The organism is Ohessyouella blattaphilus, from assembly GCF_024721265.1.
In the GTDB taxonomy this organism is placed as follows: domain Bacteria; phylum Bacillota; class Clostridia; order Lachnospirales; family Lachnospiraceae; genus Aequitasia; species Aequitasia blattaphilus_A.
Map to the genome: position 1 here is coordinate 1 of NZ_JAMXOC010000012.1, position 57,671 is coordinate 57,671.

Below are 57,671 nucleotides of genomic sequence, written 5' to 3' on the forward strand. Positions count from 1 at the left end.
GGCGGATTGCGGACTTACACCGGTTAGAAACGTGCGCCGCCAGGCGCACTACAAAGTAAAGAGAGTGCCCCCCGGCACTCTCTTTACTTACCTATTCACTTCTCCGCCTTCCAAAGAAAGCTTCACTTTTCCTGTTACTGTTAAAGCTATATCCTTACCCTTTTCCTTTTCAAAGAAGGTAAAGCTCATCGTCTTTCCGCCATTTAGAAAAACTTCTAAGGACGACGTATCTCTTACCATTTGGAGCTTGAGCTTATGGTTCTGAGGTGGTACTTTAATGCTCCTCGCCCCAAGGCCACCTTCTTCGGCACCAGTGATAACATGACCCGCCTTCTCCCGGGAAACGGTAACCATCTGACTCGCCACATCATAGCTTAAGAGCATGCCTGTATTGCTGCCCTTCGCGTATTCTAGCTGGATATTCTCTGCCTCACTCACATCTAACTCTAGAGACAGATACTGTTGGTCACACACTTGGTTCTTTAATTCGAAGGTCTGATTTTCTATTTCTTTGTCTAGAAGCTTTTCTTCTAGCTTAACGTTTTCATAAAGGCCCGCTACCGGTTCTTGAATTAGGTGCTTATCCACTACTGCTAGCTTCCTAGGAAGACTCATCGAGCCTGCCCAGCCATGTCCCAATTCATTGGTTGGCATCAGCCGTTCCCATAGCTGCATCCACGCAACCATGATTCGTTCACCCCGGTCATTCTCGCACGTCTGTGGCGCATAGAAGTCTAGCCCGCCATCAACTTCGTGATAGTTATCTGGATGAAACTTTCCTTTTTCCCAGTCCATCTGACCGATAAAGGCTACTGCTGAACTGATATTTCTATAAGATAGCCCTTCTGCTTTCATCTGAATCGGCGAGATAATTAAGACGTCTTCGCCGTCTAGCTGGAATAGATCGGGGCACTCCCACATAATCCCTTGGTGGGCTTCGCCTTCTAAGAGAACCGAGTAAAACTTCCACTCTAGCAGATCCTCTGAGCGAAATAGCAGAATCTGGCCGCGATTATCTGCCGTTTTGGCCGCCACCACCGTGTAATAGTAATCCTCTCTGCGAAAAACCTTAGGGTCCCGGAAGTCATCGCTAGTTGCTACACCTGAGAGCTGGCGTTCGTCAATAACCGGGTTTCCTGCGTACTTCTCAAAGTTCACCCCGTCTTCGGAGACAGCCAGACACTGTACTTGGCGGGTGCTCTCCTCCTCTACGTTATGTCCCGTATAAAGAAGATACAGCTTCCCGTCCTTTTCAATCGCGCTTCCGGAAAAGCAACCGTTCTTATCGTAGTCCTCTCCTGGTGCTAGTGCTACTGGGAGGTGCTCCCAGTGGATTAGGTCTTTACTTTTGGCGTGTCCCCAGTGCATCGGGCCCCAGACGCTGTCGTAGGGGTTGTACTGGTAGAACAGGTGGTACTCGCCGCGAAAGAAGACAAACCCATTGGGATCATTAATCCAGCCAAGCGGGGCCATCAAGTGGAATTGATTGCGATATTCTTGGTTGATACTTGAGGCGTTCTTCTCAATATATTGATTTGCCTGTAAAAGCTTCTGTGTCATATACTTACTCCTACTTCAGTCCTGTTCCGGAGCCACCAAGACCCTGGAGGATATATTTTTGCGCCACGATGTAGACGATAATCAGCGGAATGGTAGAAATCGTTAGTACCGCCATCACCTGATTGATATACACGGGCTGAGTGGTGTTAATCGTGGTGATTGCCACCTGCATGGAAAACTTGCTCCGATCCGTTAGGACCATCAGCGGCCAGATATAGTCATTCCAGCTGCTAATAAAAGACAATACGCCGACGGTAGCCACCGCTGGCTTCGACATGGGTAACATAATCCGGAAAAAGATCTTAATAATCCCGGCGCCGTCTAGCTTCGCCGACTCGATAATCTCCTCTGGTATGGCTATAAAGAAGTTGCGGAAGAGGTAGATATTAAAGGCACTGGCCATCGCTGGTAGAACCACTGCCACCCGGCTATTCACCAGGCCTAGTGAATTAACAATGGTAAACTGGGGAATCAATACTGCCTCTACCGGTACGATTAGCAAAGCCAATAAAACGCCGAAGATAAACTTCTTACCGGCAAAATTTATCTTAGCAAAAGCAAAACCGGCTAAGGAATTGATAATAATCGAGCCGAAAGCGAAGGTAAGTCCATAGGTAATACTGTTTAGTAAATACGTGCCAATGCTAAAGCGCTTGATAACCTCTTTATAGGTGGTAAACCACTCCGAAGGGTTTAGACTTGGCAAAAACGCTTTCAGCGAAGACAGATTAAGGTAGACATCTGCCTCAGGCTTCATGGAAGATACCACCATCCAGAGCATAGGGAAGATAAAGACGGCTGCGAGAATAAGAAGAAGCACATATTCAAGAGTCTTTAACGGACTTAGTTTCTTTCTCATACGTCTTCATCCTCCTTTACAAGTTTTCTCTGAACGATTGTGATGAGACCGATCATCGTGGTAAAAATTAGGGCTATCGAGCTAGAGTAGCCAGCCATCCGATCGGTAAATCCGGTTTGGTAGATATAGTAAACCATGGTCATGGTGGAATTCATCGGTCCGCCCTGAGTCATAACCATCGGCTGGACAATCAGCTTAAAGGCCGAAATCAAGGTTGTCAGTAGGACAAAAATCGCGGTGGGCTTTAAAAGCGGCATGGTAATATACCAAAACTGCTCAAATTTCGTAAAGCCGTCAATCTCCGCCGCCTCGTAGACATCCCCCGGGATATTTTGCATACCGCCAAGAAATAGTAGCATCTGGTAACCCGCCCCCTGCCAAGCAGAGACGAAGACAATGGTGTACATCGCCTGCTTGGGGCTGGTAAGGAAGGGCTGGGAAGCAATGCCGATTTTGTTTAATAAGGTATTAATCAGCCCTTCGTTAGGATTCAGTAAGTACAGCCACAAAATAGAGATTACAACTAGGGACATAACTACCGGGGCAAAAAATGCCACTTTAAAAAACATATTCCCTTTTCTTTGCTTGTTCACAATCAGCGCCATGCCAAGAGCCGCGCCTAATTGGGTCGGAATAATCCAAATAACAAACTTGGTGGTATTCCAAATACTTTTAATGAAAATCGGATCAGAAAATAGCCGTTTAAAGTTCTCTAATCCCACAAACTGTCTAGCGTCCGGTGTTAGCAAGTAATAATCGGTAAACCCGTAATAGGCAACCATGCAAACTGGGATAATCAAAAAGATAATCAGTAAAATAAGTGCCGGTGCCAAAAAACCGTATCCCATTATATTTTCTTTCACCTTTTTACTTTTTAACATAAGGTAAGCCCCCTTTACTCTGGGATGGATCTACTTAAGCGAATTGTCAATCGCTTGTTGCATCTCTGTCGCTCTCGTATCCGCTACTTTTTGCACATCCGGATTCTCTTCATAGTAACTAACATCTTGCACTGCTTGTTGGAACGCTCTGGAAACCTGAGGATAAGCTACCACTACCGGTCTAGCGTGTCCAGAGATTTGATTCTGCTCCATCAAGACGCGCATACCATCAGAGACTTCGTCTTTAATAAGTTCAATCGTCGAATTACGAATCGGTAGGACACTGTTGCCTAAGCTGATAATCTTGCTAGATTCTGTATTGGTCGCGTGTTTGATAAAGGCGGCCGAAGCCTCGGTTTTCTCGGTCTTCGTGGTCATTGCTAACTGCCAGCTACCGGTTGGGGATACCAATTCTTTTGTGGTATCTGATACTGGATAAGGTAAAATGCCGTACTCAATGTCTTGGTAGTTTTCTTCTAAATCAGCCATCGCCCAAGAACCGCTTAAAAGCATAGCGTACTTACCAGTTTCAAAGCCTTTTTCAATCGGGCTAATGGTGGTGTAACCATTTTTCACTAAGTCCTGAATAAACTGGAGAGCTTCTACCGTCTTCTTATCATTAAAGTACCCTTCAGCTTCTGTACCCTCAGCGTTTACTACATCGCCGCCGTTTGACCAGACAAAAGGCGTGTAACCGTAGGTCAGCATTTCATCCCCTGAGGCTAATTGCATATCAATGGCTGGTGTTTCGTACTTCGTTGTAATCTTCTTACAGATTGCTTGGAACTCACTCCAGGTCCAAGGATTCTCTAGCGTAGGTAATTGCTCTTCGGTAATACCTGCATCAGCAAACATGGTCTTGTTATAGTAAACACCTACATTGGATTCAGAGAAACCAAAGGCGTACATCTTGCCATCATAAGTCCCTTGCTGAATAATACTGTCAAGGACGTCATCCATATCGGCATCGTCTAGGTACTCATCTAAAGGTGCAATAACACCTGAGTTAGCGTAAGCTGCGGTATTAGGGCCATCTAAGGTAATCACATCTGGTAAGCTATTTGTGGTAATTGCGGCATTCACCTTATCTTCGTAGCCACCGCCGCTACCGCTACGAGGAATGTATTCGGTCACCGCTTTATAGGTTCCCTCATTCTCTTTATTAAAGTTATCTACCACTTCCTGCCAAGCTTTCCCCTCTGGGGTCTCGTCGGAAAATTGTACCCAAACCTTAATCTCTCCTGGATCTTTACTGGCTTCTTCCTTCTTCTCGCCGCCGCAACCGGTCATCATTCCCATCAGTACTGCCGTCACTAAAGCGACAAATCTCATTCTTTTTTTCATCTCGTTCCTCCTTGTTATTTTTTGAAACGTTTCCAGTTTTGATTAAATAAAAATGGAAACGTTTCATTTCCTAATTCGAAGATATCATTTCCTCAAACGAATGTCAATCTTTTTTTAACACTTTCGTTGTTTTTCCTTCGAAAAAGGAAACCGGCACCACCACCCGGCGGGGCTCTTCTTGGTTAAGAATCATAGCCATCATCGTCTTTACAGAGGCTTTTGCCATCTCTTCGATTGGCTGCACAATGGTAGAAAGTAAGTACTCTCTGTCGCTAGAAAGCTTAACTCCATCAAAGCCGATAATCTGATAATCGTAGGGCGCATTTCTGCCGATTCTTTTCATTACCTTCATTACATCTAGGGCCATAAAGTCATTTACCGCTAGAATTCCGTCAATCTCAGGATGGCTTCTAAGGAAGGGCTCTAACTGGCCTTCAAGGTCCTGAATGGGTTCTTTCATATCAAAGATCTGGACCTCTACTCCGCTTTCCTCGCCCCCCTTAGCAAACCCGGCCTTACGGTTGTTGGTTTCATTGGGGTAGGGTGAGATTCCACCAATATAGCATAAATGCCGACACTCTCGATCGATGAGCGCTTTCGCCGCCATCTGCCCACCAAGATAATTGTCGGCAGTTACGTAAGAAACCTGCTCCGAAAAGTGGCGGTCGATGCTGACAAAAGGCAGATTCGACGAGACGTACTGATCGATATCTGAATATGTAATACCGATAATACCGTCCACCTTGCTTTGCTTTACCATCTGAATATACTCTTTTTCCTTCTCCGGATTGCCATCGGCGTTGCACAGAAAAAGCTTATACCCTTTTTTGCTTAAGTTCTCCTCCACGTAGTAGGCGAATTCCGAAAAGAAAGGATGCCAGATCGTGGGTAAGATTAACGCTATGGTATTGCTTCTATTGGTTTTGAGTCCTCTGGCGTATTCATCTGGCTCATAGTTAAGCTCCGCAATCGCTTGCATTACCTTTTCTCTCGTCTTATCTTTTACTTTTACGCCATTGATCACCCTAGAGACAGTGCCTACCCCTACCTCTGCCAGGGCGGCTACGTCTTTCATCGTCGCTTTCATTTGTCTACCGTTCCTTTCTTGACCTCTCTCTGATTTTGTCATTATAACAGAAATTGGAAACATTTCCAATACTACAAAGCCAAGCCATTTAACCGGACTAAGCTGCTCTACCCTTGCACCCTCTTCTGAGAAAAGGTAAAATAGGGATTGAATGTAATACAAACTAACTATGAGGGGGAACCACTATGAAAAAGAAATTGCTACTTACGGCAGGCGTGCTCGTCATGGCGACTAGCCTATTTGCGTGTAAGAAAGAAGCTACCAAAGAAGAGGTCTCTGACATCGTCTATTTTGAAAACGGCGTTGTCTACACCTCTACCGAAGAGGATACCATTGCCGAATCCCTAGCTGTGGAGGATGGAAAGATTGTCTTTGTAGGCTCGGCTAAGGACGGGGAAAGCTACAAAGAAAAAGCGAAAGAGGTGGTAGACCTTGACGGCGGAATGCTAATGCCAGGATTTATCGACGGACACATCCATACTGTAACGCCAAACTTCTTTGACTTTAACCTACTTTCAGATACCGAAGTAGATGCTGCCTTAAAGACGATTGAAACGTATGTAAGCGAGAACCCAGATAAAGAGCTATACTCGGCCTACGGTTACTTAACGAGTATGTTTGAAGGCGAAGAACTAGAAAAAGGTCCTAGCAAAGAACGTTTAGATAAGATTTGTCCTGATAAACCGCTAGCAATCTTCTCTTTTGATGGCCATGCCGCGTGGCTTAATTCGAAAGCTTTTGAATTAAGCCAGATTACCCCCGAGACAAAGGTAACACCAGGCGGAGAAATTCCTTTAACCGCTTCCGGTGAACTTTGGGGCTCCCTAAAGGACAGCGCCTTATCCATGATTGCACCAGAGCTTCTGGAGCTTTCTGATGACAAAGCAGAAGATGTACTCACCGAGTACCAGACCTTGATGAATTCCTACGGTTATACTTCGATTATGGCTTTTCCTGGTAACGGTTTTATGCCTATTCCTTGGAAGGGATTTGCTTCACTAATGGATGAAGACCAGTTAACGCTTCGGGTTCACGGTGCCGGTATCGTCAAGAGCTGGAGCATCGATGAAGACCTAGAAACCGTGAAAAAACTCCACGAAGAATACGATAGCGATCTCCTTGCTTGTACCAGTGCCAAGATTTTTGCTGATGGGGTTATGGATAGCAAGTCTGCTTATATGCTTGCACCCTACGAGGGCGAGCCAGATAACTACGGGGAAACCGCTTGGTCCCAAGACGACCTAAATAAGGTCTTTGTCTCACTAAACGAAGCCAATATCCAAGCGCACGTTCACGCCATTGGCGACGGGGCGACACGCCTAGCGCTAAACGCGGCCGAGTATGCTAAAGAAAACGTGGCTGAGGGGGATTATCGCAATGCTATCACCCACTTACAAATCGTAGCTGATGAAGATAAGCCACGGTTCGGCGAACTAGATGTCTTAGCCGTAACTCAGCCTTACTGGGCCCTTAAGCAACCAGATTATTGGAAAGAAATTGAGCATGCTTCTTTAGGAGACCGTGCCGACACTGAATATCCTTTAAAATCTTTACAAGATGCCGGGGCTACCATCGTGGCCGCCTCTGACTATCCCGTAACGATTGATCCCAATCCATTTATCGCGGTAGAGACTGGAGTTACCAGAAACTTAGCCGATGCTACGCCTTATGGTGTTGAGGAGATTACCGATATGGACGACCCTCAGTGGCTCCTCGCTCCTGAAGAACGCCTTTCTGTAGAGGATATGATTCGCGCCTATACCGTAAACGCCGCCTTTTCCATCTTCTCTGACGATGTAACTGGCACCCTTGAGGTTGGTAAATCTGCAGATTTAATCGTGGTGGATCAAAACATCTTAGAAGTAAATCCGGTAGATATAAGCAATACAAAAGTACTCCAAACCTACCTTCAAGGTAAAAAGGTCTTTGACCGTAATACAAAAGTTGACTAGAGAAAGGACCGCTTATGAAGAACAAACGCCTAGTTATTTTTTCCATTATCATCTTTATCGTGTTTAGTATCACTTTTAGCGTCGGCGTTTTTGCCAATCCCAACTTCAATATTCACGATTTCTGCATGAACCTTGCTTCAGAAATCTTGGGAATGGTAATCGCTTTGGTACTAGTGGAAGCGTATATAAAAGAAAAGACAAAAAAGAAAAATCCCGGGGAATAATCCCCGGGGTTTTATACATTCTGAGTATAACGACAATCTGGAAAGCCTGTACATCCCCAGAACTCTCCGAATCGACCTTTCCTCCGCTGCATAAGCTGACCACACTGGGGACAGGTAAAGGCAGTACCGGCTTCTGGTGCTGGATTCTTTATCTCTCGTCCTAGATGTTCAAAGACTTGCTGGTTCATCCGGCAATCACCAAGGGCCCGGTGAGCATCACTAACACGAATCCCGTAGTGGCTCGCTAGATTCGTTAAAGAATAGCTTTTAAGCTTTGGTAAACACGCTCTTGCCAGAGGCAAGGTATCCACGTAATCATTAGCAATTCCCATGTTCCAGAAATTCATCGCATCTCTACGAATAAATTTCAGATCAAAGGTATGGATATTATGTCCGACTAGCACCTGATTTCCAGTAAAGTCTAGGAACGCTCCTAGGGCCGCCTTAAAGTCCGGGCTATTCTTAACCATACTATCGGTAATCCCGTTTACCCGACTCGCCTGATACGGAATTGGGCGCAGAGGATTCACAAGAGTCGAAAACTCATCGGCCACTCGCCCGCTACTGACCTTTATGGCAGAAATCTCAATCACTTCATCGCTTTTGGTGGACACTCCTGTCGTCTCTAAGTCAAAGACCACGTAGTCCTCCACGTATTTATTTAATTTCTTTCCAACATTTTCACCTATCATAATAACTCCAATAGCTCTTCCTTCGTAAAGCTAGCCGCCGAGATGCCTTCTCCTCCTAAGATTTCATCCGCCAACTGGCTTTTCTGCTCTTGAATCTTCACAATCTTTTCTTCAATCGTATCCTTTGCAATCAGCTTATAGACCGTAACCACGTTATTTTGACCGATTCGGTGAGCCCGGTCGGTCGCTTGGTTTTGCACTGCCTGATTCCACCAAGGATCGTAGTGAATGACGATGTCTGCTGCTGTCAGATTAAGCCCGGTCCCGCCTGCCTTTAGCGAAATGCAGAACACCTCGGCCTTTCCCTGACCAAACTCTTCTACTAGCTGAGCCCTTTTTTCCTTACTGGTGGCACCGGTAAGAACAAAGTGACTAATCTCTTCTGCCGCTAACCGCTGGGTAATAATCGCCAGCATAGAGGTAAACTGGGAAAACAGCAAAATCTTATGGCCGCCTGCCACCGCTTTTTTAATTAGGTCCAGACACAAGTCCAGCTTCACCGATTCCCCTTTGTAGTCTTCAAAAAGGAGCGCCGGGTCACAGCATAATTGGCGAAGCTTCGTAAGTTCAGCTAAAATCTGAATCTTGGAAGTCTTAAACTCAGCATCGCTTTTCTCGTCTAGCAGCATCCGCATCCGCTGCACATGAGCATCGTAAAGCTTTTGCTGAGCACCCGTTAATTTGGCAAAGTAATTCTCTTCTGTCTTCTCCGGTAGCTCGGTTAACACGTCTCGCTTTAGGCGCCTAAGCACAAAGGGCCTAAGCATCTTCTGCAATCGTACCTTGGCCTTTTCATCGTCGTCTTGCACAATGGGTATTTCTATCTCTTCTCGGAACTTCCCGTAAGTATAGAAAAAGCCGGGCATAATGTAATCAAAGATACTCCATAATTCACTTAAGCTATTCTCCACCGGTGTCCCAGTAAGGGCTAGCTTAAAGTCTGCTGAAACTTTTTTTACCGCTTTCGCCACCTGAGTGTTGTGGTTCTTAATATACTGGGCTTCATCGATAACCATCGTTTGAAACTCCATTTCTGAATAGCTATCCAAATCTCGGCGCAGAAGATCGTAAGAGGTTAACAGGATTTCACCAGGTTTCGCTTCCTTTAAAAGCTGGCGGCGCCCAGCGGCCGTTCCTACTACCATCACGCCCTTAAGGCTGGGCGCATACCTTTCTAATTCACTTAGCCAGTTAAAGACTAAAGAAGCCGGTGAGACCACCAAAGACGGCTGTAATTCTCGCCCTTCCTGAAGGGACTGCTCTTGCTCGGATAAGAGGAAGGCAATCACCTGGAGGGTTTTCCCTAGTCCCATGTCGTCGGCCAAGATCCCGCCAAACCCGTTACTCTTAAGAGTCTTAAGCCAGTAAAATCCTTGCTTTTGATACCCTCTGAGAATGTCCTCTAGGGAAGCCGGCACTGTGTATTCGCTATCTTCTACCGTCTTCATGTTACGGATCAGGGCCTTAAATAAATGATCCTTCGTAACCGGCAGCGCCTTTTGCTCCCGGAGCTCGTTATCAAGATAGAGCGCCCGGAACTTCGGCACCTGAAGTACTTCGCCTTTTAACTGTCCGGATCGCAGACCCAAGCCATCATTTAACTCTAATAGAGCCTGCATACTCTCGCTTTCCATATTGACGAAGCTGCCGTTTTTCAGGCGATAAAATTTTTTCTTCCGTTCGTATTTCGATAAGACCTCAAAGAGCTCGGCGTTAGACATTTCCGGCGAAGTCATGGTTATCTCTAGCTTTTCCCCGGCCAGAGAAAGCCCTACGGTTACCTTCGGGGTATACTCTTTCTTCTTAAGGGCGTCCGATACGTACACTTCCCCGATTAGCTGAAGTTTTTCTACCCCTTCGCTTAAGAGCTCATACATCCGGTCCTCATCATCGGCTAAGGCCATTTGCTTCTTTTCGTCGTCAAAGGCATTGCTATAGTGATTAATGACTTTCGCGACCTGAGCTTCGACAAAATAATCTCGAAAGGACTGTTGCTCCTCTTTCTCGTAGATATTATACTTATCCTCCCCGTATACGGCTAACACTTTAATCGTGAGAAAATCCACCTGGGGCAAATCTAGATAGAATTCAAAGGTTACCGGCATGGCATCATAACTAGCAGGATCAAAATTGATATATTCTAACTGATAATGTTCTTCCAGTCGCGGCAAAAGTCCCCGAATAAAGGCAGGAATATCTTCTTCACCTAGATAAAGCTCACCGCTTTCTTGTCGGTATAGGAGCTCACGAAAGTCGCTCACTGCTAGTTGGTCATTCTTGTCCTTTTTGTATATTTTACCTCTATCAAAGTAATAAATCAGATTGTTCGTGTCTATATGGGGCACATAGTAAGTGTCAAGTTTGACACCTGTCCCCTCACCAATAATCCGAAGCTTTTCTTGATAGTCCTCTTCGACTATCTGCCATTTCTTCTCGGCCACTCCGATGACTAACGCATTTAATCTTTGCTCACCTACCGCTTCAAAAAAATGGTCAATATCACTACTTGACGGATCGATATAACGAACTTTCGCATACACTGAGTCGTAACCGTATTGATAAGTGAAGCGAGTTTCTTGGTGCTCTTCTTTATTACGCCGAACCCAGTCTAAGGCAAACTCCACCAAAGGCTTTGATTCTTTCGTAAACATCGCTAGTAAGTGGCGAAATTCCAGCTCTTTTCCATAGGAATAAATCAATCCTTGTTCCATTCGCTCGGCAAACTCGATCAAATCCTTGACCACGTACATGCGGGTAATACCGACCTTAAAATCAATCGTTACATCATAATAAGAAAAGGTAAAGTGTGGTTCAAAGCGTACCTTACCGTAATTCTCCTCTTCTAGCATCACCACCTCTTCGCTTAAGAAGCGATCGCTTTGCAGAATCTCTTTCAGACCTTTCGTTGTCTGTCGCTTCTTCTTTGCCAGCGCTCCTCGAAGACGCTCTAGCGATGGCGGCATAAGTAAGTGATCCTCTTCATAATTATCCTGAAAGTCATTGAGATAGTCTTCGTATTTTAGCAGCGTTGCCACGCAGTGCTTGCAGAGACTGCCGTAGCTTTCAAAGGCTGGGCATTCACAGTAACCGTTTTGAACCGAATTATCCGCCCGATCAAAGGTTAAGTACACTTCGTATTCTTTGGCATAATTCCCAGCCACCTGGGCTTTAATATAATCTACATCTGGCAAGGAATCCACATGTATATCTAACACCTTGTTGCTGCGATAGACACCAGCACCTCTGGTGTATGCCGCTGCTCCTGCAAGATGCTGAATTTGTTCTCTATTAATTCTAATTCTATTTTTCATAATTTTTTCTCTTTATCACTCAATCCACAGTAGTAACCCTAGTATTATAGCACTATGAATTATAAGCTAGCTAGTCAATAAGATCGTTTTGAAACCGTGACAAATGCTCGAATGGCAAAATTAAGCGCCCGCGATAGAGCCCGCATCCATCATTCACTACGCTATTACTACTAGCACCAAACATATTTACATCTACTTTTGCTAGCTCCAGCTCGTGAAGGCGGACGCTTCGCTCATAAGCCTCGTCAAAATAGAGGCATTCGCCTATAGGAATCTCGTCCCTGCGGGTCCGCTCCATTTCTTGCTGCTTCTCATAGCCGATATGATTTGCTGGGCCAATCTCCGCATAGTCATCCATCTCTTTGGTGCGTAGCTGCACTTCGATATAGCATCTGGCCAGATTGTCATAAAGAGTCAAATGAAGAGACTGGTAGCCACTGGCATCGGGATTCTCAATATAGTCTCGGTAATAGGGCCGCAAGCTTTCTTTTAATCTAGCCGAATACCTTCCCCCTTCTAGCTCAGAGACCTGCACCGTAAACCCCCGCTCTTCCAAAAATTCAGGGATAATATTAGCCACCTGATACAGCAAATCCCTCTCGATTTCTTCCCGGTTACCGCCTGGCTTTACATGACACTTTGGCAAAGATACCACAATCCGATAGGCGATCAAATCTCTAAAGCAACTAAGATGCTGCTTTATAGCGGCAATCGACGGATACTTCTTGTATTTTTTGTAGTAATTGTAGATGTACGTAACAATATAGCCGTTAAACTTTCCTTCGGTGCGAATAACCGATTTAATCCGCCCTTTAAAGGTAAAGGCTAGATACGGGTACTCTGCTGCCATCAGCTTATAAAGCTCTCTAATTCTTTGGGACTGAGAAGTTAGAAAGTCATTATGCTCAAGCATATCGATCTGCTGCAAGAGGAAATTGCAATGAACCATGTCAATGCTATTATGATTCGCTAAGGACGCCTTCTTTAGATCCGCCGCGTATTTGCGCAAAATGCTTAACACTGTGTCACCAGAATATAAGTAATCATTTAGAGTTATCATAATCGTCCTCCTACAAAGTATCCACCAATAAGTTGCACCACGAAAATCAAAGGAATGCCAAGAACAAACTTCTTTTTACGGATTTTGTGTCTACAGATATACATTCCCAAGAGACCACCAAGGGAGCCACCAATAATTGTCAGACCCAGTAGCGTCGCTTCGGAGATTCTCGCTCTATGGCGAACCGCTTGGTACTTATCTAGGGTAAAGATAAGAAACGAGATGGTATTAATTGCTAGTAGGTAATATAAGGCTATTTTTGTACCCATACAACTCTACCTTTCCAGAAAAAATTGAACCATATCGGTGAAATCCTCACTAAATCCTTCTAAATCATCGACAGATATCGCCTTATCTCTAATAAGCGCAACCACATCAAAAACCATATTATGCTTATTTAGCTCTATGAGCACTCCTGGGTGCTTCTTATCCTTTTTAACTCGCTTTTCTAGCTCCCAAAACTTGTCAGAGGACTTTCCTTCTCCTTGGAGAATCCGAATATATTCCTCATTCAGCTTCTCCATATATCCCTCTTGCCAGCCTGCAATTCTTTGTCTGAATAATTTCCAATCTCTTTTTGAAACTTCCATAGTCGTCTCCTATATTATACACTTCACCAATATTTTATCCCTTTCAAAAGATAATCAAAAGATATATTCCCTTTAGAATCGCTATAAACACATGCTTTTCCGTAGGTTTTTGTTTTCTACTTTCAAAATTCGAAAGATAATCAAAAGATAGGGTTCCAAAACTACTCCTATATAAAAGGGCTCTTAAGCATCCTATCTTCCTTTACCAAATACGTGCCTCTCGGGGTAATCCTAATCTCCGGAATCACAGGAAGGGCCATAAAGGAAAGGGTAATAAATGGCTCCATTCCCTCTGGTATCCCCATTGCATGAGCCTTCGGAATCATTCTCTCAAGATGCTTATCCACCATCTTGTAGCCTTCATCGCTCATTAAACCCATAATCGGTAGCGGTAGCGTCTCGTATACTTTACCGTCGCAGACGATGGTATACCCGCCACCTGTGCGCATCAGCTCCTCCACCGCTAACATCATGTCGCTATCGTTATCGCCGGCGACGATAATATTATGCGAATCATGAGATACGCTAGAAGCAATAGCACCACCACGAATACCAAATCCTTTGACAATTCCTACACCAACCATTCCCGTATGCTTATGCCGCTCCACCACCGCAATCTTTTGGTAGACATCATCTGGAGAAAAGACTTTCTTTCCGTCCTGCATAGCATAAGGGACCTCTTCTAGGGAGTCTTCAGTAATAATCTGTCCCTCGAACATCTGGATAACATGGGCCCTTGTTTCTTCGTGGTCAAGTACTAATTTATCTGCAGTAAAGTCACAAATTCTAATTGTATTTTTTAGTTCCGGATCATAGCTTTTTATCGCTTTATCTTCTTGGTCACTCACTACCTTCCCCTTAAAGTAAACGGAGTGAACCTGCATCTCTTCTAAGTCATCAAGAACGACAAAGTCCGCCTGATACCCAGGAGCAATTGCTCCTAGGTGCTTAAGTCCGTAACACCTGGCAGCCTGAATGGTGGCCATTTGCAGGGCTTTTTGAATCGGCAGTCCTAGCTCCACTGCCCGTTTTACATTGTAATTAATATGGCCTTCTTTATGGATTTCTTCAATATGCTTATCATCTGTACAGAAGCAAAAGCCAGAAGTATCCGTCTGGTTTTCCACAATTCCGGTGACGATCGCCTCAAGATTCCTCGCGGCACTGCCTTCCCGAATCAAGACATACATGCCGCTGCGACACTCTTTCATCGCGTATTCGTAGACAACGCACTCGTGATCTGTGGTAATTCCCGCGAAAGTATACGCTGCCAGATCCTTATCCGAAAGGAAGGGTGCGTGGCCATCCTTCACTTTGTCTCTAAAAAGCTCTAACTTCTTCGTCATCTCCGAATCCCCGGTAATAACGGCAGTCGCATCCATCACTTCTCCCAGTCCTAATATCCGGGGGTTATCAAGATAGTGCGCCATTTTATCGGCAGAGAGATGAGCCCCATTATCATCTACATGAGTCGACGGAACACACGACGGCATCATCACATAGACATTGGCCTGGGCGTCTTCCGTTTCTTCTAGAATATAATCGATACCCTTAGTCCCAGAGACATTGGCCGATTCATGAGGATCCACAATAAAGGTGGTCGTCCCCTTCTTCGTCGCCTGGGCTACCAGTTCACTAGGCGTTACCAGCGTCGACTCTACATGCAAGTGACTATCAATTAGCCCTGGCACTAGCCATTTCCCTGCGAGATCGATTTCCTCTTCGCCAACATATTCGCCCACACCTAGGAAAACACCACCAGCAATCGCCACATCCCCTTCGACAAACTCACCGGTATGGGACATAAAAACCTTGGCATTTTTCAGTACCAAATCCGCTTTTATCAGTCCCCTAGCCTTCTTTAAACCTTCCTGATAATTATCTACTGTCACCTTCTTCACCTCTGCTTTATACATCCTATACTTTTCACATACTCATATTCTATCACAAAAACAAGTAAAACCGATATAGCAAAAGGGTCACCGAAATCGGTGACCCTTTTGCTATGCTTTTTTTCTTTATTATTTTTAATGAACAAGCCCTACCATTGTTAGACCTGCTAGACAGATAAATGCTACAATTCCGCCTAAAGCGTTGGTAGTCGTAAAGTACTTAAGACCTTGCTTGGTATTGAAGCCATATAAAGATGTGAAAATCCAGAATCCACTGTTATTTACATGCCAGCCCACCATGGAACCGGCGCCAATAGCAAGAGTAGCAACCACTGGACTCAGCCCTAAGACAGGTACCAACTCTACCATTAAAGCAGCAGCTGTCATAGACGCAGTTGTCATCGAACCACAGACGGTCATTAAAATAGCCGCCAATAAAAATGGTACTATGATAGATGGGAAATTCATACCCGCAACAGTATTACCGATTTCAATAATCGCTTCATTCTCGCGTAAGATACCGCCCATTGCACCACCCATTGCGGTGATGAGCAAAGCGCCAATAGCAATTTTAAGTGCACGGCTAACCCAGTTTCCAAAGACAATCTCGCTCCAGCTACTACTTTTGTTCAACTCATTCGTACCTGTTGCTTCATTCGCCTTCATAATGACCTTGTCTTTACGTTTAAATACTAGGAATCCTAGGACGAGAATCCCACAGAACAACGCAAGAACGGTGTCGCCAATCGTGGTAAAGAAGTTAAATGCCATACTACCCTCGGCAACCATTAATTTACCAATGGAACCGATGGCAATCATAACTGCTGGAAGTAAAAGTGGTAAAAATGACATAAACGCCTTCGGCGCATTGTCTTCTTTAATCAGTAATTTTTCAACAGAAGCACTGTCATCAACCGTCTCGATTCCTTCCGTATAATCAGCTAATGGCTCGATGTATTCACCCTTTGCATACAACGGTGCTAAGCCAAAATAACAAACCGCAAATGCCACAATACTACATACAAGGCCCCATACTAGTACCGTTCCGATATCCGCTTGTAACATAACTGCTACCGCTAGCACCCCTGGTGTTGGTGGTACCAATCCGTGAGTAAGGGTAAGACCAAGATTAACAAAAGGAGCTATCTGGGTCATACTCATGTTTTTACGTTTCGCTAAGATAGCTGAAATCGGCGCATTCAAGATAATCGCAATATCGCCAAAAACAGGAATACTCATAATAAATCCCGTTAATGACGGCGCCAATTCCAAACGCTTTCCTTTGAAAAGACGAATAAAAAAGTTAACAATACTTGTCGCGGCTCCAGTATCTGCAATTCCCGAAGCAATAACCGCCCCAAAAATAATCATCACCCCGATGCTACCAAGGGTAGAACCGAAATATTCTTTAATGGAACCAAATGTTGCGACTAACGACTTGCCGGATACAATTCCGATAAAAACAGCCGTTATAAATAACGTCATTACTGGATGCATTTTAAATTTCAACGTTAAGACCGTCAAAATAACAATCGCTGCAACCAGCATAATTATAAATGATGTAGGTGACATACCATTCCTCCTATATACAACCATTTCTTTGTAATACTTCTCTGGTTGTTTCATATGCTTTATGAATTACCCATTCCCGGTTCTGACACCAGTAATCTGGGTTAAAGGTTTCCACTGAAACCATACCGTCGTAGCCAATCGCTTTTAGTGTTTGTAGAAAATCATCAACATCAACAACACCGCCATCAGCAAAACAACGTTTATCCTGTCCTCGTTCTGCGGCAGGCACATTAAGACCGCTCATCAAATGAACGGCAAATATCTTCTCCGCCTGAACCTGTCTTAATGCAGAAAATTCATTCGTTCCCTGATACAAATATAAATTGTACGAATCAAATACAAACCCGACATTTTCCATCGCCACTGCACGAATAATCGCATCTGCTTCTGCTACCGTCCGAACGCTACTTCGTTCAAACCCCACCAGTTCAAAACAAAGTTTAATATTATATTTTTTTGCTATAGTACCCAAGCGGCTTAAAATCCGGACGCAATTTTCTTTTGTCTCTTCAACATTTCCGATAAAGGGGCCGCCCTTAGGCTCTCTTTGTAGTGGGGGCACAATGATATACTCCTTACTACCTATTGCTTCCCCAATTTGACATCCAAAAGTAAATTCTGCCAAAAGTTCCTTACAGCGTTCTGGCTCGTCCTGATCGCTTAAAAATTCCGGGTATAGATAAAGAGCATTGATTGCGTGTGGTTTTAGTCGACTATTCGCAAAAAAGTCTGCTAACTCGCTGACTGTGTGATGCTGCAGATACTCTTTTAGCATATCCATGCGGATTTCGATGTAATCAAATCCCTCTTTTTCACACAGTTCTAAATCGCTTTTAAGATTCGAGCACCCCATCGCTGTGGCTTCGTTATAAGAAATCTTCACTTAGTTCATCCTTTCCTTACTTAATGGGAAATTTGATGACACTATTCGTCTTTGTCGCTCGGTAAATACCTGTAAATATTTCCACCGTCTTCCGCCCCTCCTCAGCATCTACTAAGGGTCGTTTTCCGTTCAAGATAGCATCAAGAAAATCCTTAACTTGTTCCTGATGGTAATAGTACATTGAATCAACGCTGTTGAAAAATTCGGTGTCTGCGGTTTTCCATTTCTCTAGCTCCTGTTCTTCTCCCGCAACTGTCCAGAGATCGTTATAAGGAGCCTCGGTAATGGTAGACATTCCAGCTACAAACATCGCTCCACCATCTGTCTGAACGCCGATGCCAGCGCCATTTTCCCCAAAAACGTGAACCTTCCCATACAGTGCTGGGTTCTGACTATTAGATACGACAATGTTACCGATACCACCATTTTTAAACTTAATAACTGCTGCTGCCGTATCTTCCACTTCGATATAAGGATGATTTAGATTCTTGCATACTCCATAGATTTCCTCCACTTCTCCCATATACCATTGCAACAAATCAATCTGATGAGGTGCTTGATTCACCAAAACTCCACCACCTTCACCATCCCAAGTGCCGCGCCAAGGATCGCTTTCGTAATACTCCTGATCACGCCAGCCAAGCATGGTTACCATCCCCAGTACTGGCTTTCCAATCTTCCCTGCTTCAATCGCTTCATGAATACGCATGCATGGACGATAAAAACGGCGTTGTACCATCGTTCCTATCGTCACGCGATTACGTTTGCCTGCTTCAATAATCCGGTCACAATCCTCAAGGCTTGTCGCTAATGGCTTCTCAATTAAAACATGACAGCCACAATCAGCAGCAATTACTGCTGAATCCGCATGAAGAGGATGTGGCGTACAGATACTCACCACATCTAATTTGCATTCCTTAATCATGGTTTCAACATCTACATAAGCCTTAACCCCATAGCGACTAGCAAAGACCTCTGTCTTTTCTAAGTCACGACCACATACGGCTATAAAGTCGCTATTTTCAAGCTTTGCAAACGCTTTGGCGTGAAAATCCCCAACTTTCCCACAGCCAACAATTCCTGTTCTCAATTGCTTCATTCATTATTTTCCTCTCTATTAAATGTGTGACGTCCTACGTTTTTTAATTATACTCCCTCTCATTTTCACGTCAACTCATCAGATGTGTTTCTACTTTTTGAATAAAATCAGTTATAAAATTTTAGTGATATTTTATACTTTTCAGCCTTATATCCTCTTCTTATCACTTATTCTAGCTTCAAACCATAAAAAAAGGAGAAAGACATCTGACGTCTTTCTCCTTTTCAAATTACTTTTCTTTCTCTAATAACTTTATCATATTTCGATTAAACGTCATGTGCATCATCATCGCTGTCTTGGCCCCAACAGGGTCTCGTTCTTTGATTGCCTCCACGACATTACGATGCGTCATTATCGTTTCATCAATTAATTTCTTATGCGTTACATTGACAAACATCAACACTGCCGTATCGATAATAGGGATCAATTGTTCCACCACTTTATTCTTCGAGCACTCGGCAATATATGCATGAAACTGAATATCCTCTTGAATATAAGGTTCATCATTCTTAATCTTTTTCTCTACCAAATCACATAATTTCTCTAAAGTAATTATTTCCTCTTTTGTCGCATTCAATGCCGCAAGTCCAGCAATCCCTGGCTCTAACATAATACGAACATCAACTAAATCAAGGGCTAAGGAAATCTTATCCTCTATTCCCCCCAAACCCAAAGGATCCTCAAGCGGCCTTGAATTGTCAGCTACATAAGTCCCTGATCCTCGTCTAATCTCCAGCATCCCCTTAGAAACCAGCGACTTTACGGCTTCTCTCACTGTACTCCGACCAGCTCCAAACATTTCCCCTAGTTTAAACTCATTCGGTAGTTTCCCCCCTACCGGAATGGGCTCCGAAAAAATGTAACTGACTATTCGCTCTTCAACCTCTTGAGCGAGTAATCTATTTTTTATATTTGAAAAATCTGCCATCTCTCCGACTCCTCCCATATGCCAACACCACACTCAGCACGGTAATAATACAAACTAGTGCCATCACACTTCCTACGGTAGGAGCTATATACTCTGCCAGAATCGTACAAGTCCACGTAATGAGAATCCACTGAGCAATGTAGATATCATTCACCTTGCTACTGATAAATTCTGCCAACTTTTTCCCTTTCCCCTTAACCACAGGCGAAATGAAGTAAAATAGGCTATATACTAGCGCGCATATGGGGAGGATCCACGTGGCCCGCAGAAGACCTTGGGCGTAGTAGCCATGCCCCAAAAAGATCTCGGTAAGGTCATAGCGAAGGGCTTGTAGCACCCCTGTATACGCGATAAAAACACCTGCCGCGGCTATTAGTATGCGCTGATAAAAACGCTTTTTATCCGTTACCCGCAACAGCATATGGCCAAAAAAGTAGCCGATGGCCGGATAGATAAACCAAGAAAACAAGGGAAAGGTCGTGTACTGGTTCTGAAAGAATACTAGTCCCAGCACCCCTGCGCCTAGCACCGAGTCCGCTGCCACCGGCGGCATCAGGGTGGCAATCACTTCCATCACCACGCTTACTAGCAAGATCTGCCAAGGCTTCATCTTTAGAAGCTTAAGTAAGGCCAGAAACAAGAAGGCCATTCCGGCAAAATGGAGAATGTCAAGCACTAGCATCCCCTGAACAACATAGAATAGCGAAGAATCGCTTTTCGTAATGGTATAAATAACTAAATACAGAAGTCCGCCACGCCAGAAATTCAAGTGATATCCCTGCCTAATCAAGATTTTTCCCCGACTGGCATATGACAGAGCATCTTGTTTTCTCGCATAGGCCATGCCGACACCCATAGCGGTCATAAAAAGGGGTGCCGAAAGCGGTCCCCCGCAAAATTCAATGATAAGCGTTAGCCACATAGGCACTGTTTTCCCCACATCATCGATAGTAAAGGAAAACTCAAACACATGCACTAGCACCATCGTGAGAATCGCTAGTACCTTTACCAAATCCACTTCTAGTTGACGGGAAGTATTTACATTGTCTTTTGAAAATAGACTAGCATCAAAAAATGGTGTCTTAATCACGCTGTTCTCCTCCATTACCCCTGGTTTTCTCCAAGTATACGAACTCTAGTTTCGGCGAAATCACTTTCGTCTTAAACCTTACGTATCCCAGTCCTTCATATAATTTTATATTTTTTTCGCTCAACGTACCAGTAAAAAGTTCACAGCGAAGCTTCGGATACACGCTTTCTATCTCTCGCAACAAGCGGCTACCGATGCCCTTTCTTTGCCAATCCGGATGGACCATCAGCTTACCAATATAGAGAGTGCCGGCTTTCACATAGCCACGGACCGAGCCCACAATTTGCCCCTGGTTATTTACGGCTTTTAGGAAAATGCCGTTTGCGTATTCAGCCTCTACCTCTGCTAACGTTTGCTTAAGCGGCGGAATGTCATCACTACCAACTAACCTGGCTTCACTTTCGTACGCCAAGTACTGTAGCTTTAAGATCGCATCTAAATCCTCTTCCCGCGCCTGGCAGATATCGATATCGTCAAATTCCATCACTAGCCCACTCCTTAACTGCTGCACCATCTCGCCTAACTCATCTTGTAACCATGTGAAAGGGTTCTTTCCTGTGCAGTGTCCGGTGTAGATGTACTTAATTCCTGTCTCCTTAATCGCTCGCGCTAAGCGGCGCACCTCGTCCTCTGGCTTATTATACAAGTGAAAGCCACCTATATAGGCAACTACTTTTTTATCTGGATACGCTGCGGATACTTCGCGAATACTATTGATTACGCCGCCGTGAGAACAGCTATTAAAGATAACTAGACCCTCGGTCGTATCAAAGACAATACTTTGCTCGTGGCAAAAATCATCTGGTGCCCAGCCAGTTGCTAGCTTTAGATACATCCCTTCTCGCTTGCCGATACTCTCCAAACCTTCTGTTCGGTGGGAAACAAGGCTAGCCCCCTCACAAATCGGATAGTTACCCGAGGCGTATTTTATTCGCTTCCTATAAGTGGAAAGTACACCTTTTGGTAAACCGATGTACTTGCGAAAAATCCATTTTCTGGCATAGCAATTCTCCTCGCAACCGTCCTGAAGATAAAAGGTCGCTTTCTTATTCATCTCCAAAAAAGTACCAATTCCATTACCGTGATCGTAATGGGCGTGAGACAAGACGCCGATATCCACATCTTCGATTGATAGATTTAATGCTTTTGCATTTTGGACAAATAAGGGGGACGCACCTGTATCCAAAAGAATTTTCTTACCGCGGTATTCAATATAAATGCATAAGCCCCACTCCCCTTTAAGGCCTTCGGCACTGATGTTATCAACAACTACTGTCGCTTTCATAAAGCCAATCCACACTCCCTCCAAAATCTCATATCTTTAAGTAAGAATACCATATATGGTATGATAACTCTAGACACGGCCTGTCTCATCTGAGAAACTTGAAAACGAAGAAACTATAAAAGGACCACCATCTAGGTAGCCCTTTTGTGGTTTTCTTTTATCAAATTGTTGTATCGCGAACTATTAATTCGCCAGTAAAAACCATCTTCTCAACCTGCCGCTCAGATCCTTCTAGTTGATCAATAATAATTTCCGCGGCTTTACATCCCATTTCTCTTGTAGGTTGAGCAATTGTTGTTAGAGCCGGGTGCGATATCTCTCCTAATTCAATATTATCAAAACCGACTATACTAATCTCCTCTGGAATTTTAATACCATTTGCTATTAGTTGAGTAGAACAACCAATTGCCAACAAATCTATATCTGTCATAATTGCACTCGGTTTACGTTGTAGCGATAAAAAATACTCTCCTGCTTTCTTCCCAGCTTTCATGTAATTTGATTTTGCCTCTTCAGTGCATTCATAGATGTACTCCTTCTTATACTTCAACCTACACTCCTTAAGCCCTTGGAGAAATCCTTGATAGCGATATTTTGTAGCCTGTATACTCTTATTGTTTTTTACATATCCAATTTCTTTAATGCCCTTCTTTGTCAAGTAATGAACGGCTTCTCTACTGCTATTATAACCATCCGTATAGACACAATTCAGATTTGAATTTCTTCCCAATAATTCATCCATCACAACAACCGGTGTTTCTTGAGATAACTTTTCCAAAAAATTAATCGTGCTCTTACTAGCATTATATGTATTATATATAATACCATCTACATTTCTTTCTAAAAGTTTATTAATATACTCCTTTTCAGATGTCGCATTTCCTGTATTACATACAACAACTACATAGCCCTTCTTAAAGGCCATATCTTCAACACCATTAAACATTTCACCGTAAAACATGTTTGTATATTCTGGTACTAACAGCGCTATAGTTTTTGTCTTTCCTGTTCTTATGCCTTTTGCAAAAAAACTGGGAGCATAATTTAATTTTTTTATTGCTGCTTGTACTTTAACCCGAGTATCATCCTTAACACTAGGATCATTATTCACAACTCGCGATACTGTAGATTTAGAAACATTAGCTTCTTTTGCAACATCAAATATTGTTATCATACTGTCCCTCACATTCATATTCGGGAATGTTCCCTAACGTAATCTTATCTAAATTGAGGTGTTTTTGCAACTAGCATTTAACGTTACTAAATATATCTACTTCTTTCGACATAAACTATAATATCTCTCTGATTTTTTTGGCTACTAATTCGGCCATTTGCCGATGTCCCCTAGCACTATAATGGACTCCATCTTCTTTACTGATCTCTACTTTATCACTTACATCAAGAAACTCAACTTCTTTTGATTTTGCAATAGCCTTAAAATAATCAACGAGCTTTTTACTTCTTTCTTCTGAGTTTTCAAAAATAAGATTCATCACTTCATTATCAACGTCTTTCATCGGCACAGGAGCTACTAATAAAACTTTGGGACTCTTTTCATCAACCCCTGCATTTGTAGCGCTAATCGAATCTAGTAAATTCCCCATACTCAAGGCAACATCATAACTCGTTAATGAAAAGCGTCTTTTTAAATCATTCGTTCCTAATATAACTATCACTAAATCCAACGGTTTGTGACTATCCAAACACGGAAGTAAGTATTTTTTTCCATTTTTATTTCCTTCAATAGGATCATCCCAGATAGTTGTACGTCCTCCTAGCCCCTCTTCAATTACATAATGCTCTCCCCCCAATAGCTGTTGCAAAACTCCCGTCCATCTTATATCCCTGGGATATCTATTTTTTAAATCTGGCATTAACCCATACGTATTGGAATCTCCATAACATAGAATTGATTTCATAAATAAGCCCCCTAAGCCTTTTTATTTGATAATGTATCAAAAGCAACCGCTAATATAAGCACAATGCCCTTTACAACTTGTTGATAATATTCGCCAATATTCATAATTGTTAAGCCATTGCTCAAAACGCCAATTATAACCGCTCCAATAAAGGCCTCAATAATTTTACCTTTACCGCCGTTAATACTTACACCACCAATAACCGCTGCTGTAACGGTATCCATTTCCATTCCCGTACCTGATGCTGGTGCTCCTGAGCTAATACGTGCCATTAGGATAATGCCTGCAACGCCAGCTAAAAAGGCACTTATTGTATATAATGCCACTTCAATTTTCTTAACTGCAACGCCACCAAGCCTTGCTGCCTCTTCATTGCCACCAATTGCATATAAATATCTGCCTACATAAGATCTGTTTAGCATGAAATTGGCAAAAAATACGATTACAATCATTACTATTACTGGAACTGGAACAACACCTACATACCCCTGTCCTAAATAAATAACCTCATCTGGAATATCGTATATCGGATAACCATTAGAAATGATATATGCTAATCCTCTTATTACCGTCATCATTCCTAGCGTTATGACAATTGAAGGAACCTTTAATTTGACAATTAATATACCTGTTATCGTACCAACTAATGCGGCAATTAATAACGTCAATAAGATACTTAATACTGGACTAATACCAGCCTCTGTAATTAACTTTGCACACACTACTCCTGAAAGACCAAGCATTGATCCTACTGACAAATCCATTCCGCCAGATATAATTACAAACGTCATTCCTACCACTAAAATGCTAAGCACTGACACTTGTCTTAGTATATTTATCCCATTCTTAACTGCTAAGAAAGAATCCGTCATCACAGAGAAAAATACAACAACTAAAACTAAGAGTATCAAAGTGCTAAACTTTCTTAAAATCTCCTTTTTCCTCATCTACTTTATCTCCTCTTTATATCCAGATGCCAGCTTTAGAATGTATTCTTGTGACATTTCTTCTTTTGAAACTTCTCCAGTAATTTTACCCTCATGCATCACTACAATGCGATCCGACATTCCCATTAATTCGGGCATTTCTGACGAAATCATAATTATGGCCATTCCTTGTGACACCAACTCATTCATCAAAGCATAAATTTCCTGTTTTGCGCCGACATCAATTCCTCTTGTTGGTTCGTCAAATATTATGATATTTGATTTACTTGCTAGCGATTTTGCCAGAACAACCTTCTGCTGATTTCCTCCGGAAAGATTTTTCACCTTCTGATTTATATCTGGTGTTTTTATTTTCAGAGTGTCTATATATTTTACAGCTAAATTTCTATCCTTTTTCCTATCTATTATCGTCCCTCTTGATATGTCTGCAACCGAAATAAAAGAGATATTGTCCTTTATACTCATTTCTAAAAGTGCACCTTGGTGCTTTCTATCCTCGGGAATCAAAGCAATCCCATTACGAATCCCCGTTTTAGGTTTATCAATTTTCACTTCCCTATTATCAACAAAAATTCGACCTGCGCTTATTGGATCCGCCCCAAATATCGCTCTTACCGTCTCTGTTCGTCCAGCTCCCACTAGACCTGCAAAACCCAAGATTTCTCCTTCGTGTAAAGTAAAGCTAATATTCCTTAGCAACTCTTTCGTACATAATCCTTCTACTCGCAGAGCCTCACTTCCAACAGTCTTTTCGACTGTTGGAAATTGCTCATTCAGAGTCCTGCCTACCATCAGACTAATCAAATCTTCTCGACTCGTCTGCTCAATTTTCTTGGTATCCACATATTTGCCATCTCGTAAAACAGATACTTTCTGCGATATTTCAAATATTTCTTCCATTCGGTGAGAGATATAGATGATTGCAATCCCTTGCTCCTTTAAGCGAGCCACAATTCTAAACAATGCTTCTGTCTCACGGTTTGTTAGTGGCGCTGTTGGCTCGTCCATAATGAGTACCTTCACATCGTTGGTAAGTGTTTTTGCAATCTCCACTAATTGTTGATAGGCAATCGTCAATTCTTTTACTGGCCTTCTAACATCTATGTCTATTCCAAACTCATCGATTATCTTTTGTGCTTTACTAACCATCTCGTTTCTGTTAAGAAGTGCCCCCTTATTAACCTTTTTTCCTAAATATATATTTTCGGCAACGGATAGTTCTGGTACTAGATTGAACTCTTGATAGATAACGCCTATGCCTAATTTTTGTGACAAAATCGGATTCATTTTGGAATAGACAACCTCTTCAAAAAATATTTCTCCACAATCTGGTTCGATTGCCCCAGATATAATTTTAATCAGGGTTGATTTACCTGCGCCATTTTCTCCCATCAATGCATGAACCTCTCCTGGATAAATCTTCAAACTAACATCCGCAAGAGCCTTTACACCAGGATATGTTTTTGAGACATTCACCAACCGTAATACAGCGTTCATACTTTTTCCTTCTTTCCTATTTGTAATCAGAAATATTATCGGGTGTTACCGCTACCAAATTCTGACTATAATCTTTCTCATAATCTTCACCGTTTATAATTGCCTGACAAACTTCAACCAACTGTTTTCCAGTCGCTTTAGGATTTTGATCCACTGTAAATTGATATATCGTACCCTCACTAATCTTATTGAGCGCTTCATCTGTTGCATCCACCCCGGCAATTATATATTTGTCTGGGTCTGTCATTTGATTGGCTTTAAAGGCTTCATATGCACCGAGCGCTGCACCATCACTCACACCACAAACCATTCTTATATTCGGATTTGCCTGTAAGAAGTTTTCTGTGTTCGTCATGCCTTCTGTTTGGTCTGCTGCCGTAGCATCAGCAACAAATTCTACATTGGGTGCATATTCTTTAATTCCCTCCATAATCCCATTTTTTCTCTGAATTACAGATTCTAAAAGATCATAGTTGAGAGTTGCCGCTTCAATTTTCTCATCTGTTCCCCACTTCTGCGCAATCCATTTTCCTACTGCCTCACCTTGGGTATAACCTAATTGATATTCATCGGCACCTACATAAGCATCATATCCCTCAACTTTAGAGGTCAAGCAAACCACTGCAATTCCCGCCTCTTTCGCTTCTTTTATGGCAACCTCAACAGCCTTCGGATCTACCGCACAAATAATAATTCCGTCTACTTTAGCCGAAATAAAATTTTCAATGGCTGCCACTTGAGTTTCTGAAGAGTTATCTGCGTCGTTAACAAGCAATTCGCCACCACTTGCTTTTAAAGTTTCTTCTGCCGATGCAACCAAATCAATAAAAAATTGCCCCGACATAGTAAGTACCGAAATTCCTATTTTAGTACCCCCATCCGTTTTTGACTCTTCGCTTTCTGAACCATTTGACTGTTTACCACCACATCCTGTTAATAGGGACATCAACATCACACCACACATTAGTAAAGCTAGTACTTTCTTTCTCATACATCTTCTCCTTTTCGTTTTGTTTTTTGGGAACATTCCCAACTTGGATTAAATTTTTTTGGGAACATTCCCATTTCTTGAAATCAGAATATAATACTTCTCTTATTTTGTCAATTAAACAAAGTAAATTTGTGATTTTTATACCAAAAAAAGTCAGCGGAATTGGTACTCTTTTCCAAATCCATCACACTCTAATTTTGTCAAAATAACCTCTAGCTCAAAATGAATTATCATTCCATATATGGTATGATAACTCTAGACACGGCCTGTCTCATCCGCGAAAAAAACTAATGCTCGCTCTGTGTCCTGTTTCTTTTTCCCTAATCGGGATAATCTAGTATTGCAAGGAGGTACAAACATATGAATCAGCAAAAAATCGGAGGCTTCTTAAAAGAACTCCGAAGCGAAAAGGCACTTACCCAAGAACAACTCGCCGAGCATCTTAATGTCTCGAGGCGAACGGTTTCTCGTTGGGAAACTGGAAGTAACCTGCCTGACCTAAGTGTCTTAGTGGAATTGGCTGATTATTACGAAGTCGACTTAAGGCAACTACTAGACGGAGAAAGGAAGCGTGAGAAAATGAATAAAGAATTAGAAGAGACGGTACATAAAGTAGCCGACTACAGCAATGCACAGGAACAAAAACTAAAAAGACGAATCAATCGGGTGTTTCTTTTGGGAGTCCTAGCGTTTATTCTCTATATTGCAATGCTATTTCTAGAGATCACTGATAAATCGCCAACATATGAGGCCATTTCAAGCTTTGCCTTAGGACTATCCTTTGGCACAATGTTAGTGGGCGTTCTTATGACAAGTAGATTTTCTGCGAGAATTCAAGAAACAAAAATGAAGCTTTTTCAGAAAAGGAATAGATAGAAAAGGGGGCTGTTGTGCGACAGTCCCCTTAAACATGCAAATCAAATATTACGGTCTAAGTCCCAGACCACCTTCTAAGGTTAGGGTTTCTCCAGTCATATACTTAAAGTCAGGAGAAGCAAGCTGAACACACACTCTCCCAATTTCTTGTTCCGCATCCCCTAGATGCCCGCAAGGCGGTGTATGTACGTTTGCCTCGTAAGCCTCTGGATAGGCCTTTTGAAACTGCTCTAGCTGCGCTGTCCATGCCAGTGGGCATACCACATTTACATTGATGCCGTCCTTCGCCCACTCGGTCGCTGCCACCCTTGAAAGACCGCGAATGCCTTCTTTGGCGGCGGCATAGGAACACTGTCCGTAATTACCGAAAAGGCCAGCGCCAGAAGCAAAGTTGATAACAGAACCTTTGGACTTCACCAGATGTGGATAGCAGGCCTTCATGTAGTAAAAGGCTGCATATAGTCCTGAATACATAGCCAGATTGAAGTTATCCGTGGTATGCTCGGCAATCGATACTCCCGATGCTGACGCCTGGGCATTGTTTATTAGCACGTCAATACTGCCAAACTCGGCGATCGTCTTATCGATTACCCCTTGAACGACAGCCTCGTTATCCGCTCCTGCATTTACGTCCGCCTGAACGATTAGAACCTTAATACCGTATAAGCGCTCTAACTCTTCCTTAGCTTCTTCAAGCTTTTTTTCGTTGCGACCGGTGATAACTAGGTTAGCACCTTCCTTAGCATAAGCGGTGGCGATACCATAACCGATGGAGCCACAGCGTCCGTCGCTTAATACTGCGCGACCAGCCCCTGTAATTATTGCTGTTTTACCTTGTAAAAATCCCATTTTCTCAGAACCTCCTGTCTTTTTTTTGCCGTATCAGTTACCTTGGTAATACTGTCATTTTAATATATCTAGGTTCTAATCACAATATGATTTTCAACTATCTAACAGCGTCTCTACCGCTTCTCTTAGGGTGCTATCTTCGCCCACATTTCCTGGGAAGATAACGTAAGGAATTCCTGGAAAACGGCTTTCTGCTCCCGTCTGCCACACCGGTATGCCTGGGCGAATCTGCCCTAGTACCCGCGCCTTTTTAACACCCAAAGCCTTCGTGCCGATATCACTAGAAGTAATGCCGCCTTTAGCGATAATAAACGCTGGGGCGACAATTAAGTTTTCCACAAAGGATTGGACGGCACCGGATATCTTGACCGAGCGCTGCAGAGCAGCTTCCTTCGTATCACCACTTAGTTAGAGAACCTTTCGTTTGGTATATACGACAGCGGTGCGGCCGTCTTTAATACAGGTATCTAGCTGCTTTTGTACCCGACTAGTCTCTAGTTGAAAGGCTTCTTCCTCTAATACCGTATCGGAATCGAACTGAACAAACGTAAGCCCTGGCACTTCCTTTAGCTGCTCTAACTGGGCCGTAGTCTTCGCCGTATGGGAGCCGACGACGATAATCCCGCCATTTTCACTCGCTGATGATACCATCTCTACCCTCGTTAATAGCGGGCGGGCGGTGATGTTGCCGATTACTTTCACGAAGCTAGCTGCCGTGCGATACAAATACCGTTTTCCGTATCCTAGAGCCTTATATAGGGCCTTCATAAAGACTTCTAAGTGCTCATAACTAGCGGCGTTGACCACGATTTTGTTAAAATCATGCACCTGCATGAGTTGACCAGTAATCTTTTCCACGTTACCTGCTCGTAAATCCTCAAGGTCAATCACACACACATCCTTAGCTAAGTATTTACCCTCTGTCTTTTCTTCAATATAATTTGTCAAATTCGAGGACCGATACCCAAAGGTACGATCTTTTGCAAATTCCGTTTCCCCGGCAGGAATTAGCTCTTCGCCGCTCTTCACGTAATGAATATTATCGATGGTAAAGCGACCGCCCTCGGCAAAAAAAGGACAGATAACCTCGCCGTCAACTAGCCTACCTAAGCCCTCAAGTCCGGCACGCAAAATCTCCGTTTCCAGAGGATAATGACCGCGCAGAGTGGAGTCCCCGCGGCTCACAATGAGAAAATCTTGTCCGCTTTCTTCTGCCACTTCGATAATTCGCCTGATAATTTGCTGATGACACTTCGTTGTCTGCTCTTTCGTAAAGCTCCGAGAATTCGTCAGAATATAAAACATTGATTGCTCCTCGGCAAAGCCTGCAGCGATACTTTCCTTCTCCCAATCCGTATAGACCGAGACGTCATGAACCGTCTGGATGCCTGTGGGGTCGTCATCAAGTACAATTATTTTACCTTTCCATTGTTCCGCCATTCCCTCGTCTCCTTTTCCTTTCAGACACCAAGATGAAAGCTTGCTCGCGCCTGGGTTGGTGTCATTACTTCTTTATCCATTGCTCTGATTAGAGCGGCCGTCTTCTCCACTAAGGGTACATTTTGAGAGACCGTCTGGGTCGGGGTTAAGTAAGCGCTATCTTCAAAGCCAACCCGAACCGTACTGGCTCCTAAGCCTAGGGCTGCCCCGATAATACCAAAGTCCTGACGGTAAGCATGGGTAATGCCCCAAAGGGCTCCCGCTGGTAAAAACTGGCACATAGCCATCAAAGCTTCCGGAGTCGCCGGTGCAGCACCTGAATGACCTAAGACAATGGTATAAAGGAGGGGCTCTGTCACGGCGAATTCCTTCTGTAAGCTTAGGGTGGTCAGCGGTGCACCAGCCTCATAAGCAAACAAGTCTGGCAAATCATTGGAAGCTGCTAAGGTAGCAATCCTCTGAGTTAAGTTGTCAGCCGATACCATTTCATATTCCCATTCAAAATTAGGATTGACATTCTGCTTGTAATCTTCACAGATTTTATTTAGTAAAATACCGTTATCATTATCTTCTGCCCAGATAGAAAGAATCTTAACCTTCTTTTCTAGTTGTGGGTCTTCTCCGGAATAGTCTGCGTCCTTCCACTCAGTCTTCGCTTCTGCCTTCGTATCCTCTTTTTGGCCACAGCCAGCTAACATGGTCACTCCCATAGCTGCTGCTAGTAATGCCGCAACAATTCTTCTTTTCATACATTCCTCCTAATAATCTTTTTAGTTTGTTTTTCTCATCCCAGGATTTTTCTTGTTTTCATCATATCACTCTGACCGATTTATGACAGTTCACTTTTTTTAGGTTATGTCCAACTTTTTATTCCGCTGCAAATTCGGCATATATTTTCCAGACACTTTCATAAAAAAATCCCCCTACGCGGCGGTTCATTCTCTACCTTGGAACGCCGTCACTTGGACGGATGGCTTTTGGGCCGACGCCGAAAAGATTAATACCCTTTCTACGGTGCCCCACTTACAAAAGATGTTTGAAGCCAAAGACATCAGCCACGTAGTGGAGAACTTTCGCATCTGCGCTGGAGAGTCTACCGGTGGCTTTGACGGTACCGTCTTTGGCGACGGCGATTTCTATAAATGGCTAGAAGCGGCCCTTTATAGCGCCGCGAAGACTGGCAATACCCAGCTACTAGCACAAATCGATAACTACATCGACCTAATCGGCAAAGCCCAGCTAAGGGATGGGTATATCTCCACTAAACAAATTATCGGCGAACGACAAGCAGACGGCATTTCCCGCTTAGGAGACATCAATGATTTTGAAGTCTATAACTTTGGCCATCTATTTACTGCCAGCTGCCTCCACAAGCGGATTACCGGCAAGGACAATTTCCTCGCGATTGCTGAAAAAGCGGCCGGTTACCTAGAAACCCTATATCACGATAGCGAGAAAAACGGGGATGCCCAGACTGCCGTTTGTCCTTCTCACTACATGGGACTCTTAGAGCTATATCGTACCACCGGCAAAGAAAAATACCGAGACTTAGCTAAGCTTGCCATCGCCCTTCGGGACAACGTAAAAGATGGCCTTGATGATAACCAAGACCGCCTCCCTTTAAAAGAACACGAAAAAATTATCGGTCACGCCGTGCGCGCCAACTATTTGTACGCCGGAGTCGCTGACCTTTGTCTCGAAGAGGATAACGCCGAGTATCGTCAGGTGCTTCACTCCGTCTGGCGCAACCTAACCCAGCAAAAGATGTATATCACCGGTGGCTGCGGCGCTCTCTATAACGGAGCCTCTCCTTATGGCAACTTCTTTGTCCACCAGCTGGTCCATCAAGCTTACGGTTATGAGTACCAGTTGCCAAACATTACCGCCTACAACGAAACGTGCGCCTCGGTAGGCTCGGTTATGTGGGCTTACCGGATGTTCCAGTTAGAACCGAAAGCCCAGTATTTCGACATTATTGAAAAAACGATGCTAAATACGAATATGGCTGCTGTCAGCTTAGACGGCAAACGTTTTTTTTACGAAAATATGCTCCGGCGAGAAAAGGAGCTGCCCTACGAACTAATTTGGCCACTAACAAGGAGCGAATATATCCTCAGCTACTGCTGCCCACCAAACATCGCCCGGGCCATCGCCCAGTCTTCAGAATACGCTTACACCGTTAGCGATAACGCCCTCTGGCTAGGTATGTACGGGGCCAATAAAGCGAGAATCGAACTACCAAATGGCGCCCACTTTGACTTAGAGCAGAAGACAAACTATCCCTACGACGACTAGGGCTTTAACCCGCCGCGACCGTCAGTCTTATATAACCCTTCCCCTTACCGGTGACTGTGTGGTTTCAATCTCCTTTGACATGACACCGCGATATATGATTTCCCATCCGCTAGCCGAAGAGAATACCAACCAGGCTGCCGTTACTCGCGGACCCCTGGTCTACTGTCTAGAGGGGATCGACAATAACCAAGGGAATCTACATCCGCTCTTCTTTGACCCAAAGGCTTCCTTTACCGCTACCCCTACCGAAATCGGGGGACGGCAGATGGTGGCTCTCACCACTACGGGCTATCAGTCCTTACAAGAAGACTATGACCAAGACGCCTTATATCAGCCCCTTGAAGACTGTCACTTTACCAAAACTAAGCTCGCCCTAATCCCCTATTTCGCCTGGGACAACCGGGAATACGGGGAGTTGAAAGTCTGGGTGCCAATTAGATATTAACGATCTTTTGAAAATAGCCAGAACGCTAAAGGACTTCCTCCCTTCATCGTTCTGGCTATTGTTTTCGCTATTTATTTAAACCCAAAGTATTTAAGCGCATTGTCATAAGAAATATCTCTCACGATTCCATCAAGAACCTTTCTATCTGCCGGGTACTCGCCATCCTCTACCCAAGTGCCGATAAGATTACAGAGAATTCTCCGGAAATACTCGTGTCTGGTATAAGAAAGAAAGCTTCTAGAGTCCGTCAGCATGCCGATAAAGTTAGAAAGTAACCCTAGGTTTGCCAAAGATACCAGCTGATCGGTCATCCCTTTTTTATGATCGTTAAACCACCACGCAGAGCCGTGCTGAATCTTGCCCACGGTCTTCTCATCCTGGAAGCAGCCGATAATCGTATCTATCACTTCGTTGTCGCTAGGATTCAAGCTATAGATAATCGTCTTTGGTAGCTCATCCGTCATATTCAAACCATTCAGGAAGTTCGCCATCTCCGCTGACGGTGCGTAGTTATTGATACAGTCAAAGCCTGTATCTGGACCTAGCTTATTAAAGAACAACGTATTATTATCCCGCTTGCAGCCGTAGTGCAGTTGCATGACCCAGTTTCTTTCGTGGTACTCTCGCCCCACAAACGTCATAAAGGCCGTTTTAAACTGAAGCTCCTCCTCTTTTGAGAGCGGTGCGTCCTTCATTCTTTTGGCAAATATCTCCTCGATCTCGGCTTCTGTATAAGAAGCGCACATCACGTACTCAAGAGCGTGGTCGGAAGCCTTACAGCCTCTAGCATCGAAGTAATCCATGCGATTTATAAGCGCCGCTTTTAGATCTGCAAAAGAAGTGATCGTAAGCCCAGTAGCCTCTCCTAACGTCTCTAGGTATTCTTTATAACTAGGCTTTTCAATATTCATCGCTTTGTCTGGTCGCCACGCCGGTAGGACTTTTACCGTAAAATCAGGGTCTTCTGCTAGCATCTGATGCCAGTGTAAATCGTCCGCCGGATCATCGGTTGTACAGATATGGGTAACGTGAGAATTTCTAATAATATTGCGAACGCTCATGTCATCTTCACTAAGCTTTTGATTGCAGAGCTCCCATACTTCCTTTGCCGTTTCTTTATTTAAGACTCCGTGGTAGTCGAAGTACCGCTGTAATTCTAGATGACTCCAGTGATACAAAGGGTTGCCAATGGCCTTTTCTAGAGTTTCGGCCCACTTTTCAAACTTTTCGAAATCGCTAGCGTCCCCAGTAATATATCTTTCATCGACTCCGTTAGAGCGCATTTGCCGCCATTTGTAATGATCGCCGTAAAGCCACACCTGGGTGATATTGGCAAACTTCTTATCTTCGGCAATCTCTTTCGGATTAATATGGCAGTGATAATCGAGAATCGGCGCCTTCTCGGCTACCTGATGATAGAGCATTTTTGCCATTTCGTTATTTAAGAGAAAATCTTTATCCATAAACTGTTTCATGATTTATAATCCTTTCTTTTAGAGTTAAAATTTACGTAAAATTGTAACCGCTTACAATTTTGATTCTAATTCTTTCCCTTTATTATGTCAATAAGCTTTTGGTTTTTAGGTATTTTCCACCTATTTTGGGATAAAAAACTTGTTTGTTTTTTACAAAAAAAGTAAGCTCTTACAATATCTATTGCATTTCTTAGGTATTCGCCTTACAATATAGCTATATTAGCGAAAGGCGACGAATTATGAACATATACGATATCGCGGAAAAGAGCGGCGTATCCATTGCGACGATCTCCCGAGTCTTAAACGGCGGAAAGAACGTCAGCCAAAAAACCTACGATAAGGTCATGGCGATTATTGAAGAAGAAGGATACACTCCCAATATCTTCGCTAGAGGCCTGGGCCTAGATACCATGCAAACCATCGGTATTCTCGTAACCGATGCTAAGGATACCTATTATGCCCGGATGATTTCCTATCTATCCGAAGGTCTCCATAGCCTAGGCTTCAACGTCCTTTTAAGCAGCACTGGCTACGATTTAAAAAGCAAGAAAAGAGAAATGGAACTCCTTATTAGCAAGCGAGTAGACGCCATCTTTCTCGCTGGTTCTTCGCAGCAAGAACTAAAAGGAAATACCCATATTAAAGAAGCGGCAAAGACCATCCCCATTATTATGGTAAATGGTTACATCGATGCTCCCGGCATTATCAACGTCTCCAGCAACGACCGCGCCGGCATCTATGACTGTATAAGGAAGCTATCCGCTTCAGGCTATCAAAAGCCTCTTTACTTCTATAACCATGCCACCTACAGTGGCGCCGAGAAAATCGCCGGCTTCGAAGCGGCGGCGAAGGAACTAGGACTGGCGAAAGTGAAGGAACGGATTATCCAGCTTCCTGACACCCTAACCGGCATGCAAGCACGAGTCGAGCAGGTGATCGCATCAGGCCTGGACTTTGATGCCGTGGTGGCTTCCGAGGATCTCCTAGCGGTAGCTGCTAGTAAGGCCCTCGCGGGACGTAAGCTAGACTTACCCGTCGTCGGTTTTAATAACTCGATTCTCGCTGAGGTCTCCTCACCCACCCTTACCAGTATCGACAATATGCTGGAATCTCTCTGTAAGATGGCGGTGGAGCTCTTTCATGAAAGAAGCTTAGGAAAAGACACCAGCTCTCGGGTAACCATTGACTGCAAGCTGGCCGTACGGGAATCATTTCGCCCGGAAGAATAACGGTTTTACTTTATATTGGCCTACGGGCCAATATATTTTGCCACTATTGTAAGCGCTTACATTTTATAAATATTCACACACGAAAGGAACCTTTTTATGAACGATGCAATCAAAATCCACCCGCTGGATAACGTAGCGGTGGCCTTAGCCCCGCTAAGCGCCCAGCAAGTAGTCACCCCAGACGACGCGGGGATCCTCTTGCCACAGGATATCGCTAGAGGGCACAAGTTTGCTCTTAGCCCCATTAAAAAAGGGGAGCCCATTATCAAGTACGGCAATCCCATCGGCTATGCCACTGCCGACATCGCCGCCGGCGAGTGGGCTCATATCCACAATCTAAAAACTGGCCTCGGAGACGTCCTTACCTACACCTATAGCCCTAATCAAGAAACCCTAGCATCCGTTAAGGAAGCTTACTTCTCTGGCTTTAACCGGGGAAATGGTAAGGTCGGTATCCGCAACGAAATTTGGATTATCCCCACCGTTGGCTGTGTCAATAACGTCGCTGGCGCCACCGCCAAAAAGGCCCAGGCCCTGCTCACTGAAGGCATTGACGACATTATCGCTTTTGCCCATCCCTACGGTTGTTCTCAGATGGGAGAAGACCAGGAAAACACCAGACGCATTTTAGCTGATTTAGTGAATCATCCCAATGCCGCTGGCGTGCTCGTGTTAGGTCTTGGCTGCGAAAATAGCGGAGTCGATGTTCTAAAAGAATATATCGGTGACTACGATGAGCGCCGGGTCAAATTTATCGTCGCTCAAGAATCTGAGGATGAGATTGCCGATTCCTTAGCGCAAATCGAGGAATTAATCGCCTATGCTAAGACCTTTAAGCGTGAGCCAATCAGCGCCAGCAAGCTAGTAATCGGTCTTAAGTGCGGTGGCTCTGACGGCTTATCAGGAATCACTGCTAACCCCGCGGTAGGCGCTTTCTCCGACTTATTAATCGCCGGGGGCGGAAGCACGATTCTCACCGAAGTGCCGGAGATGTTCGGCGCGGAAACGCTTCTGATGAACCGAGCCCGGGACCGAGAGACTTTTGATAAAATCGTTGCCCTAATTAATGACTTCAAAGAGTATTTTAAAAGCCATAATCAGACCATTTACGAGAACCCCTCCCCTGGTAATAAAGCCGGTGGTATCTCTACCTTGGAGGATAAGTCTCTTGGTTGCACCCAGAAGTCTGGTTCGGCCATAGTAAGCGGCGTGCTAGCCTACGGCGAACCTCTTAAAGAGCCTGGCCTTAACCTCCTTAGCGCTCCTGGCAACGACCTGGTCGCGGCAACGGCACTGGCCGCTTCCGGAGCCCATATAGTGCTCTTTACTACCGGCCGTGGCACCCCTTTTGCCTCACCGGTACCCACGGTAAAAATATCCACAAATTCAAGCCTCTATCAGCAGAAAGCTGGTTGGATCGACTTTAACTGTGGTGTCCTAGTAGAAGGCACCCCCATGAGCGAGTTAAAGCAGCAACTATTTGATTACGTAATCCGGGTCGCTAGCGGCGAAAAGGTTAAATCGGAACTCGCAGGATATCACGACATGGCCATCTTTAAAGAAGGCGTCACCCTCTAAAGGAGAGAAAAACAGTATGAAAAAATTAAGTTACCAAACCCTAAACGAAATGTCTTATGACGGCTATTTACTAAAGGAAGCCCCAGAGCGAATCCTTCAATTTGGCGAAGGCAATTTTATGAGAGCCTTTGTGGATTACTTCTTCGACATGATGAACGAAAAAGTAGATTTTCGCTCAAAAGTAGTGCTTGTGCAGCCAATCGCTCCTGGACTGGCCGATATGATTAACGAGCAAGAAGGCCTCTATACTCTATATCTAAGAGGCTATCAGGACGGCCAGAAGGTAAACGACAAGCGGATTATCTCCTGTGTCAGTCGCTGCCTAAATCCCTATAACGACTACGAAGAAGTCCTAGCTTGTGCGGATAATCCGGACCTGCGCTTCATTACCTGCAATACCACCGAAGCAGGGATTGCTTATGATCCTAACTGCCGCTTTGAGGATGTACCTGCTAGTAGCTTCCCAGGAAAGCTGACCCAGTTTATGTACCGGCGCTTTCAAAAATTCGGAAGTGAAAAGGGCAAAGGCTTTGTTATCCTGGCCTGCGAATTAATCGATAACAACGGCAATGAATTAGAAAAATGCGTACTAAATTATGCTAAGCAGTGGGATCTAGGCGAAGATTTTGCCAACTGGCTCAAAGAGGAAAACATCTTCTGCTCCACCTTGGTGGACCGTATTGTAACGGGCTATCCTCGTAATGAAATTGAGGAAATAAACGCCCAGAACAGTTACGTAGATAACCTAGTTAATACCGCCGAAGTCTTCGGCTTCTGGGTAATTGAAGGACCCGAGAGCCTGAAAAAGGAATTACCCTTTGAAGAAGCCGGACTCCCTGTCCTCATTACCGCTGATCATAAGCCCTATAAGCAAAGAAAGGTTCGCATCCTTAACGGAGCCCATACCGCTTTCGTCCTTGGCGCTTACCTATCCGGTCAGAATATCGTTCGCGATTGCATGGACGACGAAGTGATTAACGGCTTTATGAATAAGGCCATCTACGACGAGATCATTCCTACGCTGACACTACCAGAAGCCGAGCTTAAAGAATTTGCCGCCTCGGTAACCGAACGCTTTAAAAATCCTTTTATCGATCATGCCCTGCTTGACATCTCCCTAAACTCTACCTCCAAATGGCGTGCCCGGGTTATGCCCTCTGTGAAAGGCTACCTAGAAAAGAACCAAGTCTTGCCAGCGTGTCTGACCGCCTCGTTTGCGTTCTACATCACCTTTTATCGCGGCTACGCCCTGAGGGATAACGTAATGCTAGCCAAACGTGGCTCTTCTGATTACCCGGTTAAAGACGATTTAGAAGTCCTTAACTTCTACCTCGCTCACCAAGGCGATGACGCCAAGACACTCGCCAAAGCTGTCTGTGAAAACACTGCCTTCTGGGGTGAGGATTTGACGAAGCTGCCACAGTTCGTGGACGCCGTCGCTACCTACCTAGAAGAAATCGAGAAAAACGGTACCTACGAAGTGATGAAGTGTTTATAACTATTCAGGACAGCAGTCCATTAGCGAAATCAACTGGGCAAGCTTGCTTGCTATAAGTTGTATCGCTAATGGACTATTGGGCTTAAAGCCCATCAACCTCAGACAAGAGCTGCTTTAGCAGCGAAGAGTCTACGAAGTAGACGTGTCTGGGGTCTGTCCTGAAATAGTAAAAACGAGAGAGCTGCCGCAGCAGCTCTCTCGCTTTTTATTTGCTTTTCTAACTTGGTTGTTTTCCAATATAAGCTAGGATTCCCCCATCTACGTATAAGATGTGACCGTTCACAAAATCCGAAGCGTCAGAGGCTAAGAATACTGCCGGTCCCACAAAGTCCGCCGGTTCTCCCCAGCGAGCCATCGGGGTTTTCGCCACGATAAACTGATCGAAAGGATGACGGCTTCCATCGGCTTGAGGTTCTCTAAGAGGTGCCGTTTGGGGCGTAGCGATGTAGCCTGGCCCTAGGCCATTACACTGGATATTGTACTGGCCGTATTCAGAAGCGATGTTCTTCGTGAGCATCTTTAGACCACCTTTGGCAGCCGCATAAGCAGACACGGTCTCCCGTCCTAGTTCACTCATCATTGAGCAGATATTGATGATTTTACCGCCACCGTTTTTAATCATTCCCGGGATAACCGCTTTGGCAACGATAAAGGGTGCTACCAGGTCAATGTCTACCACTTCCCGGAACGCTTCCGTCTCCATCTCCAGCATCGGGATACGCTTGATAATACCGGCGTTATTGATCAAAATATCGATCTTTCCGTATTGCTCCTCAATTTCGGCCACCATCTTCTTTACTTCCTCTTCCCGGGTCACGTCACAGATGAAGCCTAAGGCCTTAATCCCTTGGGCCTCATAATCAGCTAGGCCTCGCTCTAGATTCTTCTGTGACCGAACGTTAAAGACGATTTTAGCGCCAGCAGCCGCTAGGCCTGCGGCCATGCTAAAACCAATACCATAAGCGCCACCGGTTACCAGTGCTACCTTTCCCTCCAGGGAAAATAAGTTTTCATTTATCATTGTCCTTCTCCTTTTATTTTATTATACTTAAGTTAGTAAACGTTAACCCCTTAGAAGGAGCCTCTTTATGCAAATACTCGACTCATGCAAAACCGCAATTACCAATGCCATCGATGGCAAAAGTTTTGCCATTGCCCATTTATATAAAGATGAGACGCCCATGAGCATTCATATTCACGACTGCTATGAGATCTATTACTCCATTAGCGGCGGCGAGCAGTTTCTTATCGACGACAGATTCTACGATTTCGCTCCCGGGGATATCTTCTTTATCAATCAATACGAAAGTCACTATCTCTCGAAAATAGTGCCCCATTGTCACGAACGGATTATCATCAGTATTTCGCCCGACTTCCTTACTCGTTACAGTACGCCCCAGACGGATCTGAATCAATGCTTCACCTTTCGAGATCCCCTACTGGGCCACCGGCTATCTTTAAACGCCGAAGAGCAGAAATACTTTACCTTTTTCTACAATAAGCTTCGAGACAACGAAGGCTATGGTTCGGATATCGTCGATACCGCCACCTTCTTAGAATTTATGACCTTTTTAAACAAGGCTTATTTGTCTCGTAGCAAATCCTCCCGGGAAGCTAAGTCCCCAGAGCAGAGCACCCAGCTTGCTAGCAACCATGCTCAGACAGACCGCATTCTCTCTTATATTAACGAGAATATCGAGAACGAATTGACCATCGATTCCATCGCCAAAGAGTTTGCCCTAAGCGCCTCTTACCTGTGTCGTATTTTCAAAAACGATACCGGAACCACTATAAATAAGTACATCACGGCCAAGCGCATCACCTACGCCAAGAACTTACTGGCTGAAGGGATGACCGCTCAGGAAGCCTGTACCCTGTCCGGTTTTAACGACTATAGCAACTTTTATAAGGCTTTCACGAAAGCGGTTGGTATCTCCCCTCGTAAGTACGGGCGCTACCGCAACTAAGCTACCGTAACTAAGTTTCCGTAAAAAGTCGTTTCATCAAAGCGATGTCCGCCTGGTCACTGGCTCTTAAAGAGTTCTCACGCAGAAGCGGTAGGTCAAGCTTCTGGTCTTTCACCCAAGCGCCGATGGTGGTAAAGTCGATAACCCCCTCTTGAAGGGGCACCATCTGCTTCTCGCCGTCCTTTACTACAAAGTTCTTCACGTGAAGGGCCACTACCTGTTCGCCTAAAAGCGCCAGCGCCTGCTGGAAAATCTCTTCCTGCCGGTCTACTTGCTCCGCCAAAATAAGATTCGCCGGGTCTAAAATCACCCGTACCTTTTTAGACTGCACTTCATCAAGCAACCGTCTCGTAATCTCAGGATCATTCATCGTGTGCTCAGCCACCGGTTCTAAACCAATATAGACCTCTTCTTTTTCGGCCACTTCGGCTATCCTTTTCACGCTGTCTTTTAAATTCCGATACGCCGCCTCACGCTGCTGATTATCCGGCATGGGAAAATGGGTCGTCTCCGTACCCACAATTTTCGTACCAAGGGCTTTGGCGTAGCGCAAATACTGGCAAAAAGTCTCTACATTTTTAAGTCTCGCCTGACGATCGCTAAGAGACGGCTCAATATAACACCCTAACACGCTAACTGGTAGAGCCGCCTTCTCAAGGTCCGCGCGAATCGCCTCTATATGTCTCGGCGATACGCTATGAATATCCTTGATTTCCGGCAGGGCTTTTGCCGGGGCTAGCTGAATCGTCTCGTAACCACAGCGTTTAATAAGGGCTAGCTTTTCGCCAAAGGAAAGCTCTTCCTGATTACCAAAATCATGGGTTCTTGCACCAATTAACATCGCTTATCTTCTTCCTTTCTTAGGTATTCCGAGTAGGCAAAGATAAGGGGTGCCACCCCTTTTGCATCATTATCTACAATGGGCTCCGAGACGTAGTACTCATAAGAGCCGTCGCGCACCTTGTAGTCACCTTTTCCAGGCATACCACCAAGCCCGGCAATCAGACAGATATCTTTCAGCACAAAGACCCCGTCTTCCTTTAGGAGCTTATACTGGGCCACGCTGTTTAAAATACGACAGCCGTAGTCATAGTAATGAGCCGGTAAGAACTGAAGCCGCGCCCCCTTCATTAGCGAATAGGCGATGGCACACGTGCCACTGGTCTCCAGACAATTGCCAGGGCGTTCCCCTTGGTCCGTTACCTGATGGAACATTCCTGTGGCCGGGTCAGCAAACCTCAGCAAAGCATCTAACACCTCTTTTAAATATCCCTGTAAGACTTCATACTCATAGAAAAACTGCTCGTCTAAAACTTCAAGCGTATCCACTAGGGCCATCGTATACCAGCCCAGCGACCGGGTCCAAAAGTTCTTAGAACACCCGGATTCATTACACGACCAAAAGCAGTCCCTAGTCTCGTCATAGCCGTGATATAAAAGCTTTGTCTTCGTATCCCGCATCAGCAGATACACCTGTTCAAACTGATGAAAAACGTCCTTATAGTTTTTGTTATTGTTAAACTTCGCCTCATAAGTCAGATAAAAGGGTTGAACCATATAAAGACCGTCAAGCCAGATTTGGTGGGGGTAGATCTTCTTATGCCAAAAGTTTCCGGATTCTGTCCGAGGCTGAATGGTTATCTGCTGATAAAGGGTATCTAGCGCCTGCTTGTACTTCGTTTTTCCCGTTAGTTCATACAACCGGAAAAGTACCTTCCCTTCGTTGATGTTATCGCAGTTAAGGTCTTCCATATGATAGCCTAGGATGGTGCCGCCCTCATCGATATAAAAATCGATAAACTCATCTAAAAAGCGTAGATACTCTTCCTTCTTCGTGGTCTCGTACATATCAAGGATCGCCTTCGCCATACAACCATCGATATAGTTCCACTTAGGGGAATTGCCTTCAAGTATCGCCTCCTTATTCCATATCGGCTTGGCCGGTGTGGACCGTTCTATTAAGGACTCAAAAAATTCATTTATCGCCTTCACACTTTCCCTCCTCTCCGATCATACTTACGTAACTGCCGCTGTATTCATTGTTTTCTATGCTTAAATTCTCCGTATTCCAGATATAGATACCCAGATCTTTGATCATGGCAAAGTCCTCGAGCATCTCTGGAACTTCCGCGACCCGTTGTTCGCTAAAAGAAAAGCGACTATTCTCAATTCTTACATTCTCGATCTTGCTTTCCGGTAGTCCGTACATGAAGATGCCGCAACCGCGAATATCGGTCAGTTCTACGTCCTCAATCAGGATATCCCTGATTACCGGCGTATACTTATCCTTCGGCGCTGCCTCCCGGGACTGTACATACTCGCTTTTTCCGTCTGGGTCACAGTTATAAAACATATTGATGGCAATCCCGTGCTTTACCTCTTTCATATAGAGCTTTGAAAGCATCACATTTTCCACCAGGGAACCACTCCCGCGGCCCCGTCTGGTCTTGATGCGAATCCCTCTATCTGTCCCTTCCATAAAGCACTGAGAGACCTGCATCCTTCTGGCGCCGCAGCTAATCTCTGAGCCTAAGGCTATCCCGCCGTGACCACTGCCCATATAACAATTAGAAATCTGAATATCTTCACAGGGCTGATAATCAAACTGACTCATAAAATACTTCCCTGACTTAATCGCAATACAGTCATCGCCTACGTCAAAGCGACACCCGGCAATGATAACTCGCTGGCAGCTCTCAGGATTAATCCCGTCCGTATTGGGAGAGTTTTTATCGCTTTGGAGAAACAAGTTATAAATCTCCACCTGCTCACAGTAAAAAGGATGGATGTTCCAAGACGCCGAATTTTTACTAGTAAAGCCCATAAGGGTAATATTCTTACATTTATTGAGGAAAATATTTTTCGGACGATAGGCCACCTTTTTCACCTTCGGGTTCTGCCACCAGTCTCCTTCAAGGCCATTGCCATCGATCACGCCGTCACCGAAGATCTCCACATTCTCCACCTCAAATCCCAGGAGCACACTGCTGTAGGTATCGAGAGGATTGCCCTCCCAGGAAGCACCGACGGTAGCCTTCTCGTAATTGTAGTTCTTCTGGAAGCCCTTTAGCACGGCTAGCGAGGATCGCTCCGTATTCTGCTTAATCACACATCCTGCTTCTAAATAAAGGGAGACGTCTGATTTAAGCAAAATTTGGTCCACCAGATACGTGCCTTTCGGAAAGCGAACAATAGCTCCTTTCGGAGCCAGATAAATCGCCGCGTTAATGCCACTAGTAGCGTTTGCTACGCCGTCGCCACTAGCATTGTACTGGGTAATATCGATGACGTAGTCGGCGCTTCTCGTCTTCACTTCCAGCTGATAATTAACCGTTTTCGTTTCTAGCCTAAGTTGGTAGCTCGTATCAGGCTTTAGGCCAAAGACTGAGATTATATTCTCCCGGTACGTGCCCCACAATTTTTCATCTATATATAAATCATACGCTGCTTCGGCATAGTAGGGCGTGTCGTAATTAAGCTTTAAGACGAAGCCGAAAGGGGTATTTTTAATAATCGTTAACATATAACTCCTTATAGTCAGAATCCCCTAAGCCCTTTGCTTAGAGGAAACTACGCGTGTATGGGTTGCTTCCTCATGCCCTCCTGGTTTCCCAAGGAAAAGAGGGATGCAGATAAAGAAGCAGCTCATTAGTTTGCATAAAATTTCTCTTTGGACGATGACGGCAATCGGTACTGCCTCGTCCTTACTGTCAGTCGTAATAATCTTTAAAGAAAAGAAGGCCTTTCCTAGGGTCTGACCATTTTTCATAAAGGGATACTGAAGTAAGTAGTAGACAAAGATGTAAAGCAAGATAGCCGCAATAACCGCTGCGTAGGCATTTCCTACTAGCTTCACTAAAAAAGGAGTGACGTAAGCAAACGTTACGAACAAAAGTAACACTCCAACCACCAAATCAATCAGCTGTGCTAATACTCTTCTTACGTACATCATCGCTTTGTCACTCCATTTCTTAAAAACAAAGGTTTTACTCTTTTCCACCAGTACTTGCTACACCATCGACAAAATATCTTGACCCGGCAAAGAAAAGGGCAATCATTGGCAATAGGGCTAAGCACGAGGCCGCAAATATCTTGCCGTAGACGATCATCGTATCGCCGTCAAGCTGTTGCTTTAAAATCATCGATAGCACCGTCTTGTCCGGTGAGTTTAAATAAATCAAAGGGCCTTGGAAGTCATTCATACCCCACATAAAGCAAAGCAGTCCTACCGTAATAATGATCGGCTTGATAACCGGCACAATGATTTTGGAGAGAATCTGTAAGTCGTTACAGCCATCAATTACCGCTGCCTCATCTAGCTGTCTCGGAATCGTTCGCATAAACTGAATAATCATGAAGATGAAGAACGAGGATGAGGCGAAAATATCCTGAATGAAAAGACTGGCAAACGTATCTAGCAAACCGACCTGACGGTATAATAAGTAGAGAGGGATACGAAACGCTAACTCTGGCATGAGCAAGGTTACGATAACCGCGGTAAAGACAAACTTCTTGCCTTTAAAATTCTTTCTCGCGATTACGTACGCCGTCAAGGTACAGGAAATAACGGTAAAAAATGTTTTTGGCACAAGGAACTTTAAAGTATTGCCAAAGTAGAACCAAATGGTGTGATCACTTGAGATATTCCAGGCGCTCTTAATGTTTTCTAGCGTTCCTCGACCACTGGCGGGAAGCGGATTAAAGGTGCCAAAAATATCGATATTGTCCTTAAAGGAAGAACCAATCATCCAGATGAGAGGATAGATTAGGATTACTCCCACGATAATTAACAAGGTGTAACGGATAATTGAATTGATGATTTTGCTTCTTTTTGTTAACTCCATGTTCTTCCTCCCCTCTAGTCGTTATAGTATACGTAATTATCTGAAGTCTTAAAGATAATGATGGTAAAGATACCGATGATTGCTAGAAGCACCCATGTCAGCGCACTGGCATACCCGTAATTTCCCTTTTGGAATGCCTCTTCATAGATGTAGAGGTTTAGGAAATATGTGGTCTTATTCGGTCCACCCTTCGTAATCAAGTAAGCCGAGTTGAACTCTTGGAAGGCCTTAACCAGAACGTTAATCGCATTAAAGAGAATAACCGGCGTAATAATCGGTACGGTAATACTAAATAGCTGTCTAATCTTCGACGCGCCGTCTAGAGAAGCTGCCTCGTAAAGAGATTTGGATACCCCTTGAAGCGCCGACAAGAAGATTAACATGGTGGAACCAAACTGCCACGCCTTTAAAATAATCAGCGTAAAGATGGCAAAATTCGCATCCTTTGTCCAGTTAATGGCCACCTCGCCATTCGTGAACACACTTAAGACCGTATTGATGGGACCATTCACATCAAATAGCATGGTCCACAGAATGGATACGGCCACATTCCCTCCGAGAATAGAAGGAATGTAGTATGCCGTCCGGAAAAAGTTAACCCCTTTAAGTTTGAAGTTCAGGATAAAAGCAACGAAGAACGCAACAATTACGACTACAGGAGTACCAATTAGTACGTACTTAAGGGTTGCCACGAGAGATGTCCTGAATATTTCATCTTTAGTAAAAATCTCTATGTAGTTTTCTAGTCCAATAAATTCTGGATCACCTAAGATCGGATACTCCTGGAGGCTGTAGAAAAAGGAAACCACAATCGGATACACCTTAAAAATCACAAAGCCAATCATCCAAGGAAGTAACATCAAATAGGGAACATAATTGATTTTCTTCTTCGTCTTTTCTTTAGTCATATAATTTGTCCAACTCTTCCTGTTGATCTGCTATATATTTGGCTGCTGCATCTTGAGAATTATACTTGCCACTTCTAAGACCTTCAATGACAATATATCTCGTTCCGCGAACATTTTCATCCTCAAAGTACGGATCCATGATCGTTTGGTCGTAAGAGTTTAGAAGTTCGTAAGCTTCTGCCACTTTACCGGTAATCATACCTTCCGCTTCTTGAATTTCATTCGTCACTTTGTTACTAGAGATTCCTAGAGAAGTTCCTAGCGTTTTAACGGCTTCTTCATTGGTAAACATGAAGTTTACGAAATCAGCTGCCACATCTGGGTACTTGCTGTTTTTAGAAACGGCGTAACCAAGATTGGGTTTTACGTATACCGTTGGCTCTGTACCGTCTTCGGTAATATATGGTTTTACCACTAGCTCGTCGTCATGTCCGCCACCTTTATAAGAACCTGTGTACTTATTAAGCGTACCTGCCCATTCGTATACAGCACCTGCTCTACCACTTGTCCATACTGGGTTTGATTCGTTTTGAATCGGATCATCTTGCTCAAACTTTGGCAATGCTCCTGCATCTTCAAGAGCTAAATATTGATCAAAGACCGCTGCTACGTCTTTCTCGCTATAATTCACTTTACCATCGCTCTGCATCACCTTGCCCGTAGCGTTATATAGCATCTGCGCAATATAAAGATCGGTACACTCTTTCCCCACATTGATACTTACGTATTTGTTGTCCGCACCTGTAGCCGTATTACCTGCACCAATTACCGCTGCGGCGGCGATCATCTCGTCGTATGTGGTCGGATACTCGATTCCTGCTTCGTCGAAAATGGTACTGTTAACTACCTGCACGCGACCGTTCATACCGTGAGGAACCGCTGCTTGCTCGCCGTCTACTTCCATCGCTTTTAGGTAATCGCTATCCCAGTTGCTAAGTTCTAGATAATCGGAAAGCTCGTTTAAATCATAGAATACGTTGGAACCTTTACCAAAGGAATGTACCCAGTTGTAGTTAACCTGCATAACGTCCGCTTCTGTTTTTCCTGAAAGCTGGGTAAGCATCTTGGTTTGCCAACCATCCCAAGCACCGTAGACAACCTCAACCGTTACATTAGGATTCTCAGCTTCATATAGCTTAACAACCTCCTGCATAGCTGTATGACGGTCGTCCGAACCCCACCATGAAAAAGAAATGGTTACTTCTTCATCGGCGCCGGTTTCCTTTACTTCTTCCTTCTTACTACCACATCCTGTCAAGGCTGCACCTAATACCATTACTGAAACTAATAAGCCTGCTATCACTCTTCTTTTCATCATGTCCTCCTCTTCCTTATGCTTATCTTCCATTTGCAAGTTTTTAAAATTGTAAGCGCTTTCACTTCATGCTTTTATATTATCTAAGATGATTCGATAATGCAATCGCTATTTTCCATGAAACTACAGTAACTTTTTTGGTAAATATCTATATAAGATTGTTTTTTTTGAACACTACCTTGATTTTTTGAGCCTAGGCTTCGTCAAATTGCAAAACACTACACCTGTTTCCCTTTATGAATTTCTCAAAATGTAATCGCTTACAGTAGTAATAAAAAGGAAGTTTTAAATGCTTAAAAAGCACCGACATTTCTGCCGGTGCTTTTTAATTCTACTATAAATTATAGCCCCTTTGGATATCTGCAAACACTTCACTTGCCGGCCTTGTCCTACCAGCTTTTAGATCTGCATAGCCCTTCTCCAATTCCATATTTAACTGTTCTTCCGTTAAAGAGCTTATATCCAGTATCTTATCCTTAGACTTTTCCAATACACATATCACCCCTTCATATATAAATTAATTCTCTTCAATATCCTTTGAAACCACTTTATTCCTACCTGTCTCTTTTGCTTCATATAAGTATGAATCCGCTCTAACAAGCGCCGTATCTACTATTCACCTACTCCTCATCAAGATAGCAGATAACACCCCGAGGCAAAATATACAGAATAGTTCCTATAGCGGTATCGTCCATTTTTTCATAAAGGCGACCCGCACTCATGCTTTCACCTTGAACTGTATAGGGGCTATTGGCAACGTAACCCACTACGCCAAGCCCCTCCATCTCCACCTTAATCGCTTCCATGTCATAATCATTATCAGGCTCCTTCGTAAGCTTAACCTTCATATCTCGTTCTAGGAATTCCTGACCGTAATAGTGATTTAATCCGGTAATTGTAAAATACTTTCTTTCCATCTTTGTTTCCTCCTTCTTTAACAAAATGATAGTTTCTTATACTCGGGATTCTCTTCTTCTAGTGTTTTAAAAAGAGAATCGATTCTCCGACACTGCCGCCGCCATTGCACCTTAGTTTCACGCCGACGATACCTCTCATTGGAGAACTTCATGATTTTTTCGCCTCTTTCTACTGCTGCCCGGTACTTATCATGCTCGTAGATATAATGAAGCGCCGACGCAATTCCTGAGGCGTACATCTTATCTTTCTGACGATGATAAATTTCATATTGTGGCTGGGTAAAATCTAGCGGCTTATCCGTTCTACTGCGGTGATAAATGGCTATCTTGTCTTCCCGGCGAACGTAGACCAACTTCCAACAGCCAACCTCGCTTTTCACAAACAAGCTTCCTTCAATGTAATTAAACTCCAACTTCTTCTCCCGGTAGAGGGCAAGGCTCTTACGTTCGGTCGCGTAATGATGATTCATGCTATTGCAGCATTTGCAGAGGCGATACCCCATATCCTCTGCTGCCTGCTTCGAAAGATGCATCCGGTTTTTTCTTTTGATGCGGAGCACGTATCTACAGCCCTGCTTATGGTAGATTAATGAATTGGTTCCCAAGCTAACAATTCTCTCATTCCTCATAGGCGCCTTCCTTTCTAGCTAGTCTAAGTTGCTAAGTGATTGGATAACTTTATTCTGCAATGTTTCATGTCCCATAATACGGACTTCGATTTTTGCACGCGTGCATAAAGGCAACCCACCCGTTATACCAAAAAAAGACGCCGTACCGGCGTCTTTTTTCTTTTTTTACACACTTCTAATAATCAAATTGTCGATAATACCGTCTTATCTGTAATGGATGGCACAACTCTTTCTCCATATGCACATCGATGCGATTGGTCACCCCGTGGGTAACTAGGTGAGAAATACTTCCGCGGAATTTTCCACTTATACCTTTTAACTCATAATCCTTCGAGTCAATAATTACATAGTTACGGCACACTTTAGGCAGAAAGTTAGCCACTCGCTCAGCCGTTACTCTCTGCTCGTCTTCACCCACAAAAAGAATCACCGGTGTTTCCGCTTCAATTACTTCTAACATTCCATGAAAGAATTCAGGTGCAGAAATCGACTTTGTCCGAATCCACATTTGCTCTTCCCAGTAACACATAGCGTACGAATAAGTTGACCCCAGTTGATTGCCCGCTCCCACAAAATAGTGAGGCATGTCAGGGTTCTTCTTTATAAATTCATATTTCGCCGCTGCAAATTCCTTAGCAAAATCATCTGCCTTTATCTCAACATCTACCAGGGCTTCAGCCAAGTGCGCTTCCATCTCCTGATTGTATTGATCATAATCAGAAAATTCGCCATTATTAAACATAAGTCTATTAGCAACCATATAGAACTTTAATTGCTCATTTTCCGGATAGATTACACAATAATCCGACATCTCTTCTAGTGCAGTTCCTTTAATATCAATAAAGGCAAGTACTCTAGCTCCGAGTTCTTTAACAACCTTAATTGCCTCTACCATTTCCTGAGTGGTTCCCGTAACAGAAGAAAAAATCACCACCGACTTACTTGTAATTCTTTTATTTCCAGTAGTTAAATACTCTGCTGCATTTTCTACAAATACTGGGAGCGAGCTTTTGCCACGCATATACACTTCTACCTGCATACTTGAAGCCCACGTTCCACCAATACCCATAAAATAGACAGCATCAAAACCTTCATTCTGAATCTCATCTACAATTTTTTCAATTTCCGGCCTAAGAGCTAACGCCCCTTTAACACTACTTAATTTCTTTTCTTTATCAAATTTCAACATTTATGCTCTTCCCTCCTTACCAAGCGCCTTGATACTGGATTGTCTCCGTTGCGTTTCTAGCGCCCATTTCCATACATTTCAAAATTTCTTGCTTCTCTAAAGCGCCCTTTAAAAAACCAGCGATATAGCTGTCACCAGCGCCCATTGTATCTACAACATCTGTTGCGATTATACCATATTTATAAAATTCTTTACCATCATACACAAGACTACCTTCTTCGCCTAGCGTAACAATAACGTACTTTGGCCCCTCTTTATGGTAAGCGCGCATTTGCGCCCGCAGCTCCTCAGTATCGCCATCATCCGTAGCATAGAAGAAATAATCCGTATTCTTAATAGCAATTTTCGGCGCTTCATCCTCTGGTCTCGTTGCTGCATCAAAAGCCGTCAAAACACCACGAGCCTGAATCTCTTCAAAATACTGTTCCGAATTTCCCCACAGACCAGAAACTACCATATCATGATCACATAAGAAATCAATACCCTCTTTATCCAGGGAAAATTCCGATAAAACCCCTTCATCATAGTCACCGAATACTCTATCACCCTCAACTAACTCCACTTGAGTAATCGCTGTTTTTCCCTCGAGCTTACGCAGATGGGAAACATCGACACCTTTCGCCTTAATCCCGTCTATCATCTCTTGCCCATATCCATCCGTTCCCACTACTCCCGTATAAGAGGCTTCGCCGCCCAAGCGTACAAAATACACCGCTACATTAACTGGATTGCCACCCGGATAGGCTTTATCAAGAGCGGCATAATAATCCATGCAATTATCTCCAACAGTTGCTAACTTCATCTTTACCTCCACAGTCATTTCGGCTAGAGCTAAAAGAAGCCCCAGCCGAATTAGATTTTCTAAACGCTGCTAACCATTAACTACTCTTCATTGCATCTCGTTTATTTTTACTTTCCCAAATATAATACACCGGTAATCCTGTACCAACTGCAATAACCGCACTGATAAGCCCTGGAATCGGCGCCCAAAGGAAGGTTGAATAAATCAAAGTTCCCGTCATAATCATTGCTATTAAAACCATTAGCAGTCTTGCCGGCATTTTATAAGTTGGTTTGTAGTGGGCCTTATTCTTCAATACTAAAATTGTCCCAAAAGTCAAGAAATTCTTAAGCAAGGCTACTAAGGTAAAGTATCCTAATAAATCCGCCAGATTTGTGGCAAAGATTAATACAATCGCCACCGCACACTGAATGATAATTGAAAAATAAGGTGTTTCAAACTTGGGATGTACTTTTGCAAAAGATTTAAAGAACAGACCATCCTTTGCCATTGCATATTCAATTCTCGGTTGGAACATGATACAGCTTGATAGCGAACCAATTACCACAATAATTGCCATGACTGCTACAATCGTACCAGCCGCACCGCCAATAACCGGTATCTTTGATGCAAGAAGCGCAATCGGTGCTTCCGAACTAGATAATTCTCCCACTGAAAGCAAGCCAGAAGCAACCACTGTTAGAGCAACATAAAGACCTAATACGATAACTGCTGTTAAAATAAGACCTTTTGGTAGGTTTTTCTCAGGATTCTTAATTTCACCTGACATATAACACGGAGCTGCCATACCATCAAAAGACCAGGTTGTCGCTGAAACACCCGCTAACAAGGCTAGAATGCCTGTTGCACTTGCTCCCGCTAGCGGAGCTGTTGACATAAATAACTCGCCTTTAATAAAGAACAGACCTACGCCAATAATTAATACAAAAGGAATAACCTTCAAAGCCGTAATAAAGGTTTGAAACTTTCCGCCGCCTTCTACCGAGCGTAAGTGGACACACATAAACACTAGCACAAAGGCTACCGCCACAAGCTTAGCTGAAAGACCACCAATCGGTAAGAAAAACGCCAGATAATTTGCAATCGCTAATGCCATAATCGAAATTGACGGTGGATCCGTTGCCCAAAAGCTTACCCAACCGCATAAAAACGCTAAAGGTCTAGATCCCGCCTCCTTAAAATATATATATTGCCCGCCATCTTCAGGGAACGCACTAGCAAGCTCTGCATAGCAGAAGTTTGCCGGAATCTGCACCAAGCCACCAATTAAAAATGCCAAAATAAGAAACAAGCTGCTGCCTGCCGCTGCTGATACCTCACTTAGGGATGAAAATATTCCCGACCCTACTGTTGTTCCTACGCCCAGAGCGATAACCGCACTAAGACCTAATTTCCTGCCTAATTCCACAGGTTGATTTTTTTGATTACTCATTCTTCTCTCTCCTTCATCTTTTTTATAACCGCGGCTAATGCCGTGCCTATCCTTTTATGACCCTCCAAGTCCAAGTGTATTCCATCACTACCTAATTCACGAACCACCTCACCAGCATCAAAGAACACACACTTATATTTCTTAGACAATTCAAGGTAGTGCCTTGCTAACTCTTGACTTTTTACTACCGATTCCTGATCAAACATGGAATCCTCAACTTTTCCCAGCGGAACTGGTGCCGCAAGAATAACCTTCGTTCTTTGCTCTGTATTCCTAATAATATCCAGCGCCCTAACTAGCATCTCTTCCATTCCATAACTAATCACGGTCGCATTCACCATAAAGCGAATCTTAGTGTCGTTTGTTCCAAGCATAATTATCAAGAAATCCAAAGGTGCATGAGATAACAAGATTGGTAAAACCTGCTCGATTCCGCAGCGCTGGGGTTCTATTAAATCCGCAAACACCGTCGTACGCCCATTAAGACCTTCTTCTACTACTCGATATTCCTCACCGAGTGTCGCTTGCAAAATCCCAGGATATCGTTCATCTTCGAGATAACGCTCTCCCGAGCCCGGAATATAGCCCCAAGTATTGGAATCGCCAAAACAAAGCACTCTCTTCTTTTTCATTTTATTCTTCATAATTCAAATACTCCTATCACCTCCAGCTTTCTTGCATCACTCGTACATGTTAGCATTGTTTTAATACCAATTTAAGTATATGTAAGTACGGCTTTTATGTCAAGTATCTATATTTCATAATTTAATCACCGCTGTTTTGTGCATATTTTAGCAATCTTGTCCTTGCGCACCTGTTCAAGCTGTGTTAATTTAGAGTAAATTGGTTTGTTTTAACACATCACTTATTCAGAGGAGGTATTACATGTTTTCACAGTTTCCAAACTATCTTATCAAATCCGACAACCTATTTACCGGTTTAGAATCAGACCCGATGTCTGGCGTCATCGCCATCACCGACAATATCATAAGCGGCATTTATGCTAATGAAGAAGCCGCCCCCCAAGGACCGGATACTCAGGTGATCAATGCCACCGGAAAGACGGTTGCCCCAGCCAACACCGATGTTCACACCTTCTTTACCGGTTACCTATTAACCACTTTCGGCCTTGACCTAGGCAATCAGGGCACAAAGCAGGAAGTTTTAGCCGCCTTATCAAACTATACCAATCAGAATCCTGATATCAGCTTAATCATCGCTCAAAATCTAGACGTTAATTTAAGACTTTCCGCCAGTGATCTAGATAATATCTGTCAAGATCGCCCCCTTGTGGCCTTTCACCCTTATAACGAACAGTGTTGCCTAAATAGCAAAGCAAAGGAAACTTATGATTTCGACCAAGACAATTGCTATAGCGAAGCCATGTGGAAGCTCTTACGAAACCTTCTGGCCGAAAAAGAATTAGCAAGAGAAGCTTTTATCAATTACATGTTCATGCTAAACCAAAGAGGCGTAACCTCCGTCAAGGAGATGGGGTTTGATGATTTCTATGGTTTTACCCAAGTATTAGAAGACCTAGAAGAAAGCAATCAATTAACCTTACGGGTTCACTTTATGAGCCAGCCAGTTGGCGCCCCTCTTAACCTTACCTACGCCAAGAGCATGAAAGATAAATTCCACAGTAACTTCCTATCTTTCTCCGGTTTCAACCAAATGACCGACGGCTCAATCAGCCAATACGAAGGCGACTTAAAACACCCCTACAAGGATCAAAGCTTTACCTGCAAGAAAGACATTGACTGGAGCGCCCTAGAAAAAGATACTTTGCTGGCTGACGAGGCGGGCTTTCGCTTTTCACTCCACGCTCAAGGAGACAATGCCATCAGCAAATGTTTATCCATTTTTGCCAAATGTCAAGTCGGGGATGATGGAAAGTTGATTAACAGACACGCCATTACCGACTTAGAGTATTCTGATGCAAACGACTTTGCACAAATGGCAAAGCTAGGCGTAGTTGCCGAAGTGTATCCCCAAATCATGTCTCTATATACCCGCGAAGAGAAACTAGAAACCATCGATAAGATGTTAGGCGCCGATAGAGGCAAAGATTACTGGAATCGCCGGGCAATGGCTGACTCTGGGGTAACCATCTCCTGCGGAACGGATTTGCCTCTGTTATTCCCTAGCTTACAAGAGTCTATCTATCACGCCTCTTACAACCTTTTCCCTGAAGGCGGCGCTTCATTTAACCAAGCAAATGGGCTGAGTATAGCAGAGGTAGTCAAGGCTTGGACATATGGCGGTCAGTACAATTTGGGAAGAGAAACCCTTCTCGGAACCCTAGAAGTCGGTAAATTAGCCGATCTAGTAATTTACAGCGACAACTTATTCGCTGTCTCTGCCGAACAAGTTCGCAGTGTAGAGGTTGAGAAAACCTTATTAGACGGCAAGATTGTTTACGAGAAATAAAAAGACGCAGCTAAAAAGGCTAGGAAACCCCAACGTTTCCTAGCCTTTACCTTTTGCTTATACGCTACTTAGAACTCTCAATATCATTGGCAAACTTAACCGTAAAGTTACATTTATCCCCTCTTGTATACGAACGGGAATACTCAATAACTCTTTCTTCTTCATCATAGGTCGTACAACAAAAAAGAAAAACCGGCTCATCCCTTCCCACATCAAGCAAACGAGCATCCGCCTTGCTTAACTGTATCAAATCTAAGGTCTGCCACGCCCTAATCGGCACAATATGATAAAACCCATAGATTTCATACATCCCGAATACGCCAATATCAATCTCTTCCAGATTTGGCACTAGATATTCCGGTATATAGACATCCTGAATAGCAATGGGATCACCATCACCATAGTCCAAACGCTTAACATGATAGATATAATCATCTGCCTTAATATTAAAAATACGAGCATACTTAAGTCCGGCCAGGCGCCTTTTCTTTAGTAATATCTTCTTTTTTGATTGCACATTTTGTTTATGCATAGTCTGGGTAAACCCGCCCAAATCTTCCAAATCCCGTTCAATCTGCGAGACCACATATACGCCTTTTCCCTGCACCCGAATCAAAAGACCTTCATTCACCAATTCATCAACTGCAATCCGCACCGTAGACCGATTCACTTCATACATTTGCATCAATTCGTGCTCAGACGGTATTGCTATTCCCCGTTGGTATTCTCCGTCTTCAATCTTGGAACGTATCAATTCACGCAGCTGCAAATATATCGGCGCACTGTAATCCACCTCTCCTTTATTTTGCACCAACTCCCCCTCCTTTACAAACGTCTTAGCTCACTACCAAAAGCAATCTGCTTTGAAAGCGTAATACTCTTAAAACACTCAAAAATCCGCTCTTTCTGGTCACGGGTAACACCGGATTGGCAAATCGCCGGCGTACCAACTTCCACATCTAAATACTTCGCCTCAAGCAGGTTGCACCGCGTTAACGATAACTTCTCTTCTCCTCTTGTCGCTTCGATTCCATAGCGCTTTTTCAGAACCTCGTATACAGAGCCTTCATTAAAATTGTACTCTTCTATGCCCGGAAGATAAGCCGCATTAAAATAAACCGTTTCATACAAGACCGGTACATCATCCAAATAGCGTAGCCGGCACAGCTTATAAAGCTTATGCCCTAGAACGACCTGAATCTTCTTACCTAGGTATTTACTCGCTTCGCAAAATCCACTTTCCAACACCTCGCTATCAATCTTCCGTCCTGCCTGCTTTACCAAACTATAAAAACCCTGGGAATCCTGCAGATTACGCACCAGCTTCTTCTGAGCAATATACGTACCCGACCCTGTTTTACTATACAAAATTCCCTCTTCTGTTAATTGCTTAATCGCTCCTCTAAGCGTCGTCCGATTATAATTCCACAAATCACAAAGCACACGCTCTGCCGGAATCCGCTCCCCTGGCATTAGCCCATGCTCAATAATGTAGTTCTCTATATTTTCCATCGCCTCTTCACGAGGCCGCAGATAAGTGTCCGTCATATTTTCACTCAATTCCTCTCCTTAGACTGATTCTCATTCTTACATTATATCAATCCAATAGAAGTGTCAATAAAAAGAAGCGTCAATAAAGAAGCGCCGCAACAAGCACCATTCTACCATGCACTCGTTACGGCCTCTTATTGTTAAGCTGATTCTACAGCCATTCTTTTTCCAACCAAGCAACCGACTTCTCAATCGAGCTATGAGGATCCAACCAATAAATGGAATCATTAATTTCCAAATCCACAATTCCTTGATAATCGTAATCTTCCAAGGTTTTCAAATAACTCTTCAAAGGTAACTCGCCATCTCCAAGAATGTAATGATAAGTATCCGAGAAGT

General features: G+C 43.8%; 53 protein-coding genes and 1 pseudogene (1 of these 54 running past the window's edge). 10 read left to right on the plus strand and 44 right to left on the minus strand.

Annotated features, from left to right (window positions below; all coding sequences use genetic code 11):
- Positions 1-87: 87 nt before the first annotated feature.
- From NHH16_RS08730 to NHH16_RS08750, 5 genes are all read right to left on the minus strand, one after another.
- On the minus strand, positions 88-1,560 hold the full coding sequence (locus NHH16_RS08730) for a glycoside hydrolase family 32 protein (RefSeq protein ID WP_262069214.1): 1,473 nt from the start codon (positions 1,558-1,560) through the stop codon (positions 88-90).
- A 10-nt stretch (positions 1,561-1,570) separates the two neighbouring features.
- Positions 1,571-2,419 carry a carbohydrate ABC transporter permease gene (locus tag NHH16_RS08735; protein WP_262069215.1) on the minus strand — a complete coding sequence of 283 codons (849 nt, stop codon included), beginning with the start codon at positions 2,417-2,419 and terminating at the stop codon, positions 1,571-1,573.
- Positions 2,416-3,300 (minus strand): carbohydrate ABC transporter permease, encoded by an 885-nt coding sequence (locus tag NHH16_RS08740; RefSeq protein ID WP_262069216.1) that lies wholly within the window; start codon positions 3,298-3,300, stop codon positions 2,416-2,418. Before NHH16_RS08740 ends, NHH16_RS08735 begins: the two co-directional genes overlap by 4 nt.
- 30 nt (positions 3,301-3,330) lie before the next feature.
- Positions 3,331-4,644 (minus strand): ABC transporter substrate-binding protein, encoded by a 1,314-nt coding sequence (locus NHH16_RS08745; RefSeq protein ID WP_262069217.1) that lies wholly within the window; start codon positions 4,642-4,644, stop codon positions 3,331-3,333.
- A gap of 103 nt (positions 4,645-4,747) precedes the next feature.
- The gene (locus NHH16_RS08750) at positions 4,748-5,731 is read right to left on the minus strand and encodes a LacI family DNA-binding transcriptional regulator (RefSeq protein WP_262069218.1); all 984 of its coding nucleotides are present in this window, start codon (positions 5,729-5,731) and stop codon (positions 4,748-4,750) included.
- Positions 5,732-5,916: 185 nt separating this feature from the next.
- Here NHH16_RS08750 and NHH16_RS08755 point away from each other — a divergent pair, with 185 nt between their 5' ends.
- Together NHH16_RS08755 and NHH16_RS08760 are read left to right on the plus strand one after the other, a co-directional pair.
- The gene (locus NHH16_RS08755) at positions 5,917-7,683 is read left to right on the plus strand and encodes an amidohydrolase (RefSeq protein WP_262069219.1); all 1,767 of its coding nucleotides are present in this window, start codon (positions 5,917-5,919) and stop codon (positions 7,681-7,683) included.
- A gap of 14 nt (positions 7,684-7,697) precedes the next feature.
- Positions 7,698-7,907, plus strand: coding sequence for a hypothetical protein (locus NHH16_RS08760; protein WP_262069220.1), 210 nt, complete (start codon positions 7,698-7,700; stop codon positions 7,905-7,907).
- 11 nt (positions 7,908-7,918) lie between these two features.
- Here the strand turns inward: NHH16_RS08760 and NHH16_RS08765 are convergent, their stop codons facing one another.
- The 17 genes from NHH16_RS08765 to NHH16_RS08845 form a co-directional block, all read right to left on the minus strand.
- On the minus strand, positions 7,919-8,599 hold the full coding sequence (locus tag NHH16_RS08765) for a 3'-5' exonuclease (RefSeq protein WP_262069221.1): 681 nt from the start codon (positions 8,597-8,599) through the stop codon (positions 7,919-7,921).
- A complete protein-coding gene (locus NHH16_RS08770) occupies positions 8,596-11,910 on the minus strand; it encodes a DEAD/DEAH box helicase (RefSeq protein WP_262069222.1) in 3,315 nt (1,104 codons plus the stop codon). The genes NHH16_RS08765 and NHH16_RS08770 overlap by 4 nt, the downstream gene beginning before the upstream one ends.
- Before the next feature lie 70 nt (positions 11,911-11,980).
- Positions 11,981-12,970, minus strand: a complete 990-nt coding sequence (locus NHH16_RS08775) for a nucleotidyltransferase family protein (protein ID WP_262069223.1) — start codon at positions 12,968-12,970, stop codon at positions 11,981-11,983.
- Positions 12,967-13,239, minus strand: coding sequence for a DUF1294 domain-containing protein (locus tag NHH16_RS08780; RefSeq protein ID WP_262069224.1), 273 nt, complete (start codon positions 13,237-13,239; stop codon positions 12,967-12,969). The genes NHH16_RS08775 and NHH16_RS08780 overlap by 4 nt, the downstream gene beginning before the upstream one ends.
- 6 nt (positions 13,240-13,245) lie before the next feature.
- Entirely contained in the window at positions 13,246-13,560 is a 315-nt protein-coding gene (locus NHH16_RS08785) for a multidrug transporter (protein ID WP_262069225.1), read from the minus strand.
- Between the two features lie 167 nt (positions 13,561-13,727).
- A complete protein-coding gene (gene ade, locus NHH16_RS08790) occupies positions 13,728-15,476 on the minus strand; it encodes an adenine deaminase (protein WP_262069226.1) in 1,749 nt (582 codons plus the stop codon).
- Between the two features lie 111 nt (positions 15,477-15,587).
- Positions 15,588-17,024 (minus strand): GntP family permease, encoded by a 1,437-nt coding sequence (locus NHH16_RS08795; RefSeq protein WP_262069227.1) that lies wholly within the window; start codon positions 17,022-17,024, stop codon positions 15,588-15,590.
- Between the two features lie 10 nt (positions 17,025-17,034).
- Positions 17,035-17,907: a sugar phosphate isomerase/epimerase family protein gene (locus NHH16_RS08800; RefSeq protein WP_262069228.1), complete on the minus strand. Its 873-nt coding sequence runs from the start codon at positions 17,905-17,907 to the stop codon at positions 17,035-17,037.
- 16 nt (positions 17,908-17,923) lie between these two features.
- Complete coding sequence (locus NHH16_RS08805) at positions 17,924-19,006, minus strand: Gfo/Idh/MocA family protein (protein WP_262069229.1); 1,083 nt, start codon at positions 19,004-19,006, stop codon at positions 17,924-17,926.
- A 229-nt stretch (positions 19,007-19,235) separates the two neighbouring features.
- Positions 19,236-19,934, minus strand: coding sequence for a FadR/GntR family transcriptional regulator (locus NHH16_RS08810; RefSeq protein ID WP_262069230.1), 699 nt, complete (start codon positions 19,932-19,934; stop codon positions 19,236-19,238).
- A complete protein-coding gene (locus tag NHH16_RS08815; protein ID WP_262069231.1) occupies positions 19,906-21,024 on the minus strand; it encodes a DUF1624 domain-containing protein in 1,119 nt (372 codons plus the stop codon). Before NHH16_RS08815 ends, NHH16_RS08810 begins: the two co-directional genes overlap by 29 nt.
- Entirely contained in the window at positions 21,017-22,309 is a 1,293-nt protein-coding gene (locus tag NHH16_RS08820; protein WP_262069232.1) for a GNAT family N-acetyltransferase, read from the minus strand. Before NHH16_RS08820 ends, NHH16_RS08815 begins: the two co-directional genes overlap by 8 nt.
- Positions 22,310-22,469: 160 nt before the next feature.
- Positions 22,470-23,483, minus strand: a complete 1,014-nt coding sequence (locus NHH16_RS08825) for a LacI family DNA-binding transcriptional regulator (RefSeq protein ID WP_262069233.1) — start codon at positions 23,481-23,483, stop codon at positions 22,470-22,472.
- 115 nt (positions 23,484-23,598) lie between these two features.
- Entirely contained in the window at positions 23,599-24,228 is a 630-nt protein-coding gene (locus NHH16_RS08830) for an SGNH/GDSL hydrolase family protein (protein WP_262069234.1), read from the minus strand.
- A gap of 11 nt (positions 24,229-24,239) precedes the next feature.
- A complete protein-coding gene (locus NHH16_RS08835) occupies positions 24,240-25,175 on the minus strand; it encodes an ABC transporter permease (RefSeq protein WP_262069235.1) in 936 nt (311 codons plus the stop codon).
- Complete coding sequence (locus NHH16_RS08840; RefSeq protein ID WP_262069236.1) at positions 25,176-26,672, minus strand: sugar ABC transporter ATP-binding protein; 1,497 nt, start codon at positions 26,670-26,672, stop codon at positions 25,176-25,178.
- A gap of 16 nt (positions 26,673-26,688) precedes the next feature.
- Complete coding sequence (locus NHH16_RS08845; RefSeq protein ID WP_262069237.1) at positions 26,689-27,663, minus strand: sugar ABC transporter substrate-binding protein; 975 nt, start codon at positions 27,661-27,663, stop codon at positions 26,689-26,691.
- Between the two features lie 360 nt (positions 27,664-28,023).
- On the opposite strand from NHH16_RS08845, the gene NHH16_RS08850 reads away from it, so the two are divergent.
- Positions 28,024-28,539, plus strand: coding sequence for a helix-turn-helix domain-containing protein (locus NHH16_RS08850; protein ID WP_262069238.1), 516 nt, complete (start codon positions 28,024-28,026; stop codon positions 28,537-28,539).
- Between the two features lie 48 nt (positions 28,540-28,587).
- On the opposite strand, the gene NHH16_RS08855 is transcribed toward NHH16_RS08850, so the two are convergent.
- From NHH16_RS08855 to NHH16_RS08865, 3 genes and pseudogenes are all read right to left on the minus strand, one after another.
- The gene (locus NHH16_RS08855; protein ID WP_262069239.1) at positions 28,588-29,388 is read right to left on the minus strand and encodes an SDR family NAD(P)-dependent oxidoreductase; all 801 of its coding nucleotides are present in this window, start codon (positions 29,386-29,388) and stop codon (positions 28,588-28,590) included.
- A gap of 93 nt (positions 29,389-29,481) precedes the next feature.
- A pseudogene (locus NHH16_RS08860) lies at positions 29,482-30,807 on the minus strand (four-carbon acid sugar kinase family protein); the annotation flags it as partial.
- 41 nt (positions 30,808-30,848) lie between these two features.
- On the minus strand, positions 30,849-31,577 hold the full coding sequence (locus tag NHH16_RS08865) for a 3-keto-5-aminohexanoate cleavage protein (protein WP_262069240.1): 729 nt from the start codon (positions 31,575-31,577) through the stop codon (positions 30,849-30,851).
- Positions 31,578-31,683: 106 nt separating this feature from the next.
- Here NHH16_RS08865 and NHH16_RS08870 point away from each other — a divergent pair, with 106 nt between their 5' ends.
- Positions 31,684-33,123 carry a glycoside hydrolase family 127 protein gene (locus NHH16_RS08870; RefSeq protein ID WP_262069241.1) on the plus strand — a complete coding sequence of 480 codons (1,440 nt, stop codon included), beginning with the start codon at positions 31,684-31,686 and terminating at the stop codon, positions 33,121-33,123.
- A gap of 58 nt (positions 33,124-33,181) precedes the next feature.
- Complete coding sequence (locus tag NHH16_RS08875; protein ID WP_262069242.1) at positions 33,182-33,568, plus strand: beta-L-arabinofuranosidase domain-containing protein; 387 nt, start codon at positions 33,182-33,184, stop codon at positions 33,566-33,568.
- Positions 33,569-33,639: 71 nt separating this feature from the next.
- Here NHH16_RS08875 and uxaC read toward each other — a convergent pair whose 3' ends face one another.
- Positions 33,640-35,043, minus strand: a complete 1,404-nt coding sequence (gene uxaC / locus NHH16_RS08880) for a glucuronate isomerase (RefSeq protein ID WP_262069243.1) — start codon at positions 35,041-35,043, stop codon at positions 33,640-33,642.
- Positions 35,044-35,282: 239 nt separating this feature from the next.
- Here uxaC and NHH16_RS08885 point away from each other — a divergent pair, with 239 nt between their 5' ends.
- The 3 genes from NHH16_RS08885 to NHH16_RS08895 all read left to right on the plus strand — a co-directional run bounded on the left by NHH16_RS08885 (position 35,283) and on the right by NHH16_RS08895 (position 39,348).
- The gene (locus NHH16_RS08885; protein ID WP_262069244.1) at positions 35,283-36,272 is read left to right on the plus strand and encodes a LacI family DNA-binding transcriptional regulator; all 990 of its coding nucleotides are present in this window, start codon (positions 35,283-35,285) and stop codon (positions 36,270-36,272) included.
- A 96-nt stretch (positions 36,273-36,368) separates the two neighbouring features.
- A complete protein-coding gene (locus tag NHH16_RS08890; RefSeq protein ID WP_262069245.1) occupies positions 36,369-37,850 on the plus strand; it encodes a UxaA family hydrolase in 1,482 nt (493 codons plus the stop codon).
- A 16-nt stretch (positions 37,851-37,866) separates the two neighbouring features.
- Positions 37,867-39,348, plus strand: coding sequence for a tagaturonate reductase (locus NHH16_RS08895; RefSeq protein ID WP_262069246.1), 1,482 nt, complete (start codon positions 37,867-37,869; stop codon positions 39,346-39,348).
- 217 nt (positions 39,349-39,565) lie between these two features.
- Here NHH16_RS08895 and NHH16_RS08900 read toward each other — a convergent pair whose 3' ends face one another.
- Entirely contained in the window at positions 39,566-40,369 is an 804-nt protein-coding gene (locus NHH16_RS08900; protein WP_262069247.1) for a gluconate 5-dehydrogenase, read from the minus strand.
- Between the two features lie 67 nt (positions 40,370-40,436).
- Between NHH16_RS08900 and NHH16_RS08905 the strand changes: the two genes are divergently transcribed.
- A complete protein-coding gene (locus NHH16_RS08905; protein ID WP_262069248.1) occupies positions 40,437-41,315 on the plus strand; it encodes a helix-turn-helix domain-containing protein in 879 nt (292 codons plus the stop codon).
- A 10-nt stretch (positions 41,316-41,325) separates the two neighbouring features.
- Here NHH16_RS08905 and NHH16_RS08910 read toward each other — a convergent pair whose 3' ends face one another.
- The 14 genes from NHH16_RS08910 to NHH16_RS08975 form a co-directional block, all read right to left on the minus strand.
- Positions 41,326-42,156, minus strand: coding sequence for a sugar phosphate isomerase/epimerase family protein (locus NHH16_RS08910; RefSeq protein WP_262069249.1), 831 nt, complete (start codon positions 42,154-42,156; stop codon positions 41,326-41,328).
- A complete protein-coding gene (locus NHH16_RS08915) occupies positions 42,150-43,307 on the minus strand; it encodes a glycoside hydrolase family 88/105 protein (protein ID WP_262069250.1) in 1,158 nt (385 codons plus the stop codon). Before NHH16_RS08915 ends, NHH16_RS08910 begins: the two co-directional genes overlap by 7 nt.
- On the minus strand, positions 43,291-44,838 hold the full coding sequence (locus NHH16_RS08920) for a glycoside hydrolase family 28 protein (RefSeq protein WP_262069251.1): 1,548 nt from the start codon (positions 44,836-44,838) through the stop codon (positions 43,291-43,293). The genes NHH16_RS08915 and NHH16_RS08920 overlap by 17 nt, the downstream gene beginning before the upstream one ends.
- 24 nt (positions 44,839-44,862) lie before the next feature.
- Positions 44,863-45,315 (minus strand): RDD family protein, encoded by a 453-nt coding sequence (locus NHH16_RS08925; RefSeq protein ID WP_262069252.1) that lies wholly within the window; start codon positions 45,313-45,315, stop codon positions 44,863-44,865.
- Positions 45,302-46,159: a carbohydrate ABC transporter permease gene (locus NHH16_RS08930; protein WP_262069253.1), complete on the minus strand. Its 858-nt coding sequence runs from the start codon at positions 46,157-46,159 to the stop codon at positions 45,302-45,304. The genes NHH16_RS08925 and NHH16_RS08930 overlap by 14 nt, the downstream gene beginning before the upstream one ends.
- 14 nt (positions 46,160-46,173) lie before the next feature.
- A complete protein-coding gene (locus NHH16_RS08935) occupies positions 46,174-47,067 on the minus strand; it encodes a carbohydrate ABC transporter permease (protein WP_262069254.1) in 894 nt (297 codons plus the stop codon).
- Positions 47,060-48,385, minus strand: a complete 1,326-nt coding sequence (locus NHH16_RS08940; RefSeq protein ID WP_262069255.1) for an ABC transporter substrate-binding protein — start codon at positions 48,383-48,385, stop codon at positions 47,060-47,062. Before NHH16_RS08940 ends, NHH16_RS08935 begins: the two co-directional genes overlap by 8 nt.
- 331 nt (positions 48,386-48,716) lie before the next feature.
- Positions 48,717-48,872 (minus strand): hypothetical protein, encoded by a 156-nt coding sequence (locus tag NHH16_RS08945; protein WP_262069256.1) that lies wholly within the window; start codon positions 48,870-48,872, stop codon positions 48,717-48,719.
- Between the two features lie 130 nt (positions 48,873-49,002).
- Complete coding sequence (locus NHH16_RS08950; protein WP_262069257.1) at positions 49,003-49,299, minus strand: HIRAN domain-containing protein; 297 nt, start codon at positions 49,297-49,299, stop codon at positions 49,003-49,005.
- A 17-nt stretch (positions 49,300-49,316) separates the two neighbouring features.
- Positions 49,317-49,928 carry a hypothetical protein gene (locus tag NHH16_RS08955; RefSeq protein ID WP_262069258.1) on the minus strand — a complete coding sequence of 204 codons (612 nt, stop codon included), beginning with the start codon at positions 49,926-49,928 and terminating at the stop codon, positions 49,317-49,319.
- Positions 49,929-50,103: 175 nt separating this feature from the next.
- Positions 50,104-51,117: an SIS domain-containing protein gene (locus tag NHH16_RS08960; protein WP_262069259.1), complete on the minus strand. Its 1,014-nt coding sequence runs from the start codon at positions 51,115-51,117 to the stop codon at positions 50,104-50,106.
- Positions 51,118-51,133: 16 nt separating this feature from the next.
- Positions 51,134-51,919 (minus strand): fructoselysine 6-kinase, encoded by a 786-nt coding sequence (gene frlD / locus NHH16_RS08965; protein WP_262069260.1) that lies wholly within the window; start codon positions 51,917-51,919, stop codon positions 51,134-51,136.
- Between the two features lie 76 nt (positions 51,920-51,995).
- Entirely contained in the window at positions 51,996-53,351 is a 1,356-nt protein-coding gene (locus NHH16_RS08970) for an amino acid permease (RefSeq protein ID WP_262069261.1), read from the minus strand.
- Positions 53,348-53,995: a GDSL-type esterase/lipase family protein gene (locus NHH16_RS08975; protein ID WP_262069262.1), complete on the minus strand. Its 648-nt coding sequence runs from the start codon at positions 53,993-53,995 to the stop codon at positions 53,348-53,350. Before NHH16_RS08975 ends, NHH16_RS08970 begins: the two co-directional genes overlap by 4 nt.
- 241 nt (positions 53,996-54,236) lie before the next feature.
- On the opposite strand from NHH16_RS08975, the gene NHH16_RS08980 reads away from it, so the two are divergent.
- Positions 54,237-55,781, plus strand: coding sequence for an amidohydrolase (locus tag NHH16_RS08980; protein ID WP_262069263.1), 1,545 nt, complete (start codon positions 54,237-54,239; stop codon positions 55,779-55,781).
- Between the two features lie 64 nt (positions 55,782-55,845).
- Here NHH16_RS08980 and NHH16_RS08985 read toward each other — a convergent pair whose 3' ends face one another.
- The 3 genes from NHH16_RS08985 to NHH16_RS08995 form a co-directional block, all read right to left on the minus strand.
- Positions 55,846-56,592, minus strand: coding sequence for a GntR family transcriptional regulator (locus NHH16_RS08985; RefSeq protein WP_262069264.1), 747 nt, complete (start codon positions 56,590-56,592; stop codon positions 55,846-55,848).
- A gap of 14 nt (positions 56,593-56,606) precedes the next feature.
- Positions 56,607-57,341 carry a GntR family transcriptional regulator gene (locus NHH16_RS08990; RefSeq protein ID WP_262069265.1) on the minus strand — a complete coding sequence of 245 codons (735 nt, stop codon included), beginning with the start codon at positions 57,339-57,341 and terminating at the stop codon, positions 56,607-56,609.
- 142 nt (positions 57,342-57,483) lie between these two features.
- Positions 57,484-57,671 carry the 3' end of a sugar phosphate isomerase/epimerase family protein gene (locus tag NHH16_RS08995; RefSeq protein WP_262069266.1) on the minus strand. It continues 652 nt past the right edge of the window, so 188 of the gene's 840 nt are visible here — the last part of the coding sequence; its start codon lies off the right edge, out of view — the gene reads right to left on this strand; the stop codon is at positions 57,484-57,486.

Excerpts from the sequence above, each read along its gene's own strand:
- NHH16_RS08730 (WP_262069214.1), bottom strand. The coding sequence starts at position 1,560 with ATGACACAGAAGCTTTTACAGGCAAATCAATATATTGAGAAGAACGCC.
- NHH16_RS08735 (WP_262069215.1), bottom strand. The coding sequence starts at position 2,419 with ATGAGAAAGAAACTAAGTCCGTTAAAGACTCTTGAATATGTGCTTCTT.
- NHH16_RS08740 (WP_262069216.1), bottom strand. The coding sequence starts at position 3,300 with ATGTTAAAAAGTAAAAAGGTGAAAGAAAATATAATGGGATACGGTTTT.
- NHH16_RS08745 (WP_262069217.1), bottom strand. The coding sequence starts at position 4,644 with ATGAAAAAAAGAATGAGATTTGTCGCTTTAGTGACGGCAGTACTGATG.
- NHH16_RS08750 (WP_262069218.1), bottom strand. The coding sequence starts at position 5,731 with ATGAAAGCGACGATGAAAGACGTAGCCGCCCTGGCAGAGGTAGGGGTA.
- NHH16_RS08755 (WP_262069219.1), top strand. The coding sequence starts at position 5,917 with ATGAAAAAGAAATTGCTACTTACGGCAGGCGTGCTCGTCATGGCGACT.
- NHH16_RS08760 (WP_262069220.1), top strand. The coding sequence starts at position 7,698 with ATGAAGAACAAACGCCTAGTTATTTTTTCCATTATCATCTTTATCGTG.
- NHH16_RS08765 (WP_262069221.1), bottom strand. The coding sequence starts at position 8,599 with ATGATAGGTGAAAATGTTGGAAAGAAATTAAATAAATACGTGGAGGAC.
- NHH16_RS08770 (WP_262069222.1), bottom strand. The coding sequence starts at position 11,910 with ATGAAAAATAGAATTAGAATTAATAGAGAACAAATTCAGCATCTTGCA.
- NHH16_RS08775 (WP_262069223.1), bottom strand. The coding sequence starts at position 12,970 with ATGATAACTCTAAATGATTACTTATATTCTGGTGACACAGTGTTAAGC.
- NHH16_RS08780 (WP_262069224.1), bottom strand. The coding sequence starts at position 13,239 with ATGGGTACAAAAATAGCCTTATATTACCTACTAGCAATTAATACCATC.
- NHH16_RS08785 (WP_262069225.1), bottom strand. The coding sequence starts at position 13,560 with ATGGAAGTTTCAAAAAGAGATTGGAAATTATTCAGACAAAGAATTGCA.
- ade (WP_262069226.1), bottom strand. The coding sequence starts at position 15,476 with ATGTATAAAGCAGAGGTGAAGAAGGTGACAGTAGATAATTATCAGGAA.
- NHH16_RS08795 (WP_262069227.1), bottom strand. The coding sequence starts at position 17,024 with ATGTCACCTACATCATTTATAATTATGCTGGTTGCAGCGATTGTTATT.
- NHH16_RS08805 (WP_262069229.1), bottom strand. The coding sequence starts at position 19,006 with ATGAAGCAATTGAGAACAGGAATTGTTGGCTGTGGGAAAGTTGGGGAT.
- NHH16_RS08810 (WP_262069230.1), bottom strand. The coding sequence starts at position 19,934 with ATGGCAGATTTTTCAAATATAAAAAATAGATTACTCGCTCAAGAGGTT.
- NHH16_RS08820 (WP_262069232.1), bottom strand. The coding sequence starts at position 22,309 with ATGAAAGCGACAGTAGTTGTTGATAACATCAGTGCCGAAGGCCTTAAA.
- NHH16_RS08825 (WP_262069233.1), bottom strand. The coding sequence starts at position 23,483 with ATGATAACAATATTTGATGTTGCAAAAGAAGCTAATGTTTCTAAATCT.
- NHH16_RS08830 (WP_262069234.1), bottom strand. The coding sequence starts at position 24,228 with ATGAAATCAATTCTATGTTATGGAGATTCCAATACGTATGGGTTAATG.
- NHH16_RS08835 (WP_262069235.1), bottom strand. The coding sequence starts at position 25,175 with ATGAGGAAAAAGGAGATTTTAAGAAAGTTTAGCACTTTGATACTCTTA.
- NHH16_RS08840 (WP_262069236.1), bottom strand. The coding sequence starts at position 26,672 with ATGAACGCTGTATTACGGTTGGTGAATGTCTCAAAAACATATCCTGGT.
- NHH16_RS08845 (WP_262069237.1), bottom strand. The coding sequence starts at position 27,663 with ATGAGAAAGAAAGTACTAGCTTTACTAATGTGTGGTGTGATGTTGATG.
- NHH16_RS08850 (WP_262069238.1), top strand. The coding sequence starts at position 28,024 with ATGAATCAGCAAAAAATCGGAGGCTTCTTAAAAGAACTCCGAAGCGAA.
- NHH16_RS08855 (WP_262069239.1), bottom strand. The coding sequence starts at position 29,388 with ATGGGATTTTTACAAGGTAAAACAGCAATAATTACAGGGGCTGGTCGC.
- NHH16_RS08865 (WP_262069240.1), bottom strand. The coding sequence starts at position 31,577 with ATGAAAAGAAGAATTGTTGCGGCATTACTAGCAGCAGCTATGGGAGTG.
- NHH16_RS08870 (WP_262069241.1), top strand. The coding sequence starts at position 31,684 with ATGTCCAACTTTTTATTCCGCTGCAAATTCGGCATATATTTTCCAGAC.
- uxaC (WP_262069243.1), bottom strand. The coding sequence starts at position 35,043 with ATGAAACAGTTTATGGATAAAGATTTTCTCTTAAATAACGAAATGGCA.
- NHH16_RS08885 (WP_262069244.1), top strand. The coding sequence starts at position 35,283 with ATGAACATATACGATATCGCGGAAAAGAGCGGCGTATCCATTGCGACG.
- NHH16_RS08890 (WP_262069245.1), top strand. The coding sequence starts at position 36,369 with ATGAACGATGCAATCAAAATCCACCCGCTGGATAACGTAGCGGTGGCC.
- NHH16_RS08895 (WP_262069246.1), top strand. The coding sequence starts at position 37,867 with ATGAAAAAATTAAGTTACCAAACCCTAAACGAAATGTCTTATGACGGC.
- NHH16_RS08900 (WP_262069247.1), bottom strand. The coding sequence starts at position 40,369 with ATGATAAATGAAAACTTATTTTCCCTGGAGGGAAAGGTAGCACTGGTA.
- NHH16_RS08905 (WP_262069248.1), top strand. The coding sequence starts at position 40,437 with ATGCAAATACTCGACTCATGCAAAACCGCAATTACCAATGCCATCGAT.
- NHH16_RS08910 (WP_262069249.1), bottom strand. The coding sequence starts at position 42,156 with ATGTTAATTGGTGCAAGAACCCATGATTTTGGTAATCAGGAAGAGCTT.
- NHH16_RS08920 (WP_262069251.1), bottom strand. The coding sequence starts at position 44,838 with ATGTTAACGATTATTAAAAATACCCCTTTCGGCTTCGTCTTAAAGCTT.
- NHH16_RS08930 (WP_262069253.1), bottom strand. The coding sequence starts at position 46,159 with ATGGAGTTAACAAAAAGAAGCAAAATCATCAATTCAATTATCCGTTAC.
- NHH16_RS08935 (WP_262069254.1), bottom strand. The coding sequence starts at position 47,067 with ATGACTAAAGAAAAGACGAAGAAGAAAATCAATTATGTTCCCTATTTG.
- NHH16_RS08940 (WP_262069255.1), bottom strand. The coding sequence starts at position 48,385 with ATGATGAAAAGAAGAGTGATAGCAGGCTTATTAGTTTCAGTAATGGTA.
- NHH16_RS08950 (WP_262069257.1), bottom strand. The coding sequence starts at position 49,299 with ATGGAAAGAAAGTATTTTACAATTACCGGATTAAATCACTATTACGGT.
- NHH16_RS08955 (WP_262069258.1), bottom strand. The coding sequence starts at position 49,928 with ATGAGGAATGAGAGAATTGTTAGCTTGGGAACCAATTCATTAATCTAC.
- NHH16_RS08960 (WP_262069259.1), bottom strand. The coding sequence starts at position 51,117 with ATGTTGAAATTTGATAAAGAAAAGAAATTAAGTAGTGTTAAAGGGGCG.
- frlD (WP_262069260.1), bottom strand. The coding sequence starts at position 51,919 with ATGAAGTTAGCAACTGTTGGAGATAATTGCATGGATTATTATGCCGCT.
- NHH16_RS08970 (WP_262069261.1), bottom strand. The coding sequence starts at position 53,351 with ATGAGTAATCAAAAAAATCAACCTGTGGAATTAGGCAGGAAATTAGGT.
- NHH16_RS08975 (WP_262069262.1), bottom strand. The coding sequence starts at position 53,995 with ATGAAGAATAAAATGAAAAAGAAGAGAGTGCTTTGTTTTGGCGATTCC.
- NHH16_RS08980 (WP_262069263.1), top strand. The coding sequence starts at position 54,237 with ATGTTTTCACAGTTTCCAAACTATCTTATCAAATCCGACAACCTATTT.